Annotated in this window: 49 protein-coding genes, 3 tRNA genes and 2 pseudogenes; 28 read left to right on the plus strand and 26 right to left on the minus strand. The window is 71.9% G+C overall.

Annotated features, from left to right (window positions below; genetic code table 11):
* Positions 1–684: 684 nt before the first annotated feature.
* Positions 685–1,248, plus strand: a pseudogene (locus B9H04_RS07510) (multicopper oxidase domain-containing protein); the annotation flags it as partial.
* Positions 1,249–1,284: 36 nt separating this feature from the next.
* On the opposite strand, the gene B9H04_RS07515 reads toward B9H04_RS07510, so the two are convergent.
* Positions 1,285–2,127 (minus strand): polyprenyl synthetase family protein, encoded by an 843-nt coding sequence (locus B9H04_RS07515; RefSeq protein WP_049931403.1) that lies wholly within the window; start codon positions 2,125–2,127, stop codon positions 1,285–1,287.
* A 212-nt stretch (positions 2,128–2,339) separates the two neighbouring features.
* Positions 2,340–3,008, minus strand: coding sequence for an NADPH-dependent F420 reductase (gene npdG / locus B9H04_RS07520; RefSeq protein ID WP_085682580.1), 669 nt, complete (start codon positions 3,006–3,008; stop codon positions 2,340–2,342).
* A 126-nt stretch (positions 3,009–3,134) separates the two neighbouring features.
* On the opposite strand from npdG, the gene B9H04_RS07525 reads away from it, so the two are divergent.
* Together B9H04_RS07525 and B9H04_RS18625 are read left to right on the plus strand one after the other, a co-directional pair.
* Entirely contained in the window at positions 3,135–3,440 is a 306-nt protein-coding gene (locus tag B9H04_RS07525) for a MazG-like family protein (protein ID WP_049931405.1), read from the plus strand.
* 83 nt (positions 3,441–3,523) lie between these two features.
* Complete coding sequence (locus B9H04_RS18625) at positions 3,524–3,694, plus strand: hypothetical protein (protein ID WP_155120035.1); 171 nt, start codon at positions 3,524–3,526, stop codon at positions 3,692–3,694.
* A gap of 58 nt (positions 3,695–3,752) precedes the next feature.
* On the opposite strand, the gene B9H04_RS07530 is transcribed toward B9H04_RS18625, so the two are convergent.
* The 3 genes from B9H04_RS07530 to B9H04_RS07540 all read right to left on the minus strand — a co-directional run bounded on the left by B9H04_RS07530 (position 3,753) and on the right by B9H04_RS07540 (position 8,770).
* On the minus strand, positions 3,753–5,447 hold the full coding sequence (locus tag B9H04_RS07530; RefSeq protein ID WP_249025098.1) for a globin-coupled sensor protein: 1,695 nt from the start codon (positions 5,445–5,447) through the stop codon (positions 3,753–3,755).
* Between the two features lie 114 nt (positions 5,448–5,561).
* Positions 5,562–7,655, minus strand: coding sequence for a formate dehydrogenase subunit alpha (gene fdhF, locus B9H04_RS07535; protein WP_049931406.1), 2,094 nt, complete (start codon positions 7,653–7,655; stop codon positions 5,562–5,564).
* A 188-nt stretch (positions 7,656–7,843) separates the two neighbouring features.
* On the minus strand, positions 7,844–8,770 hold the full coding sequence (locus tag B9H04_RS07540) for a hypothetical protein (protein WP_049931514.1): 927 nt from the start codon (positions 8,768–8,770) through the stop codon (positions 7,844–7,846).
* 187 nt (positions 8,771–8,957) lie between these two features.
* Between B9H04_RS07540 and B9H04_RS07545 the strand changes: the two genes are divergently transcribed.
* Complete coding sequence (locus B9H04_RS07545) at positions 8,958–9,653, plus strand: helix-turn-helix domain-containing protein (protein ID WP_049931407.1); 696 nt, start codon at positions 8,958–8,960, stop codon at positions 9,651–9,653.
* Positions 9,654–9,674: 21 nt separating this feature from the next.
* On the opposite strand, the gene trxA is transcribed toward B9H04_RS07545, so the two are convergent.
* The 10 genes from trxA to B9H04_RS07595 are packed head-to-tail and all read right to left on the minus strand — an operon-like array spanning position 9,675 to position 19,552.
* Positions 9,675–10,160: a thioredoxin gene (trxA, locus tag B9H04_RS07550; protein WP_049931408.1), complete on the minus strand. Its 486-nt coding sequence runs from the start codon at positions 10,158–10,160 to the stop codon at positions 9,675–9,677.
* Between the two features lie 57 nt (positions 10,161–10,217).
* Positions 10,218–11,843 (minus strand): cobyric acid synthase, encoded by a 1,626-nt coding sequence (locus tag B9H04_RS07555; RefSeq protein ID WP_049931409.1) that lies wholly within the window; start codon positions 11,841–11,843, stop codon positions 10,218–10,220.
* A 19-nt stretch (positions 11,844–11,862) separates the two neighbouring features.
* Positions 11,863–12,615, minus strand: a complete 753-nt coding sequence (locus B9H04_RS07560; protein ID WP_085682581.1) for a cob(I)yrinic acid a,c-diamide adenosyltransferase — start codon at positions 12,613–12,615, stop codon at positions 11,863–11,865.
* A complete protein-coding gene (locus tag B9H04_RS07565) occupies positions 12,612–13,376 on the minus strand; it encodes an adenosylcobinamide amidohydrolase (RefSeq protein ID WP_049931515.1) in 765 nt (254 codons plus the stop codon). Before B9H04_RS07565 ends, B9H04_RS07560 begins: the two co-directional genes overlap by 4 nt.
* Complete coding sequence (locus B9H04_RS07570) at positions 13,369–14,448, minus strand: aminotransferase class I/II-fold pyridoxal phosphate-dependent enzyme (protein WP_049931411.1); 1,080 nt, start codon at positions 14,446–14,448, stop codon at positions 13,369–13,371. Before B9H04_RS07570 ends, B9H04_RS07565 begins: the two co-directional genes overlap by 8 nt.
* Complete coding sequence (locus tag B9H04_RS07575) at positions 14,445–15,194, minus strand: GTP--adenosylcobinamide-phosphate guanylyltransferase (RefSeq protein ID WP_049931516.1); 750 nt, start codon at positions 15,192–15,194, stop codon at positions 14,445–14,447. Before B9H04_RS07575 ends, B9H04_RS07570 begins: the two co-directional genes overlap by 4 nt.
* Positions 15,194–15,997 (minus strand): adenosylcobinamide-GDP ribazoletransferase, encoded by an 804-nt coding sequence (gene cobS, locus B9H04_RS07580; protein WP_049931412.1) that lies wholly within the window; start codon positions 15,995–15,997, stop codon positions 15,194–15,196. The genes B9H04_RS07575 and cobS overlap by 1 nt, the downstream gene beginning before the upstream one ends.
* Positions 15,988–17,109 (minus strand): CobD/CbiB family cobalamin biosynthesis protein, encoded by a 1,122-nt coding sequence (locus tag B9H04_RS07585; protein ID WP_085682582.1) that lies wholly within the window; start codon positions 17,107–17,109, stop codon positions 15,988–15,990. Before B9H04_RS07585 ends, cobS begins: the two co-directional genes overlap by 10 nt.
* Positions 17,106–18,449 (minus strand): cobyrinic acid a,c-diamide synthase, encoded by a 1,344-nt coding sequence (locus tag B9H04_RS07590; protein WP_049931413.1) that lies wholly within the window; start codon positions 18,447–18,449, stop codon positions 17,106–17,108. Before B9H04_RS07590 ends, B9H04_RS07585 begins: the two co-directional genes overlap by 4 nt.
* A complete protein-coding gene (locus B9H04_RS07595; RefSeq protein ID WP_049931414.1) occupies positions 18,446–19,552 on the minus strand; it encodes a nicotinate-nucleotide--dimethylbenzimidazole phosphoribosyltransferase in 1,107 nt (368 codons plus the stop codon). The genes B9H04_RS07590 and B9H04_RS07595 overlap by 4 nt, the downstream gene beginning before the upstream one ends.
* A gap of 385 nt (positions 19,553–19,937) precedes the next feature.
* On the opposite strand from B9H04_RS07595, the gene B9H04_RS07600 reads away from it, so the two are divergent.
* The 3 genes from B9H04_RS07600 to ubaA all read left to right on the plus strand — a co-directional run bounded on the left by B9H04_RS07600 (position 19,938) and on the right by ubaA (position 23,026).
* Positions 19,938–20,528, plus strand: a complete 591-nt coding sequence (locus tag B9H04_RS07600; RefSeq protein WP_049931415.1) for a 50S ribosomal protein L15e — start codon at positions 19,938–19,940, stop codon at positions 20,526–20,528.
* Positions 20,529–20,721: 193 nt separating this feature from the next.
* Positions 20,722–22,104, plus strand: coding sequence for a DUF4864 domain-containing protein (locus B9H04_RS07605; protein ID WP_049931416.1), 1,383 nt, complete (start codon positions 20,722–20,724; stop codon positions 22,102–22,104).
* A 109-nt stretch (positions 22,105–22,213) separates the two neighbouring features.
* Entirely contained in the window at positions 22,214–23,026 is an 813-nt protein-coding gene (gene ubaA / locus B9H04_RS07610) for an SAMP-activating enzyme E1 (protein ID WP_085682583.1), read from the plus strand.
* 75 nt (positions 23,027–23,101) lie between these two features.
* Here ubaA and B9H04_RS07615 read toward each other — a convergent pair whose 3' ends face one another.
* A complete protein-coding gene (locus B9H04_RS07615; protein ID WP_049931418.1) occupies positions 23,102–23,497 on the minus strand; it encodes a DUF7577 domain-containing protein in 396 nt (131 codons plus the stop codon).
* A gap of 123 nt (positions 23,498–23,620) precedes the next feature.
* Between B9H04_RS07615 and B9H04_RS07620 the strand changes: the two genes are divergently transcribed.
* From B9H04_RS07620 to B9H04_RS07640, 6 genes are all read left to right on the plus strand, one after another.
* A complete protein-coding gene (locus B9H04_RS07620; protein WP_049931419.1) occupies positions 23,621–24,001 on the plus strand; it encodes a Rid family detoxifying hydrolase in 381 nt (126 codons plus the stop codon).
* Entirely contained in the window at positions 24,002–24,307 is a 306-nt protein-coding gene (locus tag B9H04_RS07625) for a hypothetical protein (RefSeq protein ID WP_049931420.1), read from the plus strand.
* Positions 24,308–24,334: 27 nt separating this feature from the next.
* Positions 24,335–24,416: transfer RNA gene (locus tag B9H04_RS07630), tRNA-Ser, on the plus strand.
* Positions 24,417–24,977: 561 nt separating this feature from the next.
* A complete protein-coding gene (locus B9H04_RS18630; protein WP_167373069.1) occupies positions 24,978–25,145 on the plus strand; it encodes a hypothetical protein in 168 nt (55 codons plus the stop codon).
* A gap of 103 nt (positions 25,146–25,248) precedes the next feature.
* Positions 25,249–27,846 (plus strand): DNA topoisomerase I, encoded by a 2,598-nt coding sequence (locus B9H04_RS07635; protein WP_085682584.1) that lies wholly within the window; start codon positions 25,249–25,251, stop codon positions 27,844–27,846.
* An 86-nt stretch (positions 27,847–27,932) separates the two neighbouring features.
* Entirely contained in the window at positions 27,933–29,453 is a 1,521-nt protein-coding gene (locus B9H04_RS07640; protein WP_049931422.1) for a PAS domain S-box protein, read from the plus strand.
* Positions 29,454–29,532: 79 nt separating this feature from the next.
* Here the strand turns inward: B9H04_RS07640 and B9H04_RS07645 are convergent, their stop codons facing one another.
* The 5 genes and pseudogenes from B9H04_RS07645 to B9H04_RS07665 all read right to left on the minus strand — a co-directional run bounded on the left by B9H04_RS07645 (position 29,533) and on the right by B9H04_RS07665 (position 32,851).
* Positions 29,533–29,901, minus strand: coding sequence for a DUF192 domain-containing protein (locus B9H04_RS07645; protein WP_049931423.1), 369 nt, complete (start codon positions 29,899–29,901; stop codon positions 29,533–29,535).
* Between the two features lie 62 nt (positions 29,902–29,963).
* Entirely contained in the window at positions 29,964–30,218 is a 255-nt protein-coding gene (locus B9H04_RS07650; RefSeq protein ID WP_049931424.1) for a glutaredoxin family protein, read from the minus strand.
* A 207-nt stretch (positions 30,219–30,425) separates the two neighbouring features.
* On the minus strand, positions 30,426–32,072 hold the full coding sequence (gene thsB, locus B9H04_RS07655) for a thermosome subunit beta (RefSeq protein WP_049931518.1): 1,647 nt from the start codon (positions 32,070–32,072) through the stop codon (positions 30,426–30,428).
* A 242-nt stretch (positions 32,073–32,314) separates the two neighbouring features.
* Positions 32,315–32,452: pseudogene (locus B9H04_RS07660) on the minus strand (copper resistance protein CopD); the annotation flags it as partial.
* Between the two features lie 63 nt (positions 32,453–32,515).
* Positions 32,516–32,851 carry a hypothetical protein gene (locus tag B9H04_RS07665; RefSeq protein ID WP_049931425.1) on the minus strand — a complete coding sequence of 112 codons (336 nt, stop codon included), beginning with the start codon at positions 32,849–32,851 and terminating at the stop codon, positions 32,516–32,518.
* 184 nt (positions 32,852–33,035) lie between these two features.
* Here B9H04_RS07665 and B9H04_RS07670 point away from each other — a divergent pair, with 184 nt between their 5' ends.
* From B9H04_RS07670 to pheA, 5 genes are all read left to right on the plus strand, one after another.
* Entirely contained in the window at positions 33,036–34,652 is a 1,617-nt protein-coding gene (locus B9H04_RS07670) for a BCCT family transporter (protein ID WP_085682585.1), read from the plus strand.
* 96 nt (positions 34,653–34,748) lie between these two features.
* On the plus strand, positions 34,749–35,276 hold the full coding sequence (locus B9H04_RS07675) for a DUF7523 family protein (protein ID WP_049931427.1): 528 nt from the start codon (positions 34,749–34,751) through the stop codon (positions 35,274–35,276).
* Between the two features lie 166 nt (positions 35,277–35,442).
* On the plus strand, positions 35,443–36,312 hold the full coding sequence (locus B9H04_RS07680; protein ID WP_049931428.1) for a CbiX/SirB N-terminal domain-containing protein: 870 nt from the start codon (positions 35,443–35,445) through the stop codon (positions 36,310–36,312).
* Positions 36,313–36,314: 2 nt separating this feature from the next.
* Entirely contained in the window at positions 36,315–37,544 is a 1,230-nt protein-coding gene (locus B9H04_RS07685) for a DR2241 family protein (protein ID WP_139835055.1), read from the plus strand.
* Between the two features lie 89 nt (positions 37,545–37,633).
* Positions 37,634–38,440: a prephenate dehydratase gene (gene pheA / locus B9H04_RS07690; protein WP_049931430.1), complete on the plus strand. Its 807-nt coding sequence runs from the start codon at positions 37,634–37,636 to the stop codon at positions 38,438–38,440.
* Positions 38,441–38,994: 554 nt separating this feature from the next.
* Here pheA and cysS read toward each other — a convergent pair.
* From cysS to B9H04_RS07705, 3 genes are all read right to left on the minus strand, one after another.
* Entirely contained in the window at positions 38,995–40,512 is a 1,518-nt protein-coding gene (gene cysS / locus B9H04_RS07695) for a cysteine--tRNA ligase (RefSeq protein ID WP_049931431.1), read from the minus strand.
* 395 nt (positions 40,513–40,907) lie between these two features.
* Entirely contained in the window at positions 40,908–42,170 is a 1,263-nt protein-coding gene (gene ilvA, locus B9H04_RS07700; protein ID WP_049931432.1) for a threonine ammonia-lyase, read from the minus strand.
* Positions 42,171–42,265: 95 nt separating this feature from the next.
* Positions 42,266–43,651 (minus strand): cryptochrome/photolyase family protein, encoded by a 1,386-nt coding sequence (locus B9H04_RS07705; protein ID WP_049931433.1) that lies wholly within the window; start codon positions 43,649–43,651, stop codon positions 42,266–42,268.
* Between the two features lie 110 nt (positions 43,652–43,761).
* Here B9H04_RS07705 and B9H04_RS07710 point away from each other — a divergent pair, with 110 nt between their 5' ends.
* From B9H04_RS07710 to B9H04_RS07725, 4 genes are all read left to right on the plus strand, one after another.
* Positions 43,762–44,265, plus strand: coding sequence for an Hsp20 family protein (locus B9H04_RS07710; RefSeq protein WP_049931434.1), 504 nt, complete (start codon positions 43,762–43,764; stop codon positions 44,263–44,265).
* 123 nt (positions 44,266–44,388) lie between these two features.
* On the plus strand, positions 44,389–44,802 hold the full coding sequence (locus B9H04_RS07715) for an Hsp20/alpha crystallin family protein (protein ID WP_049931435.1): 414 nt from the start codon (positions 44,389–44,391) through the stop codon (positions 44,800–44,802).
* A gap of 66 nt (positions 44,803–44,868) precedes the next feature.
* On the plus strand, positions 44,869–45,501 hold the full coding sequence (locus tag B9H04_RS07720; RefSeq protein ID WP_049931436.1) for a protein-L-isoaspartate(D-aspartate) O-methyltransferase: 633 nt from the start codon (positions 44,869–44,871) through the stop codon (positions 45,499–45,501).
* A 49-nt stretch (positions 45,502–45,550) separates the two neighbouring features.
* A complete protein-coding gene (locus tag B9H04_RS07725) occupies positions 45,551–46,351 on the plus strand; it encodes a protein-L-isoaspartate O-methyltransferase family protein (protein WP_049931437.1) in 801 nt (266 codons plus the stop codon).
* A 26-nt stretch (positions 46,352–46,377) separates the two neighbouring features.
* On the opposite strand, the gene B9H04_RS07730 is transcribed toward B9H04_RS07725, so the two are convergent.
* Positions 46,378–46,854 (minus strand): DUF7382 domain-containing protein, encoded by a 477-nt coding sequence (locus tag B9H04_RS07730; protein ID WP_049931438.1) that lies wholly within the window; start codon positions 46,852–46,854, stop codon positions 46,378–46,380.
* Between the two features lie 143 nt (positions 46,855–46,997).
* Here B9H04_RS07730 and B9H04_RS07735 point away from each other — a divergent pair, with 143 nt between their 5' ends.
* The 4 genes from B9H04_RS07735 to B9H04_RS07750 all read left to right on the plus strand — a co-directional run bounded on the left by B9H04_RS07735 (position 46,998) and on the right by B9H04_RS07750 (position 49,361).
* Entirely contained in the window at positions 46,998–48,167 is a 1,170-nt protein-coding gene (locus tag B9H04_RS07735) for an ATP-binding protein (RefSeq protein WP_455583607.1), read from the plus strand.
* A 42-nt stretch (positions 48,168–48,209) separates the two neighbouring features.
* On the plus strand, positions 48,210–48,611 hold the full coding sequence (locus tag B9H04_RS07740; protein WP_049931440.1) for a fluoride efflux transporter FluC: 402 nt from the start codon (positions 48,210–48,212) through the stop codon (positions 48,609–48,611).
* Positions 48,608–48,970: a CrcB family protein gene (locus tag B9H04_RS07745; RefSeq protein WP_049931441.1), complete on the plus strand. Its 363-nt coding sequence runs from the start codon at positions 48,608–48,610 to the stop codon at positions 48,968–48,970. The genes B9H04_RS07740 and B9H04_RS07745 overlap by 4 nt, the downstream gene beginning before the upstream one ends.
* Before the next feature lie 76 nt (positions 48,971–49,046).
* Positions 49,047–49,361 carry a hypothetical protein gene (locus tag B9H04_RS07750; RefSeq protein ID WP_049931442.1) on the plus strand — a complete coding sequence of 105 codons (315 nt, stop codon included), beginning with the start codon at positions 49,047–49,049 and terminating at the stop codon, positions 49,359–49,361.
* Positions 49,362–49,422: 61 nt separating this feature from the next.
* Here the strand turns inward: B9H04_RS07750 and cca are convergent, their stop codons facing one another.
* Positions 49,423–50,871: a CCA tRNA nucleotidyltransferase gene (gene cca, locus B9H04_RS07755; protein ID WP_085682588.1), complete on the minus strand. Its 1,449-nt coding sequence runs from the start codon at positions 50,869–50,871 to the stop codon at positions 49,423–49,425.
* Between the two features lie 160 nt (positions 50,872–51,031).
* Here cca and B9H04_RS07760 point away from each other — a divergent pair.
* A tRNA-Asn gene (locus B9H04_RS07760) sits at positions 51,032–51,104 on the plus strand.
* 328 nt (positions 51,105–51,432) lie between these two features.
* Positions 51,433–51,507 (plus strand) — tRNA-Ile (locus tag B9H04_RS07765).
* Positions 51,508–51,709: the final 202 nt, after the last annotated feature.

Genomic DNA, 51,709 nt, shown 5'->3' on the forward strand with positions numbered 1-51,709 from the left:
TACGTGCCCATTCCGCAACGCTGTATATATTATATGTAGTAATGATCCCTCGATATGTATTGTCCGAGGTTTTCCCTCCGCACCGTAAGGAAAACACAGAATTACTATTGTGCGAGGGTTGGCAAGCTTCGACGCATTGAGTCGGCGGGTATTTCTCTCCCCTCAATGCGTTTAATGTCGATAGAGTTAGTTTAGACGCCTCTAAGGCCGTTTATCTATACGGCCCGTTCGGTTCTATCGCACACATCCACAAATCGGGAGATCATGCGACTATCGTATTCATACGCACGGCGAGTATGAGGAGCTTAGAACGATCTTAATTCTCGATGATGGTTGGGTCATGGACCACCCAAAGAATCCACACAGTCACCCACAGTCACCCACAGTCGAGTCTGAGTTGATTCTCTCCAAAGCCTCATGCTCTTAGAAGCGCACAGAAGCCTCACAAGCGATTTGATTTTGAGATACTCCGAGCTACAGACAACCCCCCTCAAATCTAACACGAGTTCTGTCAGTTCGTTTTAGCTCCTCTCTCAGATGAGTTTCTGTCTGTAATTCCTTTCGATCATTTCTCAGCTGAAATGAGAAATCTCTGTGGTGGGGTAACTTACACAGAGCGCGCAGAAAGGTATCAATGTTCCAACCCTTCTGGTCTTACTCATATTCTATGTAATCTATCTGCGGATGTACGGGATCCTCCGGATCGACCCCGAGGGGTACGAGGAAGCCGACGTCGAGCAGTTCATGACGCTGAAAGACTGGGACACGCGGCTCTCACGGTCGTACGGCGGCGCGGACGTCAGCTACGACGTTCAGGACCGTCGCCCCGACGCGTTCACGATCAACGGCCGCGTCGCGCCGTACACGCTCAACCCCGACCACGGCTCGCCGGTCGTCGTCAGCGAGGGCGACACGGTGCGGCTCCACCTGGTCAACGCGGGGTTCATGTCGCACCCGATGCACACGCACAACCACCGGTTCCGCACGGTGGAGAAGGACGGCGCGCCGTACCCCGAAGTACTGCAATTACCTGAGGACGTGGTGAACGTCGCGCCCGCGGAGCGGTACACCGTCGAGTTCGCGGCGGACGCGGACCCCGGCATCTACCCGATGCACTGCCACAAGGTGGACCACGTCCAGAACGGCGGCGTCTACCCCGGCGGGATGCTCACTGCCATCGTCTACGAGGAGGCGATGGGGACCGAGGTGTTCGCGGACCTCATGGAGAAAGCGGAGTACGAGATCTGAGCGCCGGGATCTGACCGCACGAACGCTCTCTTCCGATCACCGTTCGCGGACGACGACGAACTCTGCGAGGTCGCGCAGGTACTCGATCGCCTCGGTCTCGGGCGGATCGGCGTCGTCGAGGGCGGCGAGCGCGCGCTCCGACTCGGCGCGGGCACGCTCGTTGATCTCCTCGGGCGACAGCGACGTGACCTGGAGGACGCTCGGGCGGTCCATCTCAGCGTCCTGTCCGGTCGGTTTGCCGAGGTCGTCGGCGTCGGCGGTGGCGTCCAACACGTCGTCGCGCATCTGGAAGGCGACGCCGACGCGCTCCGCGTACTCGCCGAACGAGTCGATCGCGTGGGGGTCGGCGCCGCCCGCGACCGCGCCCAACTCGGCGGCGGCGCGGAACAGCGCGCCCGTCTTCCGGCGCGCCAGATCCATGTACTCGGCCTCGTTGGTCGGGCGCGCGGCGAGCTCGGTCGCCTCGCCCTCGCCGAGTTCGACCATCGCCTCGGCGACGGTGCGCATCGCGCGCGGCTCGGCGGAGAACAGCGCGAACGCCTCGCCGAGCAGGCCGTCACTCGCGATGATCGCCGGGCCGTAGCCGAACTCCGCCCACGCGGCGGGGGTGCCGCGGCGGACCTCGGAGCGGTCGATGATGTCGTCGATCACGAGCGAGGCGTTGTGGACGAACTCGATACCGGCCGCGAAGTCGACCGCCTCCTCGGGGTCGCCGTCGAACGCCTCGCAGGCGAGGACGGTCACCGCGGGGCGGACGCGCTTGCCGCCCGCGAGGACGACGTGCCCCACCTCACCGGACAGCTCCTCGGGCTCGACGTCGTCGATGACCGACTCGATCCGGTCTTCGACCAGCCCGACCCGACGCTGCAAGTACTCCATCTACCGCCCGGAGGGCCCCGGCGCGCAAAGGCCTAACGGAACGCCGTGCCGGCGGAGATCCGGACGACTGCGCCGACACTCGCCCGGGGATCTCTCCCGTGGTTCGCGGCCTCGGAACCTCACCGCCGAGCCGGGACTCCGGCGGCGTTCGCCGCCGATCCGCGGGCGGTCATCCGTTCGTCATAGCGCCCGGCGACGGTCCGCCTCCGGTCCTACTGGAACCGAACGCCTAGGTCGTTGAGCCCGTCGTTGTTCGAGGCGACGTTGATCAGAAGCGGCGTCAGCGCCTCAATCTCGGGTGCGTTGGCGATCCCGCCCGCGTCGAGCGCGCGGAGCCCCTCGATCCCCTCGGCGACGTCCGCGACCGTTCGCTTCGCGTCCTCGTCGTCGCCGAGGACGAGCGTGTCGACGCCGAGGTCGGCGTCGAGGTTCGCCAGCCGCGCGGCGGCGAGGTTGTGGAACGCGCCGACGACGGCGACGCCCTCCGGCGCCGCGTCGGCGACGATCGCGGTCACTGAGCCCGCGCCGGGCTTGTGGTAGTGGAACCCCTCGTCGTCGCGTTTCATCCCCGTGGCGGGCGAGACGAGCACGTCGCCGTCGTCCAGCGACCCCGCCACCGCCTCCACGGTGTCGCCGACGTGATACGGCGGCACCGCGAGGACGACGACGCGGGCGTCGGCGGCGACAGCGGCGTTCTCCCCGCCGGTCACCGCGGCGTCGAGCCCGCGGCTCTCCAGTTCGGTCGTGTACTCCTCGGCCTTGGTCTCGGCCTTCTCGGCCTCCCGCGACCCGACCGCGATCCGGTGCGGGGTGTCCGCCGCCAGCCGGAGCGCGAGCCCCTCGCCGATGTCGCCGGTGCCGCCGAGTATCGCGCTTCGCATACGCACACTGGGGTCGCTCGCGTCTTAGGGGTTGCGCGACCGGCCGTCCTCGCCACCACCGAAGCCCGCGGTCTCGGGGCGACCGAAGCGGGAGGATTCTTTACCGAGGCGAGGGAGGCCACGCGTATGGACGAGCAGGACCGCGTCGCCGCCTTCGTCGCCGAGCACGGGTTAGAGACCGACCTCGCGCACCGGGTCCTCGACCTCGAGAGCGAGGTCGGCGAGATCGCCAAGGAGGTGGCGACCTCGACCGACTACGGAAGCGAGCCGGACGCCGCCGCGATCGCGACCGACGAGATCGGCGACGCGCTGTTCGCGCTGCTCGCGCTCGCCGAGGCGGCGGACGCCGACGCCGCCGAGGCGCTCGACGAGTCGCTGGCGAAGTACGAGGCGCGGATCGCGTCCTCCGGCGACGCCGGGTCCGGGCAATAGTGACCCGACCGGCGATGCCGGGTCCGGGCGAGACCGACCCGCCCCGGGCGTCGGTTCAAGTGCGTCGGCCGCCTACCCCGCCCATGACCGACACCCCGTCGCTCGCGCTCCGCTACGTCGCCTGCGACGCCTGCGAGACGGTGTTCGCCCGGGCCGACGCCGCTGCGGAGCCGGACGCCTGCGACCGGTGCGGCGCCCCCGCGCTCCGCGAGCTCTCCGGCGTTCGAGGACCGGACGCGTACTTCGTCCCCTGAGTCCGACCGCTCGGGCCGCGACTCCTGCGCCTCCGACGCGCCGGTCACGCCGACCGGCTCACCGAAGGTCGTCCATCTCTAGGTCGCCGGCCGCGATCGCCTGTAACTCCTCGTCGGAGAGGCGGTCGATCACGAACTCCGGCATCCCTTCCGGCAGCCCCGCCGGGATCGACCGGCCGCCGTCCGTCACCGACGCCGCTTGGAATCCGTCGTCGCCGCCGTCGGCGGACAGCCGGCGCACGCTGCGTTCGACCTCCTCGACCGCCGCGGACTGGCACTCGCTCTCCTCCGCGAGCTCTCCCATCCGCTCCGAGATCTGATTCGACTGCTCGACCACCCCGTCGATCGTCGCGGCGATCTCCTCGGCGGCCGCGGCCTGCTCGTCGGTCACGTCGGAGACCTCGTCGATCCTGTCGGCCGTCTCGGTGACTGCCTCGGCGATGTCGGTGAGGCTCTCCGCCGCGTCGCCGACGCGCTCGCTCCCCTCGTCGACTCGCACCGTCGTCCCCGAGAGGCTCTCGACCCTCTCCTCGGTGTCGGCGCGGATGCCGTCGACCATCGCCTCGATGTCGCTCGCGTGCCCCTGCGACTCCTCCGCGAGCGACTTGATCTCGTCGGCGACGACGCCGAACCCGGCACCCGCCTCGCCGGCCCGGGCCGCCTCGATCGAGGCGTTGAGCGCGAGCAGGTTCGTTTGGTCGGCGATCCCGTCGATCGCGTCGACGAACTCGTCGATCTCCTCGACCCGCTCTTGAAGCGCCTCCACGTCGGCCGCCACCTCGTCGACCGCGTCGCCGATGTCGTCCATGGCCGACGCGGCGTCGTCGGCCGCGTCACGGCCGTCCTCCGCGAGGGCCTCTGCCCGGCTGCTCGTCCGATCGACCTCGTCGGCCGTCGACGCCACCTCCTCGACGGTCGCCGAGAGGTTCGCGACCTCAGAGGAGACCTCGGCGACCCGCCGCGACTGTTCCTCGGCCGCGTCGCCCACCTCGGCGGCGCTCTCGGCGACGTCGCCCGCCGACTCGCGGAGGTCGCTGATCGGGTCTTCGACCTCCGCCTCCACCTCCGCCATCAGCTCCTCGTTCCGCTCGACGGCCGCCGAGAGCTTCTCGCTGTACGAGTGGATGTACGTGTCCGTGACGACCTGCATGTCTAGGTTGACGATCCGGAGGACGGAGAGCAGGTCCTCGATCGCGTCGTCGACCTCCGCCTCGACCGCCGCCGCGGTCTCGTCGTCGACCGTCCCGCCGTCGTCGGGGGCCAGCCGGTCGGTGAGCGAGTCGACGAGCCGGTCGCCGATAAGCGGGAGGATCAGGTCGTAGTAGACGCCGTACTGCCCGATGTAGTGTTTCATCGGCATTTCCAGCATGTCGTGGATCTTGCCGATCCGCGCCCGGTCCTCGAAGTACTCCGTCCCGTACTCGCCCCCCGCGAGCGTCACGAGGTACGCCGACTGGGTCCGCTTGAGCTGTTCGAGCCCCTTGTCGGACCGGGCGATCACCGCGGTCGTCTGCTCGTGCTCGGTGAGGTTCTCGTAGAAGTCGTCCGCGATCTGCTCCGCGTTCTCCGCGAACGCGTCCTCGTACCGGCTCAGTCGCCGCTCGTCTTCTGCGTCGAAGCCGACGAACTCCTTTCGCCACGCGATCTCGTCCCCGTCGAGACCGATCTCGTCGACCAGCTCACCCACGTCGAGCCCGTCGTTCAAGCCGCCCTGACCGAAGTCGTGCCGGCCGTACTCTCCCGATGTAGCCATGCTGAGACCTCTCCGCTTGGGTTATATAAACGGCCACCCCCAGGTCTCACGGCTGATACCGGCGATTCGTGCCGCCTATCCGCGACGGACGGCCGACCCCGCGTCGGCGCCCGTTCAGTCGGCGCCGGCCGCGTCGCCTTCCGCGGGCGCGTCCCCCTCGGCGACCGGCTCGACCGCGACCGCCGAGTGCTTGAACTCGGGGATCTTCGCCGCCGGGTCGAGCGCGTCGCCCGTCAGCGCGTTCGCGAGCGGGTCCGGGTAGTGGAACGTACAGAACACGACGCCCTCGCGGACCGCCGGCGTGACCTCGGCGGCGACCTCGACGCTCCCGCGCTCGTTCGAGACGGTCACTCGGTCGCCGTCCTCGATCTCGCGATCGGCGGCGTCCGCCGGGTGGATCTGGAGCGCGTCCTCGCCCCGCATCGCCACGAGTCGGTCGGAGCGCCGGCTGAGCGCCCCGCTGTTGAACTGCTGCATCACGCGACCGGTCGTCAGCGTCAGCTCGCCGGCGTCGAGTTCGTCCGCGGGCGGGACCGGGTCGACGACCGCGAGCGGGGCGGTGCGCTCGCCCGTCGCGAACGTCTCCGCGTGTAACACGTCGGTGCCGGCCCCGTCGCTCGCCGAGAACGGCCACCGCTGGTAGCCGCCGCCGATCTCCGCGTAGCTCATCCCCTCGTAGATCGGGGCGACGCGGGTCAGCTCCTCGAAGGCCGCCTCCGGGCCGTCGTGGTCGAACGCGTCCGGCCGGTCGGTCAGCCGCTGGCCGAGGTCGGTGAGGATCTCGAAGTCCCGTCGCGCGTTCCCCGGCAGGTCCGCGTTCGGCCGCATCCGCATCACGCGCCGGTCGGTGTTCGTCACGGTCCCGGCCTTCTCGGCCCACGCGCTCCCGGGGAGGACCACGTCCGCGTGCTTGGCCGTCGCCGTCTCGAACAGGTCGATGACGACGCAGAAGTCGAGGTCGTCGAACGCCGACGCGACCGCCGTCGCGTTCGGCTCGGTGACGGCCGGGTTCTCGCCGAAGACGACCGCCGCGCGCACCTCGTCGCCGAACCGGTGGGTCGCCTCCACCTCGGTGAGGCCGGGCTCCGCCGGCGGCTCGACCCCCCACACCTCGGCGACGCGCTCGCGGGCGGCCGCGTCCGTCACGGGCTCGTACCCGGGGAGCACGCCTGGCAGTCCTCCAACGTCACTCGTGCCCTGAACGTTGTTTTGGCCCCGCAGCGGGTTCACGCCCGTCCCGGGGCGGCCGACGTTGCCGGTCAGCAGCGCGAGGTTGAGCAGGGCGTGGACGTTGTCGGTGCCGCAGCGGTGCTGGCTCGTCCCCATCCCCGTCACGATCGCGGCGCGGTCGGCCTCGCCGTACGCCCGGGCGGCCTCCCGGATCGCCCCCGGGTCGACGCCGGCCGCCTCGGCGTTCGCGGCGACGTCCACGCCGGCGAGGTGGCCGCGAAGGCGGTCGAACCCGGTCGTGCGCTCGTCGAGGAACGACTCGTCGACGAGGTCCTCCTCGACGAGGACCGCCGCGACCGCGTTCGCCACCTCGATGTCGGTGCCGGGGCGCAGCGGCAGGTGGACGTCCGCCGCCTCGGTGGTGTCGTTCGCGCGCGGGTCGACGTGGACCAGCGTCGCGCCGTCGCGGATCGCCGGGAGGAGGTACGACCGGAACGCCACGGGGTGTTGCTCGGCCGGGTTGGCCCCGTTGACGAACAGGCAGTCCGTCTCCCGGAGGTCGTCGAGCGTGTTCGTCATCGCGCCGGCCCCGAACCGCTCGCTCATCGCCGCGACGGTCGAGGAGTGACAGAGCCGCGCGCAGTTGTCGACATTGTTGGTCCCGAGGACGCGCGCGAGCTTCTGGAGGACGTAGTTCTCCTCGTTCGTACAGTTCGACGACGCGAAGAACTGGACGGCGTCGGGGCCGTGCTCGTCGACCACGCGCCCGATTCCGCTCGCGACGCGGTCGAGCGCCTCCCCCCACGGCGCGGTGACGAAGTGCCCGTCGTGTCGGACCAGCGGCTCCGTCAGGCGGTCCTCGTGGTCGACCACGTCGAACGCGGCCGCCCCCTTCGGGCAGATCTCTCCCTTGGCGTTCACCGCCCCCTCGACGCCGGTCGCGCCGCCGCGGTCGGCGTACTCGATCTGGCAGCCGACGCCGCAGAACGGACAGACGGTGGGGCTCGACTCGAAGCTCCGTTCGGTCGGATCGGGCATCGGTCCCACGTAGGAGCCCCAGCACCCTCCGAACACCCCCGGCGTAGCGTGGTGTTTTAATTACCCTCTCGTCTCGGTGCCGGCCCTCCCGTCTCGGTATCCGTCCCCTCGCCTCGATGTCCGCCCGCCTCTCGCGCCGGTCGACGGTGTTCGTCCGCCGTCTTCGCGCCCCCCGACGCGGCGGCGAGTCACCCGGTCACGGCGTCGCTCCCCGCCGGCGCGAGCAGGCGGCCGAGCGACAGGGCGCCCGCGGTCACGAGGCAGGCAGCGAACGCGATCGTGCCGAGCTTCCCGCCGAAGCCGACGAAGTACGGCGCCGCGCCGACGAACGCCACGCCGGCTGTCCCGCCGGCCAACAGCATCGCGCCGGGCCCGGGGATCCGCTCCGGGGTGGCCATCCCGGCGAACGACGCGCAGAAGGCGACCGCAGCGACCGCGTCGCCCGCGGCGAACAGCGGCGGACAGACGAGGCCGGCCGCGAGCCCGACGACGGCGGAGGCGACGACCGGGCCGTGGTCGAGCTGAACGCTCACGAGGTACGTGACGGGCGCGGCGACGGCCGCCGCGGCGACGAGCCCCGTCGCGACGGCCGGCTCCGGGACCGTCCCCGCGCCGGGAGTCAGCCCGCCGAGCGCCGCCACCGACAGGCAGCCGACGAACGCCGTCGTGCCGAGCTTCCCGCCGAACCCGTTGAACGCGCGCTTGGCGGCGACGAAGACGCCGGCGGCGACGAGGCCGGCGGCGGCCACCGACCCGAGTTCGGCGTCGGCCGCGGGGGTCGCCATCCCGACGAACGAACCGCAGTAGGCGGGGGCGCCGTACGTCTCGGTCAGGAGGTGCGCGCAGAGCCCAACGAGCGCGGACGCGACGACCGCGCCGACGCCCACCCGCACGGAGAGGGCGTACGTGACCGGCGCCGCGGCGGCGACGGCGGTCGCGTTGCCGAGGTCGGTCCGCGTGACGCCGAAGCCGTCCGTCCGCAGCGCGTCCCGGGTCTCCCTCGCGACGGTGGCGCCGAGGCTCACCGCGCCGACCGCGAGGACGACCGCGCCGGCCAGCAGGTTCGGTCCGCCTCCGGCGCCGCCGGCCAACCCCGCGGCCGCCGCGACGCTCATTCCGCCCCCGGCGCCGGCCAGGGCGATCGCTCCGAGTGCGTGGATCGCTCGTGTCACGGCTGCGACTCCGGGGCGCGGACCGATACCGACCGGCCCTCAGTATTGCGGGTGTTCTCTGCGAGACCCGGTCACGGGACCGGTGTATCGTGGATCAGGCATTTGTACCCGTCGTGCTAACCCCGATCTGATGGGAACCGAAGGGAAGCCGGCGGACGACGGTGTCGCGGCCGCGCACGGGGGCGTTCGCGCCGGCGTCGCGATCCACGGGACCGAGGGGTGTCCGGTCGTCGCCGCGTCGACCGTCCACGACGGACCGATAACCGGCGTCAACTGGACGCACGTGGGTGACACGCACACCGAGGAGTTCCGCGCCCGCGACCCGGACGCGGTCGACCGCGCGGAGGGGGTCCCGACGCCCACCTCGGTCGTCGACCTCGGCGACGAGCGGGTGTACCGGTACGACCGCCCGCGCGACGGGGCGTGCGCCTGCCGGATAATCGAGGAGCTCGACTGCCCGATCGCGGACGCCCGCGCCGAGGACGGCGTCCTCCTCCTGACGCTCCACCTCCCCGACCTCGAACGCCTGCGCGACATCGTCTCGGCGCTCGACGGGACGGCGGAGCGCGTCGAGGTCCGCTACCTCGTCGAGGGGTCGGCGCGCGGCGACGAGGTGTCGGACCGGACCCTCGTCGACCGCGGCCGCCTCACCGATCGCCAGTGCGAGGTGTTGCGGACCGCCTACCGCATGGGCTACTTCGAACGCCCCCGCGACGCCAACGCGAGCGCGGTCGCCGACGCGCTCGACATCTCTCCCTCGACGTTCGCCGAGCACCTCGCGACCGCACAGCGGAAGCTCTTGGAGGAGACGCTCGCGGAGAACTGAGGGCTCTGCTCCCCCGCCGCGTCAGGCGGCGTGTTCGTTGATCGCGGATTCGAGCGTCGCCCGGTCCTGCGCGCCGACGAACCGGTCGACCGCCTCGCCGCCGGCGAACAGGACGAGCGTCGGGATGCTGCGCGCGCCCAGCTGCTGGGCGACCGCCTGGTTCGCGTCGACGTCGACCTTGGCGATCGCGGCGTCGCTTTCGGCCGCGAGCGCCTCGATCGTGGGCTCCATCATCTGACAGGGGCCACACCAGTCGGCGTAACAGTCCACGAGGACGACGTCGTGCTCGTCGACCGTGCGCTGGAGTTCGTCCGGTCCGTTCACGTGGATCGGCTCGTCCGGGGTCGCCGCCCCGCCGTCGCCCGTCTCGGTTCCGGCGCCCTCGTCGAGCGCGTCGCCGTCGCCGAGGCGCGCTTCCAGCTCTCGGCGCTTCTGCTCGCGAATCCGCTCGCGCTCGGTCTTCGCGTCGTCTCCCGTCGATTCGTTCGCTTCGGCGGCGTCGCTCATGCGCCAGTATTGGGTGTTTAGGACAATATACTTTCCGCCTTCGGATCCCCCGTCGCCTCACTCCGCGGACCCGAGGAGCTCGTCGAGCCCGGCGGCGGCCAGGTCCACGTGGTCCGCGACGAGGTCGGCCGCGCGCTCGTACGGCGACCGGTCGGCGGTCGTCGCGTCCGGGCGCGTCCGGCCCGCGCTCGCGAAGACCGTCTCGACGAAGGCGTCGCGCACGGCCGCCGTCTCGAAGAGTCCGTGGAGGTACGTCCCGAGGACGCGGTCGGTGGCGACGCCCTCGGCACCGAGCGGCTCGGTCGCGAGCAGCGTCGCCGCGGCGTCCCGCTCCCCGTCGTCGAGGACCCGCGTCCGCCCGGCGCGGATCTCGTAGCCCGTCGCGCGCCCCTCGGCGCCGGCGATCGGGCCGACGCCGTCGACCGCCCGGGTGACGCGCTCGACGCGCTTCTCCGTCGAGAACCGCGTCTCGACTGGCAGGAGGCCGACCCCCGGAACCGCTTCGCGGTCGCCGACGCCCTCGACGGCCGCGTCGAGGAGCCGTTCGCCGAGCAGCTGGTACCCGCCGCAGACGCCGACCACGGGGGCGTCGAACGCGCGCAGCGCGCCGTCGAAGCCGGCCTCGCGGAGTGCGAGCAGGTCGTCGACGGTGTTCTTCGACCCCGGGAGGACCACCGCGTCGACCCCGTCGAGCGCGGCGTCGAGCGGGAGGTAGGCGACGCGGACTCCCGGCTCGCGCGCGAGCGGCTCCAGGTCGGTGAAGTTCGAGATGCGCGGCAGCCGCGGGACCCCGACCCGGACGGCCTCGTCGTCCGGAACGCCGTCGTCGGTGCCGAGGACGCCGCCGCTACCGGTCCCGCCGCCACCGCTTCCGTCCTCGGCGGTCGCCGCGTCGGGCAGCGAGAGGCTGTCCTCCGCCGGGAGCCCCGGGTCGTCGTGCGGGACGACGCCGACGACGGGCACGCCGGTTCGGGCCTCGATCTCGTCGATCCCGGGTTCGAGGAGGGCCGGGTCGCCGCGGAACTTCGTGATCACGGCGCCGCACACGCGCTCGCGGAGGTCGTCGGGGAGCAGTTCGAGGGTCCCGTAGAGGCTCGCGAACGCGCCGCCGCGCTCGATGTCGACCGCGATCAGGATCGCCGCGTCCGCGAACCGCGCGCACTCGACGTTCGCGAGGTCGCGGTCGTGGAGGTTGATCTCGGCGATGCTCCCCGCGCCTTCGGCGACGATCACGTCGTGGTCGGCCGCGAGGCGCTCGTGGGCGGCGACCGCGGCGTCGCGGGCGGTCGCCCAGTGGTCGTCGTAGTACGTCGACGCCGGAGCGTTCGCGACCGCCTCGCCGTCGACGATCACCTGGCTCTCGCCGCCGCCGCGCGGCTTGAGCAGGACGGGGTTCACGTCGGTCGTCGGCACGGTCTCGGCCGCCCGGGCCTGGACGTGTTGGGAGACGCCGACCTCGCCCCACTCGCCGTCCGGGGCGAGCGCGACCCGCGCGTTGTTGCTCATGTTCTGGGCCTTGTACGGTGCGACCGAGACGCCGCGCCGCGCGAGCAGTCGGCAGAGCCCGGCCGCCAGCGTGCTCTTGCCGACGTGGCTCGCGGTACCCGCGATCAGCACCGTGTCGGCGTCACTCTCCGGGTCCGCCTCGGCCCCGCCGCCCTCGTCCGCGCCGGCGTCGGTCACGGTCGCGCGGCCCTCATCGTCAGTACTCCGTCCCCCTGCGCGCCCGCTGACCGTCGTCGAACGGGTGGGCGACCTTGCGGACGTTCGAGATCAGATCGGCGACGCCGTCAAGATAGTCCGGTTCGGCGTGGCTTCCGGTGAGGACGAGTTCGAGGTCCTCGGGCTTCGACTCGGCGAGGCGGACGACCTCGTCGGGGGCGACGAGCCCGCGGTCGGCCGCGTACAGCAGCTCGTCGAGTATCAGCAGGTGGACGCCCGCCTCGGGCGCCCCGTCGAGTGCGAGCGGCTCGGTCAGGTCTGCCTCCGCAGCGCCCATGACGAGCGCCTCCGCGCGGTCGAAGGCGGCCGCCGCCTTCGCCTCGTGCTCGTCGTCGGCCGACCCGTCGAGCAGGCCGTGCCAGCCGTAGTGACCGGCGTTCTCGTAGGTGAAGCCCGGAACGGCCGCGATCGCGTTGTACTCGCCCCTGACGCCCTCGACGCTGTCCGCGCCGCCCTGCATGAACTGGAGCATGTGGACGCGGTAGCCGTGGCCCGCGGCCCGGAAGCCCATCCCCATCGCCGCGGTGGTCTTCCCCTTGCCGTCGCCCCAGAACGCCTGGACCAGTCCGAACTCCTCGGGGGCGGCCGGCTCGATCGGCTCCGGCTCCGGGGCCGCGCCGCCGCCCGGGGTGCGGGCGCGGTCGCCTGCGGCTCCCTCGCCGGCGTCGGTCGGTGTTTCCTCGTCCGCGTCGGTCGGTTCCTCGTCGTCGGTGTCGTCGTGGTTCGTGGTCATGGGTCGAAAACCTCCGCCCGGTCGCCGGTGACGACGCCGTGTTCGGCGTCGGCCGCCGGTCCGGGCACGTCGCCGTCCGGGTACCGCGACCGCAGGCTCGCGCGGACCGCGTCCCGGACGCAGGCGCGGGCCGCCCCGCCGACCGCCGTGGCGCTCCCGGAGAACTCCGCCGGCTCGCCCTCCGGATCGTCGGCGACGACGACGGCGTCGCTCGTCGTCCCCGGAATCCCCGCCCCCGCGAGCAGCGTCGCCGTCTTCGCCTCGGCCGCGACCGCGACGAGGTTCGCCGCGGCCCCGGGGGCGAGCCGCCGCGTCGCGCCGACGATCAGGTTCACCGTTCCGGGGGGGTCGACCGGCGAGCCGGCGGCGTCGGCGCCCGAATCGACCGGCTCGCCCTCGTCCGTCGGCTCCATCGGCAGCATCGCGGGGTTCGAGAGGCCGACCGTCGCGTACGCGACGACCGGCCCGAGCCGCGCGCCGCGGGCGTGCTCCATCGAGACACCCGTGAACAGCGTCGGCGGCGCGTCGCGGTCGCCGTCGCTCCCCTCGGCGCTCCGCCCGTCCGCTTCGGCGGCGAACCCCGCCCGCGCCAGCCGCTCGTCGCGGTAGGCCCCGAGGTCGGTCCGGGCGAACCCCTTCGGGACGGTGACGTTGTACGCGGTCGCCGCCCGCGACCGCCCGCCGTCCCACCCGGTCGAGAGCCAGCGCGTCCCCGGCCGCCGGAGCCGGAGGACGCCCTCGCTGACGGTCGCCTCAAACATCGGCGTCCCCACCTCCGCCGCCGTCTCCCGTCTCGGCGTCCGCTTCGTCGTCGTCTTCCTCGTCGTCGACGCCGAGCGCCGCGAGGAGCCGGTCGTTCTCCGCCGGGCGGCGGACCGCGACCCTGACGTGCGAGTCGAGGCCCCGGAACGTCCGCGCGTCGCGGACGGCGACGCCCCGCTCCCGGGCGCGCGCGACGACGCGGTCCACGTCGCGGTCGCCGACGTCGACGAGCAGGAACGGGGCCGCGGAGGGCGCCACGTCGTACCGCTCGCCGAGGCCGGTCCGCAGCCGCCCGCGCTCGCGGCGGACGCGGTCGCGGGTCTCGCGGACGAACTCCGTCTGCCGGAGGCAGTACTCCCCGGTCGCGAGCGCCGGGGCGCTCACGTTCCACGCCCGGCGCGCGCCCCGCATCGCCGCGCCGAGGTCGCCCGTCGCGACCGCGAATCCGACCCGGATCCCGGGGAGCCCGAACAGCTTGGTGAGCGCCCGCGCGACGACGACGCCGTCGGTGCCCGCGAGCGACTCGCGCTCGGTGAACCCGAGGAACGCCTCGTCGACGAGCAGCACGGTGTCGGCCGCGCGGCAACGCTCCGCGAACGCGAGCAGCGCCTCGCGGTCGTAGCCGGCCCCGGTCGGGTTGTTCGGCGTACAGACGACCGCCAGGGCGTGGCCGCGCGGGTCGGCGTCGAGGACGCGCTCGGCGTCGACGAACGAGGGATCGCCGCCCCGAAGTCGGACCTCGCGGGCGTACTCGCCGAAACTCGGCGCGGGGAGCAGGGCCGAGTCGCCCGGGTCGACCGCGAGCGCGATCGCCGTCCGGATCGCGGCCAGCCCGCCGGGCGTCGGGACCACATTTTCGGGCTCGCAGCCGACGTAGTCGGCCGCGGCCGCCCGGAACACTTCCGGGGGCTCCGGCGGGTACGTCCGCGCCGTCTCGAAGGCCGCGCGGTAGACGCGCTCGACGCCTGCCGGGACCGCCGGGTTCGTGTTCGCGCTGAAGTCCAGCAGGTCCGGGTCGTCGGTACTCCCGTGGGGTTCGCGTCCGAGCGCCGCCGCCCGCTCGCGGTTCACGGCCGGTCACCCCCCTCGGCGGGCTCCGGTTTGCCGAGCCAGTCGACTCCGCCGCTCGGGAGGGTCGGGGCGTCGCACTCGCCGGCGAGGATCCGCTCGGCGAGCCGACGGTCTCCGGGGCGGTTGACGTTGAGCGCGAGGCGGGCGTCGCGGGTCGCGCGGACGGCCTCGTCGCCCGCGCCGTCGATCGCTCCGACGACGTTGACGCCGGCCGGGACGCGCTCGTCGGGCGGGTCCACGGCTTCGCCAGCCGCTTCGTCGCCGTCGCCGTCGTCGTACCGGGTCGCGGCGTCGGCGCTCGCGCCCAGCCCGCGCTTGCGCGCGGCGGGGACGCGGACCGACAGGGAGTCGCTCCCGGCCGCGGCGTGCGCGTCGAGGACGGTGTCGACCGCCGGCCCGTCAAGCAGCGGGAGGTCGACCGCGACCGTGAGGACCGGCGGTTCCGGACCCTCGGCCAGCGCCGCCTGAAGATCCGCGACGTACCCGTCGCCCGGCGTGTCGACGACGGTCACTTCGACCGATCCCGCCCCCCGTTCGGCGCCGTCGGCGACCCGTCCGCCCCCGCTCGCCCGCTCGCCCAGTCGCTCGCGGGTCCGCGGCGTGTGTGGCGAGACGGCCGCGTACGCGGTCTCGACCCGGCTCGCGGCGAGGGTGTCGAGCGTCCGGTCGACCATCGACCGCCCGGCCACCGGCGCGAGCGGCTTCTCGCCCTCGCGGTCGAGTCGCGTGCCGCGGCCGCCGCACATCACGAGAGCGTCCACGCGATCACCCCCGCGTGTAGCCCGACGACGCGGGCGAGCTCGTTCGTCGCGCCGAGCACGTCGCCGCTGACCCCGCCCAGCCGCGAGCGCGCCCACGCGAACGCGAGCGCGGCGACGACGACCGCGGCGGTGATCGCGGCCGCGACGACGCCGGCGCCCCCGGAGCTGAGGCCCGCCCGCGCGCCCAGCGCCCCGGGCGTCGTCACGAGTGCGACGCCGGCGAGCGCCCGCGGGCCGGAGACCGCCGTCAGCGCCGACCCGAGCCCTTCGTGCGGGGCGTCGCCGACGCAGACGAGCGCCGCCGTCGCGGCCTTCGCGCCCACCTCCGCGAGGACGACGAGGGCGACCGCGTCGCCGAGCGAGCGGGCCGCGACGCCCGTGACCGCCGCCCCCGCGGCGACGAGCCCGGCGACGACGAGCGCGAGCGCGACCGTCCCGCCCACGCCGAGCGCGGAGTCTTTCAGGACCGCCCGCCGCCGCTCGGCGTCGCCGTGGACGACCGCCGCGTCGCCGAGGTCCGCGACGCCGTCGAGGTGGGTGATCCCGGTGACGATGGAGAGCCACGCGGCGAACGCGACGCCGACCGTGAGCGGCGGCACCCGAACCGGCACCAGCGCGGCCGCGACGACCGGGAGCGAGACGAGCGCCCCGATCGCGTACCCGACCGCCGGCATCGCCGCTGGCGTCCGCCGGAACGCCTCCCAGTCGCGGTCGGTGCGGCCGACGGGGATCCGGGAGAGGAACCCGAGCGCGCCGCGGAGCGCCGCGACCGGTCTGGTCAGGACCACGCGACCACCCCCGCGAGCGCGAGGACCCACGCCGCCGCGGCCGCGACGGTGACCCCGCCGGCGACGCCGACGAGCCGCACGGCGTCGCGGGCGGCCGCGGGCGACGGCGCCTCCGGACCGCCGTCGAGGACGTACGCCCCCGGCTTCTCTAGGCGGACGCCGAGCGCGGCGGCGGCCGGCGCCATCGGCCAGCCCGAGTTCGGCGACGCCGGCTCGCGGGCCAGCGACCGGGCGCGCCGCAGGCTCCCGGGCGACCGGGCCGCGACGGCGAGACAGCACGCCGCGACCCGCGCCGGCAGGAACATCGCGGCGTCGTCGAGCCGGGCGCTGGCCCAGCCGACCGGCTTCGACCGGTAGCCGAGCATCGAGTCGAGCGTGTTCACCGCCTTCACCCAGGCCGCGGCCGCGACCCCCGCCGCCAGCGCGCTCTCGACGGTCGCGGCGCTCCCGGCGACCGTGGCCGTCACGCCGGTCGTGCCGGCCCCGGGACTCCCACCGACCGCCGCGACCGCGACGGCGCCGGTCGCGCCGGCGGCGAACCAGACGAGCGGTGCGACGAACCCGTCCGCGAGGTTCTCCGCGGCGCTCTCGACCGCAGCGCTACGGAGCGCGGCCGGAGAGAGGTCGGCCGGGTCGCGCCCGACGGGCGCCCGGACCGACTCCCGGGCGGCGTCGGGATCGGTCTCGGTCTCGGCGACGACCTCGCCGGTCACGTCGAGCAGCATGCGGAGGCTCGCGACCGAGAAGCAGACGCCCGCCGCAGCGGCGACGGCGGCGACCGGGACGCCGCCGGGTCGCGGGCCGTGCGCGGCGGCCAGCCAGACGACCCCGCCGCAGAGTGCGGCCGCGGCGAGAGGGAGGCCGGCCGCGACCGCGACGCCGACGAGCCGAGGGCGGCCCCACTCCCGGTCGAACCGGCCGACGAGGGTCCCGAACAGCGCGACTGGGTGGACGCGGTGCGGCGGCTCCGCGGCCGCGAGATCCAGCGCGAGGGCGAGCGCGACCGGCGCGAGGAGCGTGGCAGCCGGAGCAATCAGCGCGGCGGCGGGTTCAGCGACCTGCGCGGCGACGGCCGGCTCGGTGGCCCCGACGGGCGCGGCGGCTCCCGTCATCCCGTCACCTCGTCGAGGAACGCGTCGAACGCCCCGCTCTCGGGGTGGACGTGACAGTACGTCCCGAGCGTGCGGTGTTCGGTCAGCCCCTCCCGGTCGCCGTCGATGCCGGTCCCGCGCTCCACGTCGAACGCGAACCGGGCGTCGGGGGCGACCTCGGCCGCGGAGTAGTGGAACTCGTGGCCGCGGAGCCGATCCCCGGCGGCCGCCGTGAGCGCGCCGCGGCGGGCGCGGAGTTCGACGTGGTCGAGCGCCTGATACCGCTCCCGGCGCTCGACGCTCGCGGGGAGGACGCCCGCCATCTCGTGGCTGTCGCCGTCGGCGGTCGTCAGCGTCTCCGCGAGGGCCATCAGCCCGCCGCACTCGCCGAGGACGGGCGTCCCCTCGGCCGCGGCGTCCGCGACCGACGCAAGCGCGGGCCCGTCGGCGAGCGCCGCGGCGTGGAGCTCCGGGTAGCCGCCGGGGAGGTAGACGCCGTCGCAGGGCGGGAGGTCGTCGCCGGCCGCGGGCGCGAAGGGGACTACGGTCGCGCGCTCGGCGAGCCGCTCGCGGGTGGCCGGGTAGACAAACCGGAAGGCGGCGTCGTCCGCGACCGCGACCCGCGGGCGGTCGTCGCCGTCTCCGGGGTTCGCTCGGCTGTCGCCGCCAGCCAGTCTCGCCTCCGGGCCGGTCGCGGGGAGCGTCGGTTCGCCCGCGACATCGAGCAGCCGGTCGGTCCGGAGCGTCTCGGCGGCGGCGTCGAGCGCCGCCGAGTCGAGCGGTGCCTCCTCGCCCATCTGTAGTCCGAGGTGGCGGTCGGGGATCTCCAGATCCTCGCGGGGTGGGATCCGGCCGCAGTAGACGAGCGAGTTTGGGAGCGCCTCGCGGATCCTCGACTCGTGACGGCCGCCGTGCGCGCGCTGTGCGACGACGCCCGCCACGTCGAGGTCGTGGTCGGTCCGGTCGGCGTACGTCGCGAAGCCGAGCGCGGTCGCCGCGACGCTCTCCATCCCGGCGCTCGCGTCGACGACGAGGACGACCGGGAGGTCGAGTGCGGCGGCCACCTCGGCCGTGCTCGCGGCGCTGCCGTCGTACAGCCCCATCATTCCCTCGACGACGCAGACGTCACCGTCGCCGCGGGCGTAGTTCCGTCGGAGGCCGTCGTTCCCCTGAAGCCACGGGTCGAGGGTGCGCGACGGCCGCCCGGCGACCCAGGCGTGGTGGCTCGGGTCGATGAAGTCCGGCCCCGCTTTCGCGGGCCGGACGGTCCGGCCGGCGTTCTCGAACGCGCGGATCGTCGCGAGTGTCGCCACCGTCTTGCCGACGCCCGACGCCGTGCCGGCGAGGACGAGTCCCCTCACCGTCGGTCGCCTCCGTTCGCGGGGGTAGTCCCGTCTCCCCCGTCGGACTTCGTCCGCTCCGCGAGCAGGCGGTCGGCCACGGCGGCGACCCGCTCGCGGACGGCGTCGTCGCCGACCCCGGCGCGCTCCGCGAGCGCGAGCGCCCCGCCCATGCCGACGCCCTCCTTCGCCTCGCCGCGGGCGTACGCCGCCACCGCCGGGTGGTCGCTCTCGCCGAACCCGGGATCGGCCGCCGCGAGCGTCAGGTCCAGGTCGCCGGCGAGCGCCGGGAGGTCCGCGGTGGGGTCGTCCGCGACGAGCGACGTGGTCGCCAACGGGAGTGGTCGCTCCACGCCCGCGTGCCGGGCGAGCGCCGCCGCGGCCGCGAGCTGTGTGCCGCCCGCGAGGGTCACGTCGATCCCGGCGTCGGCCGCGCCGACGATCAGCCCCGAAACGGCGGCGAGGACGGGGTCGCCGGCCAGCCGGACCGCCTCCATCGGGTCGTCCGCCGCGCCGCCCGGGTCGAGGCCGCTCGCGTCCAGCCCCTCGGCGACGACGCGCCGCTTGCGCTCGATCGGATTCGCCGGTAGCGACGAGGAGACGGCGGCGCGCTCGCCGAGCGCGGTCAGGACTCCGAGCGCGGTGGTCGTCCCGCCGGGAATCGTCTCGGCGACGAGCAGCTCGGCGGGTCCGTCGCCGTCGCGTTCGGGGCCGGCTCCCTCACCGGACACGGCGAGGTCGGGCGCCAGCGAGCGCGCGCGCTCGAAGACGGTCGCCGCCTCCGGGACCGGCTCGGGGTCGCGGACGTCGCCGCCCGGGGACGCGCCGATCTCGCGGACGCTCGCCGCGGTCGGCGCGCCGAGCCCGGCGTCGACGAACTCGACGGGAAGGGTCTCCGGGCCGAGCAGCTCGCGGACCGCGCGGGTGACGACCGCGGGCGTCGCGCAGCCCGTCGGACTCATCGGCACGGGCGAGTCGGGCGCGGGGCGCCCCGCCTCGACGATTTCGAGGTCGGCGCTCGGCGTGTGAACGCGTAGCTCCGGGTCGGCGCCCGCAGCGCTGATTCCGTCGACGGCGGCGGTCGCGGTCGTTCCCGCGACGACGAGGAGTCTCATACCTCCCACCGGTACCTCCCTCCGTCGCGCCCGCGTGCCGCCGGCGCGGCGTCGATGTGTACCACTAGCGGTTCATCGATACAATTGAACTTTAATCGATCGACGAGCGGCGGCCGGTTCGAGCGTTCCGACCGCGCCCGTCGACTGTGCGTCCCGACCGAATATCTCGCCCGTCAGTTCGGACCGAACGTCTCGCCGAACCCGTGCGACCGCAACCCACGCGACCCGCGGAGCGAAGCGGTTAAGAGTGAACCGCGGATATTTCCGTCAACTCGCTGGTGCGGACACAGCGGGCACTCGCCGCCGGGGCCGCGGTCGGACCGACCGCCGCGCGCCCCGGGACGAGACGACATGTGGCCCCTCGCGGCTGAATCGCAACCGTCCGCGGACAACAATGGCACGAAGCTTCTACTCGCACATCAAGGAGGCGTGGCGGTCCCCCAAGGAGGGGAAACTAGCTGAGCTGCAGTGGCAGCGCAAACAGGAGTGGCGCGACCAGGGCGCCATCGAGCGCATCGAGCGCCCCACCCGGCTGGACAAAGCCCGCGAGCTGGGCTACAAGGCCAAGCAGGGCGTCATCGTCGCCCGCGTGAGCGTCCGCAAGGGCGGTTCGCGCAAGCAGCGCTTCAAGGCCGGCCGCCGCTCGAAGCGCCAGGGCGTCAACCGCGTCTCGCGGCGCAAGTCGATCCAGCGCATCGCCGAGGAGCGCGCCTCGCGGAAGTACCGCAACCTCCGCGTGCTCAACTCCTACTGGGTCGGTGAGGACGGCTCGCAGAAGTGGCACGAGGTCATCCTCGTGGACCCCGCCCACCCCGCAATCGAGAACGACGACGACCTGAACTGGATCTGCTCGGACGACCACAAGGGTCGCGCGTACCGCGGGCTCACCTCCGCCGGCACCAAGGGCCGCGGCCAGCGCAAGCGCGGCAAGGGCACCGAGAAGACGCGCCCGAGCGTCACCTCGAACGACCGGCAGGGCAAGTAACGCCGCCGTCGACGTTCAGTTCTCGTTTTTCACCGACCGCGTCGCCGAGCGGACGCGCCGCTCGTCGCCCCCGTCCCCCGACGGGCTCGTCGTCTAACGCTCCCGACGCTCTCCGCCGTCGCGCCCCGGACGCCGGCGGCGCAAGAGCAAAGACACCGCGTCACATACCAACTGTAATCATGGCGAGCGCCACGTGACCGGGACCACCCCGATTCCGCCCGACGCGTTCGCGACCGCGCTCAGGTCGCTCGACACGGACGCGCTCGCGACGCTCGTCGCCGACGCGTACGCGGCGACCGCCGACGCGGCCGACGCCGATCCGCCCCGAGTGACCGTGCGAAACGGGGACCAGCGGACCGAACTGCTCGTCGCCTCGGCCGCCGACGGCCGCGTCCCCGACGGCCCGGCCGACGCCGTCGTCGTCGCGAGCGACTCACTGCTTGACGAGGGGACGCTCGACGACTCGACGGTCGTCTCTCCGGCGGACCTCCGACGGCGGCTCCTGTACGCCGTCCCGCCGGCGGCGGCGGACGAGATCGCGGACCGGATTCTCGGCGTCCCCGTTCGGTCCGCATCGTACGACGCGGTCGCTCCCGAGCCCGGCGCTGCGACCGATTCCGGCGACGGATCGCTAGCCACCGACGACGAGGCGACCGACGATGTCCGGACCGTCGACAGCGCGAGCGGCGACGACGCCTCGGGCGATGGCGACGCGAGCGATCTCGCCGGCGGGGCGACGGCCGCCGGCGCGTCGGGACCGGTAGGCCGCAGCGACGCCGATCGCACCGATCGGAACGTCGCCGACTCGCCCGGCGCGTCGCGAGCTGACGACCGGCCGAGCGACTCCGACCCCGATCCACCCCAGAGCGGTGAGCCGGGCGACGGTTCGACCGCCGACGCCGCGAGCGATCGACCGTCCCGCCGGACCGTCGTCGCCGCGATCGCGGTCGTCGCGCTCCTCGTCGCGGCAGCCGGGGCCGGGTTCGCCGCCGGCGCCGCCGGGATCGGCGGGCCGGGCGTGATCGCCGGCGACGACGGGGCGATCGACTCGCCGTCCGACGTGGGAGGGTCGACGGACGACGGTGGCGACGCGAGCGGCACGGACTCGGACGGCGGGAACACCGTGTCGGCCGCCGACGGCGACCCGACCGGTGAGGCCGCGCGGAACACGGCGTTGTCCCCGACCTGCGAGCGGTCCGCGCTTCAGGTCGTCCAGATCCAGATGAACGCGCTCCGGTACAACGACAACGCGACGAACGACGGCATCCGGACCCTCCGGGCGTTCGCGTCGCCGGAGAACAGGCAGGTCGTCGGACCCGTCGGCGAGTACGTCGAGCTGTTCGAGACCGCCCGGTACGGCCCGATGCTCACGTACGATACCGCGGAGTACTCGGTGCCGGAGACCGCCGACGGGACCGCCGCGGTCGAAGTCGTCACGCGCGAGGACGGCACCGTGACCGGGCGCTACGAGTTCCGCCTCGTCCGGGTCGGCGGCGGGAGCGCGACCACGAACAGTTCGCTGGGCAGCGTCGACGACTGTTGGATGACCGACGCCGTGACCGCGTCGGGGGAGTAAGCGTCGGCGTCGGGTCCAGAGCCGTCGCCGACGGAGTGAGTGTCGGCCGCGCCGCGTCTTTGTCGCCGCCAGGAACACGATTATATTCGCGCCAGCACTGGTCGAAGTCATGAGCCTCTCGCTCGACGCGACCCAACTCGACCGCTACTCCAGACACGTCATCTTGGACGGCGTCGGTCCGGAGGGGCAGAAGCGACTGCTCGACGCCCGCGTCCTCGTCGTCGGCGCGGGCGGGCTCGGCGCGCCCGTCGTCCAGTATCTCGCGGCGGCGGGCGTCGGCGCGATCGGGATCGTCGACGACGACGCCGTCGAGCGCTCGAACCTCCAGCGACAGGTCATCCACGGCGACGGCGACGTGGGACGCCAGAAGGTCGACTCGGCCGCCGACTTCGTCGCCGATCTTAACCCCGACGTGGATGTCGAGCGCCACCACCTGCGACTCGACGCGGGCAACGCCCGCGAACTGATCTCGGACTACGATGTCGTCGTCGACTGCTCGGACAACTTCGCAACCCGGTACGTGGTGAACGACGCCGCCCGAATCGAGGGCGTCCCCGTCTCGCACGGTGCCATCTACAAGTTCGAGGGGCAGGTGACGACGCTCTCGCCCGACGGCCCCTGCTACCGCTGTCTGTTCCCGGAGCCGCCGGAGCCGGGAACGGTACCGGACTGCGCCAGCACCGGCGTCCTCGGCGTCCTCCCCGGGACGGTCGGATGTCTCCAGGCGACGGAGGCGGTGAAACTGATCATAGACGTCGGCGACCCGCTCGTCGGTCGCATGCTGTTTTCCGACGCCATGGACCTCTCGTTCGAGACGGTCCCGTACGCGCGTAACCCGGACTGCCCGGTGTGCGGCGACGACGGAATCGACACGCTTGACGGGATCGACTACGCCGCTGGCTGTCGGATCGACGCGGCCTGAGCGGTCCACTCCGGATCGACGCCGTCTACGTAGCCCGTTCCTCGTCGTCGCCGTCGGGGCGCCCGTCGCGACAGCTTATAGCGACCGGTCGGTCATCGCCGTTCCCGCGGTGACGCCGGCGCCGTCGTCGACGAATCCCGACCGCACGCACCACCGGCAGTACCGGTAGCCGGCGCGGTTCTCAGCGCCGCAGTGCCGGCAGACGACCGTCTCCCCGTCGGCGTCGAGCGGCGGCGGGTCACCGGCGTCGGCTGACTCGCCCGTCGGACCCCCGGCCGCGCCGCGGTCGCGTGCGACCACCGAACCGGCCGCTTCCCCGTCGCCGTCGGGCTCCGACGAACGGGCCGCGACCGAGCCGAAGAGCTCCGCGGGGTCGCGGTTCCGGCGGACGAGCAGCCACGTCACCGCGAGGTTGAGCGCCGCCACGCCGACGAATATCGCGGCGAGGGGCACGAGCTGATCACCCGTCATACGTGTCATGTTACCATCCCGGAGTCTTGTGTCTGACGGTGGGTCCACCGGCCGCGCTCCGACGGGCCCGTCGGCGGGCCGCTCCAGAGTACTCTTGAGGCCGCCGGTCGAAGGCGCACCCGCATGAAGGAGACGATCCACACGGACGACGCCCCGGCGGCGGTGGGCGCGTACAGCCAGGCGACGACGGACGGCGACCTCGTGTTCACGGCCGGGCAGATCCCCCTGACGCCCGACGGCGAACTCCTCGCCGACGCGTCGATCGCGGACCAGACGGAGCAGGCGCTGGACAACCTCCTCGCGGTGCTCGACGAGGCGGGGGCCGGGCCCGAGGACGTGCTCAAGACGACGGTGTTCCTCGCCGACATCGACGACTTCGACGAGATGAACGAGACGTACGCCGACTACTTTGACGAGTCGCCTCCCGCCCGCTCGGCGGTCCAAGCGGGCGCGCTCCCCAAGGGGGCCGGCGTCGAGATCGAAGCCGTCGCCGTCGTCGAGTAGATGTCTGACGGCGAGGGCGGGCGCGGGGCCGAGACGGACCGGGACGACCCCTCCGGTTCCGGCGGCGGCGGCCGCGCGCCCGGCGCCCCGGCCACGCCGCGCGCTCGCCTGCGGTCCGCGGCGCTGTGGGGCGCCGTCGGCGGGTTCGCCTTCCTCGTGCTCGCGCAGGGGTACCGGTTCGTCGGCTCCGGGTCGCTGCCGGTCGGGATCGGCGGACTGGCGCTCGTCGCGCTCGGGGTCGCGGCCGCGTCGGCCGGTCTCTCCTACCTCGCCGAGGCCCGACTGCGAGCGAAAAGAAGGACTTAACAGTCGCACCGGAGTAGCACGGAGTGAGCCAGGATGGCCGAGTGGTAAGGCGCACGCCTGGAAAGCGTGTTCCCATCCGGGATCGGGGGTGCAAATCCCGCTCCTGGCGTTTTCGACGAACGACACGGCGAGCGAAGCGACCTGTTCGTCGAAAAGCCTGACGGAGGGATTTGAACCAGGGAGTGAAGCGAGCGCAGCGAGCGGAACGACTGAGGTTCAAATCCCTCTCCTGGCGCTCCACTGTCGCAATAACGAGCGAGGAGCGACAGCGACGGGCGGGTCTGGCCGCGACGATCACCTCCAAAGCCCCAGCCGCTCGGCTCTACGCAGACACCTATTGCTCGCCGACAATTACCTCCACAGGGGCGGCCGCGACCACACAGCACCGCACCTCACACCGCCCCAGCCTCGCGGTTCACTCCGGGCTCCCTTCGGTCGCCCGTCGCTCACCGCGTCCCTCGCGCGTGCGACATCGCACCCTCCGGGCGCTCGTCGGCACGCGCCACCGCAACTAACTCGTGAGAGCCTCTGGCAGATATAGTGGGTGTTTGATTATCACACCGCTGCTGTCGGCCGAATCTGCTTCGAAAGCGTCCGGTTCGGCCCGCCTCGACACGTCCGCACACCGACACAAGATTCATATGTGTGGGTATTGTTGACACGGGTGACGATGCCAGACACGAAATCGGGTCGCGAGCGGAAAGGGAGGAACAAGCGCCGCCAACTCGAGAACCACCTCGCACGGCGCGAACTCGACGCGGACGACGAACCGCCGGAACCGTACGGGGAGGCGACAGACGCGGAGTTCCTCGCCGAGTCCGACGACGCGGCCCGGTGACCGGTCGCGTCCCGATCCCTTCTCACCGGTCGTTCGACCCCTCGCCTGCCGCTGATTTCGCGTCGCGAAAGCTTTAGACCCGGGAGCGGCGTATCTCGCCGCAATGAGTCGCGGCCCCGAACTAATCATCACGGAGAAAGACAACGCGGCGCGGCGTATCGCCGACATCCTGAGCGGCGAGTCCGCGACCGCGGAGCGGATGAACGACGTCAACGTCTACGAGTGGGGCGGCAAGCGGTGTATCGGGCTCTCCGGCCACGTCGTCGGCGTCGACTTCCCCGCCGAGTACAACGACTGGCGCGACGTGGAGCCGGTCGAACTCATCGACGCGCCCGTCACAAAGACGCCGACGCAGGAGGGGATCGTCGCCGCGCTCCGCCGGCTCGCCCGCAACGCCTCGCGGGTCGTCATCGCGACCGACTACGACCGCGAGGGCGAACTGATCGGCAAGGAGGCGTACGAGCTCGTCCGCGAGGTGAACGAGGACGTGCCCGTCGACCGCGTCCGCTTCTCCTCGATCACGGAGAACGAGGTGCAGGAGGCGTTCGCGAACCCCGACGACCTCGACTTTGAGCTGGCGGCCGCGGGCGAGGCGCGACAGACAATCGACCTCACCTGGGGCGCGGCGCTCACCCGGTTCCTCTCGCTGTCCGCGCGCCAGCTTGGAGACGACTTCATCTCCGTCGGTCGGGTCCAGGGGCCGACCCTCAAGCTGATCGTCGACCGCGAGCGGGAGATCCAGGCGTTCGACCCCGAGTCGTACTGGGAGCTGACGGGCGAGCTGGCGAAGTCGAGCGGCGACCCGTTCGAGGCGCGCTACTTCCACCTGAACGACGAGGGCAACGAGCGCGAGCGCGTCTGGGACGAGGCGGTCGCGGAGACGCTCACCGAGGCGCTCGACGCGGCCGATGGGGCGACCGTCGACGACGTCACCCGGCGGACACAGACCGACGACCCACCGACGCCGTTCAACACCACCGCGTTCATCCGCGCCGCGGGGTCGCTCGGCTACTCCGCGCAGCGCGCCATGTCGCTCGCGGAGGACCTCTACACGGGCGGCTACGTCACCTACCCGCGGACCGACAACACGGTGTACCCGGAGGACTTGGAGCCCGAGGAGCTGATCGCGGACCTCGGCGACTCGCCGACATTCGGCGAGGACGCCGCGAGTCTGCTCGACGAGGACCGCGAGATCGAACCGACCGAGGGCGACGAGGAGACGACGGACCACCCGCCGATCCACCCCACGGGTGAGCTGCCCGCCGCCGCCGACCTCTCGGACGACGAGTGGGAGGTGTACGAGCTGATCGTCCGCCGGTTCCTGGCGACCTGCGCCGACCCCGCGACGTGGGAGCGGTTGCGCGTGGTCGCGCTCGCGAACGGCGAGGCGACGCCGATCGCCGCGGGCGCCGACGGGCTCGCCGCGCTCCGCGACACCGACGACGCGGCGAAGCCGGCCGACCTCGCCGCCGACGGCGGGCTGCGGCTGAAGGCCAACGGGAAGCGGCTGCTGGAGGCGGGCTACCACGAGGTGTATCCGTACCGCTCCAGCGACGAGCGGATCGTCCCGGACGTCGAGGTCGGCGAGACGCTGTCGCTGTCGGACCGTTCCACCGAGGGGAAGGAGACCCAACCCCCGCGCCGCTACGGGCAGTCCCGGCTCATCGAGGAGATGGAGAAGCGGCAGCTCGGCACGAAGGCGACCCGGCACCGCACGATCGAGAAGCTGTACGACCGCAACTACGTCGAGAGCGACCCGCCTCGCCCGACGCGGCTCGCCGAGGCGGTCGTCGAGGCCGCGGAGGAGTTCGCCGACCGGATCGTGAGCGAGGAGATGACCGCCCAGCTCGAACAGGACATGGCGGCCATCGCGGCCGGCGAGAAGGAGTACGACGAGGTGACCGCGGAGTCCCGCGAGCTGCTCTCGCGCGTGTTCGACGACCTCACCGACTCCCGCGAGGCGGTCGGCGACCACCTCCAGACCTCGCTGAAGGCGGACAAGACTCTCGGCCCGTGTCCGGAGTGCGGGTCCGATCTCCTCGTCCGCAAGTCGCGGCAGGGGTCGTACTTCGTCGGCTGCGACGGCTATCCCGACTGCGAGTACACCCTCCCGCTCCCGTCGACCGGAAAGCCGCTCCTCTTGGACGAGACCTGCGACGAACACGACCTCCGTCACGTGAAGATGCTCGCCGGCCGGAAGACGTTCGTCCACGGCTGCCCGCAGTGTAAGGCGGACGAGGCCGACGAGCAGGAGGACGAGGTGATCGGGACGTGTCCCGACTGCGGGGCGGAACACGGGGGCGAGCTCGCGGTCAAGCGGCTCCGCTCCGGCTCGCGACTCGTGGGCTGTACGCGCTACCCCGACTGCGACTACTCGCTGCCGCTCCCCCGGCGCGGCGAGATCGAGGTCACCGACGAGACCTGCGAGGAACACGACCTCCCGCACCTCCGCGTCCACTCCGGCGACGAGCCGTGGGAGTTGGGCTGTCCGATCTGTAACTACCGCGAGTTCACGGCCCGGCAGGAGGGGTCGGAGCTCCAAGCCGTCGAGGGGATCGGCGAGAAGACCGCCGCGAAGCTGAAAGACGCCGGCGTCGACGGCGTCGACGAGCTCAAGTCCGCCGATCCCGACAGTCTGGCGGCCGACGTCGACGGCGTTGGGCCCGACACCGTTCGCGACTGGCAGGCCAGAGCGGACTGACCGCCGGCGCGCCGCGCCCGGTTCGATTCCGCCGCAATTCATAAATCCACAAACACATATGCGCGGAGTGTCTCGATTACCGACAGATGGGTGACCGCGACCCGGACTCGTCGGCCGAGGACCGATCGCCGTCGAGCGGCGACGCCGCTCCGTCGGGGATCCTCCGAGCCTTCGTCGAGGCGGTTCCGACCCCGACGCTCGCCTGCGATCCGGACACGCTGGCCGTCCGCGCCGCGAACGCGCCGGCGGCCGACCTCGTCGGCCACGACCGCGGCACGCTGACGCTGATGGGCCTCCCGGACCTCGGCGAGACCGATGTCACCGTCTCCGGCGAGCCGATCGCTGACGTCGCCGCCGCGGCGGCCTCCCAGACGCCCGGCTCCGACGGCGCGACCGACGCGGCCGAGCGGTTCGAGTGGGACCTCCGTCTCGGCGATCCGAGGCTCCGGGTCGACGCGGCGCTCCACACGGCGACGATCGCCGGGTCCGAGTGGCTGGTCGTCGGACTCTCCGACGCCACCGCCCGCGTCGCCGCCGAGTCCGAGCGGGACACCGAGCGCCGACTGGTCGACGCGCTCGCCGACACCGTCCCGCTCGCGCTGTTCCGCTGTACCGAGGAGGGAACGCTCTCGCGGTGGAACGACGAGCTCGCGGCCGACACGGGGTACGCACCCGACGCGCTCTCTGGACGGGCGCTCACGTCGCTGTTCGACGAGGCGACGCGCGACGCGATCAGCGAGGCCCTCACTCGGGTGTATCGCGACGGCGAGGCGGTCTCCCGCGAGGCGCGCCTCCTCACCCGCTCCGGCGAACGCGTCCCCTATCGGCTCTCCGTCGGTCCGGTGACCGACGGCGACCGCGTCGTGGGGGCCGTCGGCGTTGGCGAGGACGTCACCGAGGCGTCCCTCAGGGAGGAGCGGCTCGCCGTGTTGACGCGCGTGCTGCGGCACAACTTCCGGAACGACCTCAACGTGGTCACGGGGTTCACCGGACAGGCCATCGAGGCCGTCGACGACCCCGAGCTCACCGAGCAGCTCGAACGGGTCGTCGCCACCGCCGAGCGGCTGTTGCGCCTCGGCGAGACCTCTCGCAAGGTCGAGCGGCTGCTCTCCCAGCGCCCGTCGGCGCGACCGATCGCGCTCGCGCCCGCGGTCGACGCCGCCCTCGAATCGGTCGACCCGGCGGTCCTCGACGGGGCCACCGTCGATGTCGACATCCCGGACGACATCGTCGTCTCGGCGGTCGCGTTCCTCCCGGAGGCGATCACCGAGCTCGTCGACAACGCGATCCGCCACAACGACGCCGACGAGCCGCGGGTTCGGGTCTCGGCCGCGGAGCTCCCGAGCGAGTCGTGGGCCTCCCTCGTCGTCGCGGACGACGGGCCGGGGATCCCCCCGGCCGAGCGCGCCGTCCTCACCGGCGAAGAGACGCCGCTCGAACACGCGAGCGGGCTCGGGCTCTGGTACGTGAACTGGATCGCCACCGCCGGCGGCGGGAGCCTCGACATCGCCGAGAGCAAGGCCGGCGGAAGCCGGATCGAGCTGTCCCTGCGCGTCGCCGATGCGCCGCCGATCGACGACACCGAACTGTTCAGCCCGGACGACTGAGCCGGACGGGGGTGACGCGGTCGCCCCGTCGACGCCGAGGTCGCTCCGGCGCTCACGACTCCGCGAGACGGCGCGCGCCTCACTCCGCGAGCCGGAGCTCGTCGCCCACCGTCACCGACTCCGCCGCGCCGGCCGGCAGCTCGACGACGGTGTCGGCGCGGCCGCGGCCCAGTCCCACGAACGGCGCGAGCCGCTTCTTCGCCGTCACCTCGCCGTCGACGAGCCACACCGCGTCGATCGCGAATGGCACGAACAGCATGTGGAGCCACTGCGTCTCGGGCTCGTCGAAGGGGAAGACGAGGGCGTAGTCGTCGGGGACCGACCGCCGGAACATCAGCCCGCGGGCCTGTTCGAGCGTCGAGCGGGCGACGTCGACGTCGCTCGCGAGGACGGTCTCGGTCCGGTCGCCCGACGCGTCGGGACGGTGTACGAGTCGCACGCGGGTCACCTCGCCGCGGGCGAATAAATAGGCTCTCGTTCGACGGTGGCTCGCGTCCCCGCGTCCGAGCGTTAGCTCGCGCCGCCGTACGTCTCTTCGAGGTACTCGACGATGTCGTCGCTCTCGGGCATCCCCTCGATCCCGTGCTCCTCGTCGACGAGGACGGGCACGCCGGTCTGTCCGGAGACCTCCTCGACCTCGGTGCGGTCGCTGTGCGAGCGCGGGACCATGATCGAGTCGTACTCCAAGCCGAGGTCGGACAGCTTCGTCTTCACCTTCGCGCAGTACGGACAGCCTTCGAGCTCGTAGAGCGTGAGATCTGCCATCGCCCCCCCGTAGGGCGCGGATCCGTAAAGAGGTGCGGCCGCCGATGTGCGCGGCGCGCACGGGCGGGCAAAAGGCGAGCGGGCGGGGATCGGCCCCTCGCCAGCCGACTTCGGCGGCCGTTCGGCTGGTCTCGGTTGAAACGGGGGAAAACGGAGCGTTCGTCGGACGAAACGGTGGGAACGGTGGAAGTCAGTTCTCGGCCGACTTCACATCGCGCCGCCCATGCCGCCCATGCCGCCCATGCCGCCGCCGGGGGCGCCGCCCTCGTCGTCGCCGCCCGCCGTCGAGAGGTCGCCCGCCGAAATGATGTCGTCGATTTTCAGGACCAGATTCGCCGCCTCGGCCGCGGAGGCGATCGCCTGCTCCTTCGCGTGGGCCGTCTCGACGACGCCCGCCTCGGCCGTGTCGACGACCTCGCCGGCGAACACGTCGAGCCCGGCGTGCTGGTCGCCCGCCTCGTGGGCCGCGCGGAGGTCGACCAGCAGGTCGATCGCGTCGAGGCCCGCGTTCTCGGCGAGCACGCGCGGGATCAGTTCGAGGGAGTCGGCGAACGCCTCGACCGCGAGCTGCTCGCGCCCCTCGACGGAGTCGGCGTAGTCGCGCAGGCGGCGCGCGATCTCGACCTCGACCGCGCCGCCGCCGGGCAGCGTGCGCCCGTCGGAGACGGTCGTCGAGACCACGTCGAGCGCGTCCTGGATGCCGCGTTCAAGCTCGTCGACAACGTGGTCGGTCGTGCCGTACAGGAGGAGCGTGACGCCGTGGGCGTCCTCGCCCTCGACGTAGAACAGCTCCTCGTCGCCGTCGCGCTCGACCGAGCCGACCGCGAGGTCGTCCGCGGTGAGGGAGTCGAGGTCGGTGACGATCGGCGCGCCGAGGACGTTCTTCAGGAACGTCAGGTCGGACTTCTTCGTGCGGCGGACCGCCAGCACGCCCTCCTTGGCGAGGTAGTGCTGCGCGAGGTCGTCGATGCCCTTCTGACAGAAGACGACGTCGGCGCCGGAGTCGACGATCTGGTCGACCTTCTCGCGGAGCTGCTCCTCCTCCTGATCGAGGAACTTCTGGAGCTGGTCCGGCGAGTCGACGTTGACGGAGGTGTCCACGTCGGCCTCCTCGACCTCGATCGGGTCGTTGAGGAGCAGGACGTTCGCCGACTCGAAGTCGGTCGGCATGTCATCGTGGACCGGGTCCTTGTCGATCGCCGCACCGGTGAGCAGGCGGGACTCGCCCGCCGCGCGACCGGTGCGCGTCTCGATGTTCAGGTTCGCCAGGTCGACCACGTGGGAGCCGTCGTCGGCCTCGACCGTGACGCCCTGTACGGCGCGGACGACGAGGTCGGCGAGCACGTCCTTGTCGAGCTCGGCGCCCTTGCCGGTCATGGACGTCTCGGCGACGTTCTGGAGCGTCTCAGTGTCGTCGGGGTCGACCGCGGTCGCGACCTCGTCGACCTGCTCGCGGGCGTACTCGCTCGCGAGGTTGAACCCCTTGATCACCGCTGTCGGGTGGATGTCCTGTTCAAGCAGGTCCTCGGCGTTCTTCAGCAGCTCGCCCGCGATGGCGACCGCGCTGGTCGTCCCGTCGCCGGCCTCGTCCTCCTGGGTCTCGGCGACCTCGACGACCATCTCGGCGGTCGGGTTGTCGATGTCCATCTCCTGGAGGATGGTGACGCCGTCGTTGGTGATGGTGACGTCGCCCATCGAGTTGACGAGCATCTTGTCCATCCCCTTCGGTCCGAGCGTCGACCGGACGGACTCGGCGACGCCGCGCGCCGCGGAGATGTTGTACTCCTGTGCGTCCTTGTCCTGGACGCGCTGGGCGTCATCGCCCATGATGATCATCGGCTGACCCTGCTGCATTCGCTGACTCATACAGCGTTTGATTGATTGTGATTCTATATAAATGTCTCGTTGACGGCCGGACGGACACGGACGGACGCCGTCGGGAGCCGCCGTCGAAAACCGCACGACACCGGACCGTTTCTTCCCGGATCGTGCGGAGAGTTAGCATTGATCTCTGGTGGGACGAATTCGGCTATCCGACGCCGTTTATATATCTCGTTCTCGCCGCCGCGTCACCCCGGAACCCCGCCGGCGAGCAACGCGGCGTCGACGAACGCCTCGCGGCCGAGCGTCCCGTCGGTCGCCCGCGGCAGGGTCGCGTAGACGACGTACAGCGTCGCGCCGGTCCACAGCGCGCCGGAGACCACGTGGAAGACGAAGGCGGTCGTGAGCAGCACACCGTTCCGTCCGGCTAACGACGGCATAATCAGGCCGCGCCGTCGCGTTCCGAGAGCTCCGCGTCACGGCAGCGTCAGCGTCCCCTCGTACCGGTGCGTGCCGTCGACAGTCTCGCGGTACTCGTACGCGGGCGGGGGCTCGATCCCCCACTCGCGGAGGCGCTCGTCGACGCCGTCCACATACGTGACGAGGAACGAATCCCGGTCGCGGAGCGTCGGCGGCGTCCGGGTGTACTCCGTCTCGAACCGACACCGCGCCGTTCGCCCGTCGTCGTTGACCTCGATCCGGACCCGGAGGTCCGAGCGCAGCCGCTCGCGGACCGGCGGCGGGTCGCCGCGGAGGTGCCCCTCGCCGAACGCGTCGATCGCGGCCAGCGCCTCGTTCGGGACGTGGTTCACGGCCGCGGATACGGGCTGGCAACACGAATCTCTGCCGCCCGCGCGCCGCCGGATCGGCGCGGCCGACGACGGTGACGGTCCGCCGTCGATTTCCGACCACGGTGCGCGGACGAAAACGGACGTACACGCACTCAGAAACAGGTTTAACCCGGTTGAGGCCCTGCTGATCGATACCCACTCGTTTATGAATGGACGCTCCGTCGTCGAGTCGATACGCTCGTTCAGATCCGAGGTCGATCCCGTGCCCTTCGCCGCCGGCGCGCTGGCAACGTTCGCGTTCCTCGCGTACACGGCGGCCGACACGGAAGGCGCCGCCGCCGCGATCGACGCGGCGTTCGTCACGTTCGGCCAGGGGCTCGCGTGGCTCTACCTCGGCACGGTGCTCGCGCTGGTCGGGGCCGCCGGCTACCTCCTCGTCAGTCGCTACGGACGCGTCCGCCTCGGCGAGGGCGACCCCGAGTACGGGACGGCGTCGTACGTGGCGATGTTCTTCTCGGCCGGGCTGTCGGCCGGCATCGTCTTCTTCGGTCCCGTGGAGGCGCTGTTACACTACCAGACCGTCCCGCCGCTGTTCGCGGGCGAGGTGGCCGCGGAGTCGAGCGCGGCGGCGGTGCCCGCGGTCGCGTACACGGTCTTCCACTACGGCGTCAGCGCCTGGGGCGGGTACCTCGCGATCGGTATTCCGGTCGCGTACTTCGCCTACCGGCACGACGCTCCGTTCCGCGTCTCCACCGCGCTGTATCCCGTCCTCGGCCCCGACCGGCTCGACGGCCTCGTCGCCCGGACGGTCGACACCCTCGCTGTCGTCGCCACCATCGGCGGGATCGCGACCGGGCTCGGCTTCATCGCCACCCAGCTGCTCACCGGCGTCACGTTCCGGACCGGAGTCGCGTTCGGCGACGCCGCGACGGTCGCCGTCATCGTCGGCATCACCGTCCTCTTCACGCTCTCGCTCGTCGCGGGCGTGAGCCGCGGCATCCGACGGCTGTCCGTGTTCAACATCGCGGTCATGGCCCTGCTCCTCGGCGTGGCGCTCCTCGCCGGGCCGACGGTCGACGTGTTGAACATCGGCGTGGCGGCGCTCGGCACGTACGCGACCTCCTTCTTCGAGATGAGCCTGTTCACGGGGAGCGGCGTGGAGGGCGGCGCGAGCTGGACGGCGGCGTGGACCGTCTTCTACTGGTCGTGGTGGATCGCGTGGGCGCCGTTCGTCGGGCTGTTCCTCGCGCGGATCTCCCGCGGCCGGACGATCCGGTCGGTGGTCGGCACCGCCTTCGGGACGATGACCGCGGTCTCGGCGCTGTGGTTCACCGTCGTCGGGGGGACGTCGATCCGAATCCAGCAGTCCGGCGCGGCCGACGTGCTCGGCGCAGTCGGCGAGTTCGGCGACGGCGTCTCCGGCTACGTCATCTTCGGGGCGTTCCCCGGCGGCGAGCTGTGGCAGCTGCTGTTCTTAGTGCTGGTGACGACGTTCTTCCTCACCTCCGCCGACTCCTCGACGCTCGCGGTCGGCATGCTCACGACCGGCGGCAGCCGGAAGCCGTCGGGCGCGAACCGGGTCTTCTGGGGGATCCTCCAGGGTGCGATCGCCTCCGTGCTCGTGGTCGTCGGCGGCGCGACCGCGCTCCGGTCGTCGGTGATCGTCACGGGCGCCCCGTTCGCGCTCGTCTGTCTCGTCGCCATGGGCGGGTTCCTGCGCTGGCTGTCGCGGTCCGACGAGCCGGTCGCCGCGGACGATCCCCGGCCGGAGTCCGACCCGGTGCCGCCCGCGTCGGCGAGCCCCGCCGAGGACGACGACTGACCGCGCGGGACCGCCGGCCCCCGCGGACGACGCCGGACCGACCCTGACGACGCGGCGATCGAAACCGGCTTGATCGACGCGCGCGCAAGTCGGTCCATGTCGCTGGCAGCCGACACCCGCGAGGCCGTCCGCTCGCGGCCGTTCGTCTTCGACGCGCTCCGCGCCGGCCTCCTGAACCACAGCGCCGCGGCCGCGTGGCTCGCCGAGGCCGCCGCCCTCGACGGCGAGCCGGACGCGGTCGCGGCCGCCCTCCGGCGCTTCCGCGAGGACCTGCCCGCGTACGCGACGGAATCGCGAGGGACGACCGTCTCGATGCGCAGCGGCGTCGGGCTCTCGGCGGCCGACGGCGCGGCCGAGGGCGACGCCGGCGAGCCGCTCCTCCGCGTCGGCGACGCGGCCGTCGCTCCGGAGGGCGACCGCACGGCGATCGTCGCGACCGGCGATGTCGACGCCGCGGCGCTCGGGGCGTCGCTCCGCCGGTTGGCCGTTCGGGACATCGAGGTCCCGGCCGCCGGCGTCGCGGAGAATACGCTCGTCTGCGTCGTCGGGCGGCGCGACGGTCCGGACGCGGTCCGGATCGTCGAGGCCGCGCTCGACGCGGTGCCGACGACCGACTCGACCTGACGCGCGGTCGATGGCCGGCTCCGCCTTGACGCGCGTTCAACGACAGCTCCGGCCTGTCGCGCGGTCAACGCCGCTTTGCGGGTCGACCCCGAACCCCGGCGTCGCACCGTTTTCGCACTCCCGCAGCCTCCGAAGTCCCTAAGAGCGGCGCGGCCCCAGTACGGGTATGCAGTCGCTCGTCATCGTCGCGCACGGCTCGCACCTCAACCCCGAGTCGAGCGCGCCGACGTACGACCACGCCGACACGATCCGCGCCACCGGTGCCTTCGACGAGGTCCGCACCGGCTTCTGGAAGGAGGAGCCGCACTTCCGAGAGGTGCTCCGCACCGTCGAGGGCGACGAGGTGTACGTCGTCCCGCTGTTCATTTCGGAGGGCTACTTCACCGAGCAGGTGATCCCCCGCGAACTCCGCCTCGCCGGCTGGGACGTCTCGGAGTGGGACTCCGACGGCCTCTCGGCGGACCAGGCGACGCTCGTCGCCGAGGACATCGACAAGGAGGTCCACTACTGCGGGCCGGTGGGGACCCACCGCGCGATGACCGACGTGATCGTCCGCCGCGCGGAGTCCGTGACGAACGACGCCGACGTGGGCGACGGGTTCGGCCTCGCGGTCGTCGGCCACGGCACCGAGCGCAACGAGAACTCGGCGAAGGCGATCGAGTACCACGCCGACCGGATCGCCGAGCGCGACCGATTCGACGAGGTGAAGCCGCTGTACATGGACGAGGACCCGGAGGTCGACGACCTCCCCGAGCACTTCGAGAGCGACGACGTCGTCTTAGTTCCCCTCTTCATCGCCGACGGCTACCACACGCAGGAGGACATCCCGGAGGACGTGGGCCTCTGTGAGGACCACACCGAGGGATACGACGTGCCCGAGACGGTCGACGGCACGCGGATCTGGTACGCGGGCGCGGTGGGAACGGAGCCACTCATGGCCGACGTGGTCTTAGAGCGCGCCGACGACGCCGGCGCCGACCTTGGGACGGCGCTCGACGACGTGCGAGAGACTACCCGCGTCGCCACGGGGGACTGAGCGTGAGCGACCCGACCTCCGCGGAGGCTGACGCGGCCGACGACGGATCCGAAGACGCCGGTAGCGAGCCCGACGCGCCAGAGATCGACCTCCCGAGCGAGGCGTTCGACGCGGTCCTCGACGCGCTCGCCGACCGCGAGCCGGGAGAGCCCGTCCGGTTCGAGGGGTTCAGCGTGGCGCGCGGCGCCGACGAAGACGACGAGGACGCTCCCGTCGAGGACGCCCCCGGCGAGTACGTCCTCGCCGACGGCGACCGCCCGGTCGGGCTGAGCGAGCGCGAGCTCCACGAGGCGCTCTCCGAGCGCGCCGCGGCCGTCACCGACTGGTACACCTTCGAGCGCGTCGTCGGCGAGTTCGGGCCGCGTCGCGCGTTCCTCCGCTGGATCGAGGACGCGGACGGCGATACCGTCGCGACCCGGTACGCCGCGCTCGCCGAGGGCATCGAACGCGCGTGGGGCGAACTGAAGATCACGGCGACGGTCACCGACCGCGGGGAGCGCCGCTACGACGTGCGCCACGCCGACGACGCCGGCGTCCCGGTCGACGATCTGGACGCGTACGACGACCCGCTCAACGCCCGCGATCTGGTGACGTTCGACGAACAGGGGCGGTACCGCCCGCTCAAGACGGCCCCGTCGCTCGCTGGCGGCTGGGTGTTCCCCGACCTCGGCCCGCGCGACCTCTACGAGGCGGTCGAGACGATCTACCCCGCGACCGTCGCCAACTGGCACCGCGAGCGCGAGGGGGAGCTCGACGTGACTCACTGGCGCGAGACGATGGAGCGCCAGGCGGGCATCTACGGCGTCGTGAAGACGTGGGACCGCGGCGAGGGGTACGAGCACGTCAACTGGGTGGCGGAGGCCTGTTGCGACGACTCGCAGTGTCTCAAGCGCCGCGAGTGGCAGTACGACGACGAGACGGACCTCGACGTCGACGGCGGCGACGGCGCGTTCCCCTGCCGCGAGCCGTGTTCAGTCGTGGTGTCGGCCGCGCGGAAGTGGACGCGACTGGAGAGCGAGCAGCCGCGGACGTACGAGTTCGACCTGACCCCGAGCGAGAAGGAGCAGGTCGAGGACATCATCGACGCGGTCGCGGACGGCCGGACCGACGAGATCCGCGAGGCGGACACGAAGGAGGGGGCGAACCGGTACCGGGCGCGCTTCCTCCGCGCCAAGCTGTTCGACGACGAGGGGAACCTCGGCGGCGTGCCGACCGAATCGGCCGAGGAGTGACCGGCTCCGTAGCCCGACCCCGATCGGACGCACCGGAAACATCGCCGCGCCCCGCAGGCTTTTCTCGGCTCCCCTGAAACGGTGGGGCAATGAACGCCGTCACGTTGGGTCCCGCCGGCACGTACTCGCACCGCGCCGCGCGCGCTGTCGCCGCCGAGGTGTCGTTCCGCGAATCGGTCACCGCCATCGTCGACGCCGTCGCGGACGGCGAGTTCGAGCGCGGCGTCGTCCCCATCGAGAACAGCATCGAGGGGTCGGTCACGGAGAGCCTCGACGCGCTCGCCGACTATGACGTGTCCGTCACCCGCGAGGTCGTCACGCCGATCCGCCACGCCCTCCTCTCGCAGGACGACTCGTTCGAGGTCGTCGCGAGCCACTCGCAGGCGCTCGCGCAGTGTCGCAACTGGCTGGAGTCGAACTACCCGGACGCCGGCCTCGAAGCGGTCGCTTCCACGGCCCGCGGCGTCGAGCGCGCCCGCGAGGACGCCCGCGTCGCCGGGATCGGGCACCCGGACAACGCCGGCAACGACCTCTCTATCCTCGCGGAAGACATCCAGGACCGGACGTCGAACGCGACGCGGTTCCTCGTCGTCGCGCCCGAGTCCGCGAGGGCCGACGCCGGCGGGAAGACCACGCTGATCGTCTACCCGAACGCGAACTACCCCGGCCTCCTGCTGGAGCTGCTGGAGGCGTTCGCCGACCGCAACCTCAACCTCTCGCGGATCGAGTCGCGCCCGAGCGGCGAGCGCCTCGGCGACTACCTGTTCCACTTCGACGTGGACGCCGGGCTCTACGAGGACCACATGGCGAAGGCGGTCGACGACGTCGAGGCCATCGCGGACAAGGGGTGGGTGAAGGTGCTCGGCTCGTACGACACCGAGCACGTGCTCGACTGAGACCTGAACTTCGGAAGACTGCGACCCGTTGCTCCGTTATTTAAACGACCAGACCTAACGGTGACGACTATTTATCGATGAACGCGGCGGTACGGTTGCGCGTGCCTCCGATCGGCCGCCGCAGGCGGCCGTGAGGAGCGCGTGCGAAGTCGCCGGCGCCACGCGCCGACTGCCAGAGGGACCGAAGGTCCCTCGTTGGAGTCGCTGGCTCCCGGAGCGAAGCGGAGGGCGCCAGCGACGAGGCTGGGGAGGCGCGAGGTGCGGTGCTGTGCGGTGCGGGACTCAAAGGGGCAGCCCTGAGTGCGAAGCACGGAGACGCAAGTAGCGGGGCGCTACGCGCCGCGGGAAGCCGGCGGCGAAGCCACCGGCGACACCGCAGCGAAGGGGCGGTAGCGACCGACCGAGGAACACAGCGAGCCGCGCGAGCCCTCACGACTGGGGCTTTGGAGATGTTATCCGCGGTTCCGTCGGCAGCTGTTTATATACGAGCGACCGAGCCACCCACCGCTATCGCCACACTGACGATCCCCCCCGGTGAAACGCGCGGTTCCGTATTACTCGAACCGGTACGTCGCGCCGTCCGGGCCGTCCTCGATCTCGACGCCGACTTCGCCGAGCGCGTCGCGGAGCTCGTCCGCGCGCTCGTAGTTGCCCGCCTCGCGCTCGGCCTCACGGACGTTCAACACGAGTTCGACCAGCTCGCCGGCGAGGTCGACGTCGCCGTCGCTCGGCGACTCGAACTGGAGGCCCAACACGTCGCCGCCGAGCTCTTCGAACGCTTCGACCGCCTCGCGGAGGCCCCGGTAGTCGTAGGCGGCGTCTGCGTCACGGGTCCCGTTCCCGTCATCGTTCCCCTCGTCGACCGCGTCCACGTGTCGGTTCACCGCGTCGGTGAGATCGAGGAGCGCCGCGGTCGCCTCTCGGAGATTGAGGTCGTCGTTCATCGCGGCCGCGAAGTCGTCGCGGGCGGTCGCAACTGCCTCGCGGAGGTCGGCGTCCTCGGCTTTCGCTCGGGCCTCGGTCGAGTCGAGCGCCTCGACGGCGCGGTCGTACGTGCGGGAGAGCCGCTCCCAGCGCTCCTCGGCCTCCCCGATCGTCTCCTCGGTGAGCGCCTGCTCGGAGCGGTAGGCGGCGCCGGCGTAGAACGTGCGGACGACGTTGACGCCGAGTTCGTCGAGGGCGTCCGGAACGGTCCAGAAGTTTCCGATCGACGAGGACATCTTCTCGCCGTCCATCTCCAGCAGGCCGACGTGGAGCCAGTGGCGCGCGAACGCCTCGCCGGTCGCCGCCTCGGACTGCGCGATCTCGTTCTCGTGGTGCGGGAAGACGAGGTCGCGCCCGCCCATGTGGATGTCGAGAGTGTCCCCGAGGTGCGTCGTCGACATCGCCGAGCACTCCACGTGCCACCCGGGCCGCCCCTCGCTCCACGGCGACGCCCACGTCTCGCCCTCGGGCGTCTCCGCGCCGTGGTCGTGTTTCGCGTGTTCGCGCGCCGCGGTCTCGCTCACGCCGTCGGCCTTCCACAGCGCGAAGTCGGCCGGATTCCGCTTCTCCGAGCGCTCGTCCGGCTCGCCCTGCGCTTCGAGCGCGTCTAACTCCTGATTCGAGAGCTTCCCGTACTCGTCGAAGCGGGTCACGTCGAAGTAGACGGAGCCGTTCGACTCGTAGGCGTACCCCTCCTCGATCAGGGTCTCGACGAGGTCGACGATCTCCGGCACGTGCTCGGTGACGCGGGGGTACACCTCCGCCCGCCTGAGGTTGAGTCCGCGCATCGCGTCGAACGTCGTGGCGGTGAACGCCTCGGCCACGTCGCGTTCCTCGGTCCAGTCGTCGCGCTCGCCGACGCGGGCCGTGATCTTCTCGTTGACGTCGGTGACGTTCTCGACGTGACGTACGTCGTAGCCGAGGTGTTCGAGCCACCGGTGGAGCACGTCCGCGTGGAACCACAGGCGGGCGTGCCCGAGGTGCGGGTCGTCCGACACCGTCAGGCCGCAGACGTACAGCGTGACGTCGCCGTCGGCCGTGAACTCGACGCGCTCGTCTTCCAGGGTGTCGGTAACGACGAGACTCATTACGAGACGGTTGCCGAGGTGAGCGTTTCAAATCGTCGGATCGCGCGAGACGACGACCACCCGCCCGACGCGGTCGGCGGGTCGATCGTGGACGCCTTCGGTGACTTGGCGGTGAACACCTCCAAAGCCCCAGTCGCGAGGCCGAAGTACGCTCGCTGTGCTCCTCACTCGGTCGCTCCGCTCCCTCGTTCCGGTGCTTGCGTCGCCTACGGCGGCCTCGCGACTGCCCCTTTGAATCCCGCCCCACACCGCAACCGCACCTCACGCCTCCCCAGCCTCGTCGGCCTCCCTGCGGTCGGCCGACTCCCTCGCACGCGCTCCTCACGGCCGCCGCAGGCGGCCGCTCGGAGGCGCGCGCCACCGTAGTTCAATTTATACATCGACGACATTCTCCCTCACGCCTCCCGCGTCGTCCACTCCACCTCGTACCCCGCCTCGCGTACCGCCTTGAGGACGCGGTCGACGTGGGCAGGGCCGTTCGTCTCCACCTCGAAGACGAGGTCGGCGTCGCCGACCGGCAGGTCAGGTCGGCTGCGCTCGTGGCGCACGGTCCGGATGTTCGCGCGCTCCGCGCCGATCAGGGTGCTGATCTCCCCCATCGTCCCGGGCGTGTCGTCGATCCGGACGGAGAGCTCGATCAGCTGGTGGCGGTCGACGAGGGCGTGCGTCACCACCTCCTTCAGCGTCGTCACGTCGATGTTGCCGCCGCAGAGAAGCGGGACGACGGTCTCGCCGCCGAGGTCGAGATCGTCGACCGCCTCGTCGTTCAACAGGGCGGCCGCGGCGGTCGCGCCCGCGCCCTCGACCATCTGCTTCGCGCGCTCCAAGAGCAGGAGGATCGCGTTCGCCACGTCGTCGTCGCTCACGACGACCGCCTCGTCGAGGTGTTCGTCGAGGAGTTCGAAGGTGAGGTCGCTCAGCCCGCCGGTCGCGATCCCGTCCGCGATCGTGTCGGGTTCGTCGCGCGTCACGAGTTCGCCGGCCGCGAGGCTCTCCGAGAGCGTCGACGCGCCCTCGGTCTGAACGCCGACGACCCGCGTCTCGGGCGACCGGGCCTTGACCGCGGTTGCGACCCCGCCCGCGAGCCCGCCGCCCCCTACGGGGACGAGGACGGTGTCGACGTCGGGCACCTGGTCGAGCACTTCCAGGCCGAGCGTCCCCTGTCCCGCGACCACGTCGGGGTCGTCGAACGCGTGGACGAACCGCGTCCCGGGGTCGTCGGTCAGCGTCCGAGCGTGCGCCATCGCCTCGGGGAACGCGCTGCCCCGGAGGACGACCTCGGCGCCGTAGGCGCGGGTCGCCTCGATCTTCGCCGCGGGCGCTGCCTCCGGCATCACGATCGTCGCTTCGATCCCGGCGTCGGCCGCCGCGAGCGCGACCCCCTGTGCGTGGTTGCCCGCGCTCGCGGCCACGACGCGCTCGATCGGGACCTCCGCGGCGCGCTCTCCGGACCCGTCTATCGCCAGCGAGATCGCGTTGTACGCGCCGCGCGTCTTGAACGAGCCGGTGCGCTGGAGGTGTTCCATCTTGAGACGCACGTCGGCGCCGCACCGATCGCTCAGCGAGCGACTCCGCTCGACGGGCGTCCGCTGGACGATGTCGGTGCCGGCGAGCCGCTCGGCGGCGGCCTCGACGTCGTCGATCGCGACTGGGGACATAGCGGAGCCGTTCTCGGGGCCCCACGAAAAGGACTCGGTTACGGAACGCCGGTACCACCCACGGGTCCGCACCGCTCCGCGCCGACCCGCGCCCGCTATCGCTTCCCGAGCGCCTCCTCGAAGACGCGCTGCGCGCGCTCGTACCCTTCGTTCCGGTCGACGATCGGGTGCGCGTAGTCGGGCGCGAGCTCCTCGCGCTCCGCCCGCGAGAGGGTCGGCCAGTCGACCACCTTCCCGGACGGCACGTCCGAGAGCTCCGGGACGTACGCCTTCACGAATCGGGCGCCGTCGTCGTACTTCGACATTTGGCTCACCGGGTCGAAGATGCGCACGTCGACGGAGTCGGTGCCGGTGGAGGCGGTCCACTGCCACGCGCCGTGGTTCGAGGCGTAGTCGTGGTCGATCAGCTGCTTCGTGAAGTAGCGCGCGCCGCGCCGCCAGTCGATCAGGAGGTGCTTCGTGAGAAAGCTCGCGACCACCTGCCGCGGCCGGTTGTGGATGTACCCCTCCTCGTTCAGCTGTCGCATTCCGGCGTCGACGAGCGGGTAGCCGGTCTCGCCGCGCGTCCACGCCTCGAAGGCGTCGTCGTCGTCGCGCCACGCGATCTCGTTCGGGAACGACTTGTAGTTCGACACGGCGAGGTCCGGGTTGTAATACAGCAGGTGGTACATCTGCTCGCGCCACGACAGCTCGTACCGGTACTTGTCGACGTTGCGGCGCTCCCCGCCGGTCACGGCGTCGTACACGTCGCTCGCGCCCGCCCACAGCTCGCGGACCCCGATCGCGCCGGTCGCGAGGTACGGAGACATCCGCGAGACCGCGTGCGTCGGGGCCTCGACGGCCCGCGCGAGGTCGTCGCGGGTGTCGTTGTACGAGGTGATCCCGTAGTCGAGGAACTCGTCGAACCGCTCGCGGGCGGCCTCGTACCCCGCGTCGGGGAGGTCGATGTCGGCGTCGGGCTCGGGGACGGTCTTCCCGTCGCGCACGTCGGCCAGCGCGGCCGCATCCGGCTCCGCGTACGGCCCGCGCTTCGGCACGGCCTCCCAGTCGCCGTGGAACTGGCTGTGGTTCGGATAGCGCGCCTCCAGCCGACCGGGGTCGACCAGCACGATGTCGGTCCGCGAGTCGGTGTCGACGCCTTCGCCGGCGAGCGCGTCCTCGACCGCCCGCTGTCGGTTCCGACGGGCCGCTCGGTACTGCTCGTTGTAGAACACCGCCTCCGCGTCGTATTCCGCGGCGAGGTCGACGAGGACCGCTTCCGGGTCGCCGGCGCGGACGATCAGGTCGCTCCCGAGTTCGCGGTACCGCTCCTCCAGTCGCTTCACGTGGCGGAGGAAGAACGCGCGCTGCCGCGCGCCGACCGTTCCGAGCAGGTCGGCGTCGTACACGAACACCGGCACGACTTCACCGTCCCGAGCCGCGGCGGCGAGCCCGGCGTTGTCCCGCGTTCGAGCGTCTCCTCGGTGCCAGAACAGGCGCATACGAACTCCAAGGGCGCCAGCGGATAGTGTCTGTCGCCGGCGTCTCGGCGCGCCGCCGTCCCCGCCTCCGCCAGTACGTTCAAGACGCTCCGTCACGAATCCTGACCTGTATGACCCGACGTGATCCCTTCGACGAGATAGAGGAACTGTTCGAGCGGATGGGCCGCGAGTTCGAGGAACTCGGCGGCACGTTGGAGGGCACCGGCCCCGAGGTCCCGCGGTTCCCGGGGGCCCGCGACGTCGACGTCGACGTGGTCGAAGACGACGAGGCGATCACCGTCGTCGCCGACCTCCCCGGATTCGACGCCGACGACGTGGATGTCGAACTGCGCGACGACGCGCTCGTTATCAGCGGGTCCCGCGAGGAGTCGAGCGAGTTCGATGTCGCCGAAGAAGACGGTGCCGACGATCCGGACGACGGCGAGAGCGGTCCGGCCCACGTCCGCTACCACCGGCGCGAGCGCCGGCGCAGCTCCGTCTCCCGTCGGGTTCCGATCCCCGAACCCGTCGAGGCCGACGCGGCGGCGGCCTCCTTCGACGCCGGCGTCCTCACCGTCACGCTCCCCAAGCGCTCGCCCGACGACGACCGCGGGCACACGATCGACGTCAGCTGAGCCGCGCTCGCGTCGTCGGGTGTGACACGGGGTGCGCCGCGGCCGGGATACCGGAATCCGCCGCCGCCGCGAGATAGCATGCGTCAGTCGCTATTTAACACCTCACGGGTCCTCTCTGTCGGTATGAACACGACGAATCCCTTCGACGAGATCGAGCAGTTCCTCGGCCGCACCCCCCTCGGGGGCGAGCGGTCTCGGGGCCGCGACCTCCGGACCGCCGACATCGACGTCGCCGAGTACGCCGACGAGTTCGTCGTGATGGCCGACCTCCCGGGGTTCGATCGCGACGAGATCGACGTCCGAGTCCGCGACGACCGGCTCGCCATCGCCGCCGAGCGCGACGCGGAACGCGAGGACGCAGACCGGCGATACATCCGACGCGAGCGGCGCCACGAGTCCGTCACTCGGACCGTCGGCCTGCCGACGAACGCCCGTCTTGACGACGCCACCGCGACGTACCGGCACGGTGTCCTCACTGTAACGGTCCCGCTCGATGTCCTCGACGCGGACGAGGGACGCCGGATCGACGTGAACTGATCCGCCCGGCTCGACCCCTGCCTCTCCGCCGATGCTTTCTCCACGTACACCGTGCTATCGACTCACATGAACGACGGCGACCGCACGGCCGAACGACGCGACCTCGTGAGCGCGCTCCGACGGCGTCTCGACGTGAGCGAGCAGACGCTCTCGGCGATCGGAGCCGTCCCCCGCCACGAGTTCGTTCCCGAGGCGCATCGCGAGTCGGCGTACGCCGACCGGCCGCTCCCGATCGGCCACGACCAGACGATCAGCGCGCCGCACATGGTCGCACTGATGACGGATCTCCTCGACGTCGAGCGCGGCGACCGCGTCTTCGAGGTGGGGACTGGCTGCGGCTACCACGCCGCGGTCGTCGCCGAGGTCGTCGGCCCGGGGAACGTCCTCTCCGCCGAGCGGGTCCCGGAACTGGCCGCCGCCGCCCGCGAGCGCCTTGCCCGTCTCGGCTACGACGTGGCCGTCGCGGCCGCCGACGGCCGAGAGGCGTTCCTCGACGAGGCTCCGTTCGACGCCGCTTACCTCACCTGCGCGGCGCCTGAGGCGGTTCCGGACGCGGTCGTCGACCGTGTCCGGGCGGGCGGCCGCGTGGTCGCCCCCGTTCGCGAGGGTGGTCGCCAGCGGCTCGTCCGACTGACGCTCCGCGAAGGCGGGATCGACCGCGAGGACCACGGCGGCGTGCGGTTCGTCCCGATGCGATAGTCGGCCCGCCGAACGCACGGTTTTAGAGGACCGAGTCCCGAGACTGCGCATGGACGACGCGTCGCTCAGGGCGGACATGATCGAGGGGCTCGAACACCAGATCGGCGAGCCGATCGAGCCGCCCGTGCTGACCGCGCTTCAGCGCGTCCCGCGCGATCCCTTCGTCGACGACTCGCCTCGCGGCGGCGTCGTCGACGGCGACGACCCGCACTCGCTCTCGCTCCCGACGCTGGTCCGTCTCGTCACCGCGCTCGACGCCGCCGAGGGCGACTCGGTCCTCGTCGTCGGTGCGGGGATCGGCTACTCGGTCGCGATGCTCGCCGAGATCGCCGGCGCGCGGCGCGTCCACGCGGTCGACATCGACCGCGCCGCCGTCGCCGCCGCGCGGTCGAACCTCGACGCGGCCGGTTATAGGGCGGTCCTCGTCGACCGCGCGGACGGCGCCGACGGACTCCCCGCGTACGCACCGTACGACCGGATCCTCCTCGAAGCCGCCGTCGTCGAGCCGCCGCGTTCCCTCAGGGACCAGCTCGCGCCCGACGGGCGAATCGCCTACCCGCGCGGCGCCGGCGTCCAGACGGTCGCCGCGATCGAGCCGTCCACCGGGGGTCCCGACGCGGGCGACGCCATCGCGTCCGGCGCCGGTACGGACGACGATCCGGCGCCTGACGGCTTCGAAACGGTCGAGACGCACGGGCCGGCGCGGCTCCAACCGATGCTCGTCGACGGCGAACAGCCCGGAACGGAACGGAACCGAACTCGGCGGGAGGACGCGGAGCGCGCCGAGCGCAGCCGGCAGCGACGGCACGGCTGGGAACAGGACTGGATCGACTGGGACAGCCGGCTTTAACCGACTCTCCTCCGCCGCTCGCGGCGTCACTCCTCGACGACGAGCACCTCGGTGTTCCCCCGCTCGTCGACGTAGTCGCCCTCCGCCGGCGGCTTGATGTCGATCGCGAGCGTCCCGTCGGCCTGATTCGGCCCGAGTTCCGGCTCGACGTCGACGGTCGCGACCCCGTCCTCGTTCGTCTTCGCGGTGACGACGCCGTCGATCTGCGCAGAGCCGCCCCGGACGATGACCGTCGCGTCCGCGACCCGAGAGCCGTCGGGGTCGACGACGGCGACGTCGACCGACTGCTCGCCGGGCGTGGTCACCTCCGGCTGGGGCTGCGCGTCGAGTTCCGTCGCGGCCAGCCCGTCGATGTCGCCGATCATCCCCATCATCACGCTGAGGCTGGCGACGCCGACGACGAGCGCGATGACGAGGCGGACCGGGAGCCCCTCGATCGCGCGGGTGTCGGTGCTGAACGTCCGGCGGTTCGCGGTGCGCGAGTCGTGTGTTCGATCGGACATACGCCGCGCTGGCCGCGGTATCTGATATAAACGATCGGACGATCCGGGCGGCGCCGCGGCGGACGCCCGAGGGACGCGCCCGACAACCGGGACCCGATCCGGCTCCCGGTGCTTTTTGTCTGATGCCGAGGCAACCCGGCCGCGTGTACGTACGCGGCCGCGACGACGGGACCGACCGTACTGAGGGGGCTGACCGCGGCGACTGCGCCGACCTCCGTGACAGTGCTCACCGCGACGGTGACCGTCTGCCTCACACCGCTCGGATCGGCTCTTTCCTCGCCCGCGACGGCAGCGCCGGCGCTCCGGTCGGCGTCGACCTCGACCGCCCACACGCGGGCGTCGTGTTCGGGAAGCGCGGCACCGGGAAGTCGTACACCCTCGGCGTCCTCGCCGAGGAGCTGGCGGACGCAGGCGGTGTCGCCCCGGTCGTCGTCGACCCGATGGGCGTCTTCGCCGGCCTCGAAGCGGCCGGCGGACGGACCGTCGACCCCGCGGTCCGTCCCGCCTCGATACCGCCGTCGGCTTGGCCGAACCTCCTCGGCCTCGCCCCGGCGAGCGGCCCCGGAACCCTCGTCTGGCAAGTCGTCGCGGACGCGGTCGACGACGGATCTGGAGAGGCGACGGACCGTAACGCCGCGAGCGGAACGACCCCCTCGCCGTCGCTCGCGGCGCTCCGCGAGGCGGTCGACGCGGCCGACGCCCCGGCGGAGACGCGCCGCGCCGCCGCGAACCACCTCCGGCTGGCGGCCTCGTGGGGAGTCTTCGACGCCGATGCGCCGCCGGTCGCGTCGCTGGCGGCCGACGGCAACCCCGCGGTCCTCGACCTCGCCGGCGTGCCCGACGCCGCCGCGGCGGCCGTGGTCCGCGCTGTCGCTCGCGGGCTCTACGACGCGCGGATCGCGGGCGATCTCTCCCGGCTCCCGTGGCTGCTCGTCGACGAGGCGCACGCCTTCTTCGACGGGGTGGCCGACCCCGCGCTCCGGACGCTCCTCACGCGGGGCCGCGCGCCGGGCGTCTCGCTGGTCTGTGCGACCCAGCGTCCGGCCGCGCTCCCGAGCGTCGCCGTCTCGCAGTCCGACCTGCTCGTCTCCCACCGGCTCACGGCGGCGCGCGACGTCGAGCGACTGGCGGCGGCGGAGGCGACGTACCTCGCCGGCGACCTCGCATCGCGGCTTCCCGAGGGCGTCGGCGAGGCGCTCGTCGTCGACGACGCCACAGAGACGGCCCACACGGTCCGGATACGGGAACGCCGGACGCCGCACGAAGGCGAGAGTCCGCGCGCGAGCCGGCTATCGGACCCCGAACCGCACTGACGGGTCCAGAACGCACAAGCCGCCCCGGAAATACGCTAGCGCATGGACCGAACGCCGTACGGATTTCTCCTCGTCGCGGCCGGGGGCTTCCTCGGTGCGGTCGCCAGACACGCCGTCGACGCGGGAGTCGCCGGCGTCCTCACCGTGGCCCCGTCCGGCGACCGCCTCATCGCTCTCGGCGGCGTCCCGCCCGGCGCGGGGACGCTGGTCGCGAACGTCGTCGGCTCGTTCGCCCTCGGTCTCCTCCTGACTCGCGCGTCGAGCGACCGGGTCCGGCTGCTCGTCGGGACGGGCGCGCTATCCTCGTTCACGACGTACAGCACGTTCGTCGCCGACGCCGTCGCGCTCGGAACGACCGCCGGCGCGGGATACGTCGCCGGTAGCTACGCGGCCGGATTCGCCGCGGCCGCACTGGGGCTCGCCGTCGGGAGGCGCCGGCGATGAGCGTCTCGCCGCTCCTCGCGACGGCGCTCGTCGGCGTCGGCGGTGCGCTCGGCGCGGCCGGCCGTCACGCCGTCGGGCTCCGTATCGAGGGGCGCCGGTCGGTCCTCCTCGTCAACGCCCTCGGGAGCCTCGCCCTCGGAGCCGTCTCCGCCGCGCCGATCGGATCGGCGGCGACGCTGCTGTTCGGCGTCGGCTTCTGTGGCGCGTTCACGACGTTCTCCTCGTTCGCGGTCGGGGCCGTCCGGACGGCGAGCGAGACCGGTGTTCGCGCCGCCGCGACGCTCGCGGCCTCGAACCTCGCGGCCGCGCTGGCCGCGTTTGTCCTCGGTTCGTCTCTCGCCGTCGCGGTCGCCGGCTGACGGAGGCTCACGGCGGCCGGGCCGTTCCTCCCCGACAAGCGACAAGTACAGGCTCCCCCGGTTCCTATGCGAGTGCGTGACCGACACCGACCGCTCCGTCGACGGCGAGTCGACCGCTCCGGCCGACTCGGGTGGTCCCGCTGACGACGTTACCCCCGAGGACGTCCCCGACTTCGGCGACCTCTCGATCCTCCAGCGCGGGTTCGTCGCCGCCGCGCAGAACCCCTCGCGCGGGCTGCTGGTCGTCGGCCTCTTCGTGTTCGCGCTCGCCTTTTACGCCGCGTTCTGGCTGTCGTTCCCCGGCGCCGCCGGACTCCTCACCGCGATCGCGCTGATCGTCGTCGTCGTCGCCGCGGCCGTCTACTGGCTCCTCGACCGCCTCTCCCGCTGAGCGGCCCCTTCGCCCGGATCGCTTTCGCCCGTTTCATTGGGAACGGCTCCCCTCGACGGTCTCACGGCCGCGGCTCGTAGAACCCGCGGAGCGGTCGACCGAACGCGGGGGCGAGCGTCGCCACCGCCTCGCCGACCAACACGTCGCGGTCGGCGAACGCCGGTTCCACCTGCGCGCCGAGCGCCACGTCGCCCGCGGCGTCGCTCTCTAGGTACCCACGGACGGTGACGAACTCCCGCTCGCGCTCGACGACGTACCGGTCGCCGTCGATGAACGGCCCGTAGGTGTCCGGGTCGACGTCGTCGACGTACGACTCGTAGAAGTTCGCGGCGTGCTTCCGCACCGCGACCGGCGGCCCGTCGTGGCGCGCGACCGCCGGTCGCTCGGTCACCTCCAGTTCCGCGTCCAGCGCGGCCCGCGTCGACTCGACGGCTGCGGCGCGCTCGGGCACCTCCCGGTCGCCGCTCCCCCCGTCGGCGTCGCTCCCCTCGCCGCCGTTCCTCGTTCCCGCTGCGTCGGTCATGGCGCGCGCTCGGAGCACGTCGAACCCGTGATCGTTGAGCCCGCCGACGATCCCGTCCAGCGATCGGCGGAGCTGCGGCCACAGCTGGTCGTCGACCACGTCCGGCGCGTCGAACACGACCGCGACCGGCGTCGTTCCCCGTCGGTCGAGATGCGCTCGCACTTCCTCGGGGTCGAGCGGTTCCGGTTCGTCAGGCTCGAAGAGCGCCTCGCTCGGGGCCGCGAGCAGCTCCCGCGCGTAGTGCTGGAAGCGTGCGAGGTTCGTCGCCGACAGGACCGCCGCGACGTTCCGCGTCGGGTCCGTCGGATCGACGACGACGAGGGGGTCCTCGAACGTGCGCTCGGCGTGCCCCTCTGGGTCGAACTCCACCGGGGGGTGCCAGCTCCGCGCCGACTCGACGAGCGGGACGAACCCGCCGAGCTCCAAGACGAGCAGCTCCGTGAGGTACCCCGAGAACCCCTCGGTGCGGAGGTCGCTGCCGTACGCGCCGATCCCCTTCAGGAACGCCTTCGCGAGGACTACGTCCGCGGCGAGGTCGTCGTCGAGCCGCGCAGAGAGGTACGCGTCGTGGAACGGGGTGCGGTCGACCGCGGAGACCAGATCCCCCGCCGTCTCCACGTCGTGACAGGGGACGAGGTCCACGTCGAACCCCTCGTAGTTCCCCTTCACGTACGGGTGTTCGGCGTACTCCTCGTGGCCGTCGGGGAGGACCGCGTGCCCGACCGCCAGCCCGTACTCCTCCAGCTCGGCGCGGTCGAGATCTGCGTCGAACCGGACGAACAGGTCGATGTCGCGGTCGCCCGCGACCCACGTGCCCCGCGCCGTCGACCCGACTTGGACCACGTCGGCGCCGACGGGGAGGTCGGCGATCGCCTCGTGGGTCCGGTCGGTCAGTGCCGTGGCCGCCGCTCGCAGTCGCTCCCGCTCTTCCGGCTCGGGAAGGACGCGCTCGCGAACCCGTGACAGCACCGCCTCCAGATCGTCCATACCGAACGGTCTCGCGGTCCGGCCGAAAACGTGTCGGTCGGATCGGCGGCGCGGCGGGCCGACGGAGCGCCGCCGCCGTCCCGCGGTCCGGCCCGTCGGCTTCCGCGTCGTCGGGCGGAAACGAAAGCCATATCAAAAGGACGCGAGTACCCGAGAACAGGCCGAAGTAGCTCAGTTGGTAGAGCGCCTCGCTGTTAACGAGGCGGTCCCAGGTTCGAGTCCTGGCTTCGGCGCCTCCCTTCGTACGTTTCTCGTCTATGCTCTCACCAGACCGTAGTCCTATTTTGCTCGTTTCCGCTCTGACTGAGTATGCCGAATCGAAGCGAGCAATTTGCTTCACTCGAGGAGCCACAGAAGCGCGGCCAAGCGGCCGAAGCGATCGTAACTGATACTTATCGAAGATGCTGGTGACACACAGATGACTATCCGGTACGAGCGGTCAAACATAACATATCAAAAACATCAATTGGCACGAGGATTACCATCTCAACGAAACATTAGCTTCGCTTGGTTCCAACCCGATAGGATAAAGAGGAACCGAGAGACAAATCGATCCGTGGCGGGCCTTTAGCTTAGTCCGGTTAAAGCGACTCGCTCATAACGAGTTGATCGCCGGTTCGAATCCGGCAAGGCCCATCGCAGTTAAACCCGTTACTGGGTGGTCTCCGAAACGACTCTCTCGGTGGCTCAAACGCCCGGTATCGGCTTTCTCGATGTTCCGGAAAATCAGCTTCTGAGTGGTATGTCGACCAGCGGTCGGTTCCGGGTTCCTGTTGTCGTGCGAATTCTGTAGTCGCCGCTACGTCGATCCACCCGCCCACCTACCTCGCCCTTATAC

Source organism: Halorubrum ezzemoulense DSM 17463, assembly GCF_002114285.1.
Taxonomy (GTDB): Archaea; Halobacteriota; Halobacteria; order Halobacteriales; family Haloferacaceae; genus Halorubrum; species Halorubrum ezzemoulense.

Excerpts from the sequence above, each read along its gene's own strand:
- B9H04_RS07515 (WP_049931403.1), bottom strand. The coding sequence starts at position 2,127 with ATGGAGTACTTGCAGCGTCGGGTCGGGCTGGTCGAAGACCGGATCGAG.
- npdG (WP_085682580.1), bottom strand. The coding sequence starts at position 3,008 with ATGCGAAGCGCGATACTCGGCGGCACCGGCGACATCGGCGAGGGGCTC.
- B9H04_RS07525 (WP_049931405.1), top strand. The coding sequence starts at position 3,135 with ATGGACGAGCAGGACCGCGTCGCCGCCTTCGTCGCCGAGCACGGGTTA.
- B9H04_RS18625 (WP_155120035.1), top strand. The coding sequence starts at position 3,524 with ATGACCGACACCCCGTCGCTCGCGCTCCGCTACGTCGCCTGCGACGCC.
- B9H04_RS07530 (WP_249025098.1), bottom strand. The coding sequence starts at position 5,447 with ATGGCTACATCGGGAGAGTACGGCCGGCACGACTTCGGTCAGGGCGGC.
- fdhF (WP_049931406.1), bottom strand. The coding sequence starts at position 7,655 with ATGCCCGATCCGACCGAACGGAGCTTCGAGTCGAGCCCCACCGTCTGT.
- B9H04_RS07540 (WP_049931514.1), bottom strand. The coding sequence starts at position 8,770 with ATGAGCGTCGCGGCGGCCGCGGGGTTGGCCGGCGGCGCCGGAGGCGGA.
- B9H04_RS07545 (WP_049931407.1), top strand. The coding sequence starts at position 8,958 with ATGGGAACCGAAGGGAAGCCGGCGGACGACGGTGTCGCGGCCGCGCAC.
- trxA (WP_049931408.1), bottom strand. The coding sequence starts at position 10,160 with ATGAGCGACGCCGCCGAAGCGAACGAATCGACGGGAGACGACGCGAAG.
- B9H04_RS07560 (WP_085682581.1), bottom strand. The coding sequence starts at position 12,615 with ATGACCACGAACCACGACGACACCGACGACGAGGAACCGACCGACGCG.
- B9H04_RS07565 (WP_049931515.1), bottom strand. The coding sequence starts at position 13,376 with ATGTTTGAGGCGACCGTCAGCGAGGGCGTCCTCCGGCTCCGGCGGCCG.
- B9H04_RS07575 (WP_049931516.1), bottom strand. The coding sequence starts at position 15,194 with ATGTGCGGCGGCCGCGGCACGCGACTCGACCGCGAGGGCGAGAAGCCG.
- B9H04_RS07585 (WP_085682582.1), bottom strand. The coding sequence starts at position 17,109 with ATGACGGGAGCCGCCGCGCCCGTCGGGGCCACCGAGCCGGCCGTCGCC.
- B9H04_RS07600 (WP_049931415.1), top strand. The coding sequence starts at position 19,938 with ATGGCACGAAGCTTCTACTCGCACATCAAGGAGGCGTGGCGGTCCCCC.
- ubaA (WP_085682583.1), top strand. The coding sequence starts at position 22,214 with ATGAGCCTCTCGCTCGACGCGACCCAACTCGACCGCTACTCCAGACAC.
- B9H04_RS07615 (WP_049931418.1), bottom strand. The coding sequence starts at position 23,497 with ATGACGGGTGATCAGCTCGTGCCCCTCGCCGCGATATTCGTCGGCGTG.
- B9H04_RS07620 (WP_049931419.1), top strand. The coding sequence starts at position 23,621 with ATGAAGGAGACGATCCACACGGACGACGCCCCGGCGGCGGTGGGCGCG.
- B9H04_RS07625 (WP_049931420.1), top strand. The coding sequence starts at position 24,002 with ATGTCTGACGGCGAGGGCGGGCGCGGGGCCGAGACGGACCGGGACGAC.
- B9H04_RS18630 (WP_167373069.1), top strand. The coding sequence starts at position 24,978 with ATGCCAGACACGAAATCGGGTCGCGAGCGGAAAGGGAGGAACAAGCGC.
- B9H04_RS07635 (WP_085682584.1), top strand. The coding sequence starts at position 25,249 with ATGAGTCGCGGCCCCGAACTAATCATCACGGAGAAAGACAACGCGGCG.
- B9H04_RS07640 (WP_049931422.1), top strand. The coding sequence starts at position 27,933 with ATGGGTGACCGCGACCCGGACTCGTCGGCCGAGGACCGATCGCCGTCG.
- B9H04_RS07650 (WP_049931424.1), bottom strand. The coding sequence starts at position 30,218 with ATGGCAGATCTCACGCTCTACGAGCTCGAAGGCTGTCCGTACTGCGCG.
- thsB (WP_049931518.1), bottom strand. The coding sequence starts at position 32,072 with ATGCAGCAGGGTCAGCCGATGATCATCATGGGCGATGACGCCCAGCGC.
- B9H04_RS07670 (WP_085682585.1), top strand. The coding sequence starts at position 33,036 with ATGAATGGACGCTCCGTCGTCGAGTCGATACGCTCGTTCAGATCCGAG.
- B9H04_RS07675 (WP_049931427.1), top strand. The coding sequence starts at position 34,749 with ATGTCGCTGGCAGCCGACACCCGCGAGGCCGTCCGCTCGCGGCCGTTC.
- B9H04_RS07680 (WP_049931428.1), top strand. The coding sequence starts at position 35,443 with ATGCAGTCGCTCGTCATCGTCGCGCACGGCTCGCACCTCAACCCCGAG.
- pheA (WP_049931430.1), top strand. The coding sequence starts at position 37,634 with ATGAACGCCGTCACGTTGGGTCCCGCCGGCACGTACTCGCACCGCGCC.
- cysS (WP_049931431.1), bottom strand. The coding sequence starts at position 40,512 with ATGAGTCTCGTCGTTACCGACACCCTGGAAGACGAGCGCGTCGAGTTC.
- ilvA (WP_049931432.1), bottom strand. The coding sequence starts at position 42,170 with ATGTCCCCAGTCGCGATCGACGACGTCGAGGCCGCCGCCGAGCGGCTC.
- B9H04_RS07705 (WP_049931433.1), bottom strand. The coding sequence starts at position 43,651 with ATGCGCCTGTTCTGGCACCGAGGAGACGCTCGAACGCGGGACAACGCC.
- B9H04_RS07710 (WP_049931434.1), top strand. The coding sequence starts at position 43,762 with ATGACCCGACGTGATCCCTTCGACGAGATAGAGGAACTGTTCGAGCGG.
- B9H04_RS07715 (WP_049931435.1), top strand. The coding sequence starts at position 44,389 with ATGAACACGACGAATCCCTTCGACGAGATCGAGCAGTTCCTCGGCCGC.
- B9H04_RS07720 (WP_049931436.1), top strand. The coding sequence starts at position 44,869 with ATGAACGACGGCGACCGCACGGCCGAACGACGCGACCTCGTGAGCGCG.
- B9H04_RS07725 (WP_049931437.1), top strand. The coding sequence starts at position 45,551 with ATGGACGACGCGTCGCTCAGGGCGGACATGATCGAGGGGCTCGAACAC.
- B9H04_RS07730 (WP_049931438.1), bottom strand. The coding sequence starts at position 46,854 with ATGTCCGATCGAACACACGACTCGCGCACCGCGAACCGCCGGACGTTC.
- B9H04_RS07740 (WP_049931440.1), top strand. The coding sequence starts at position 48,210 with ATGGACCGAACGCCGTACGGATTTCTCCTCGTCGCGGCCGGGGGCTTC.
- B9H04_RS07745 (WP_049931441.1), top strand. The coding sequence starts at position 48,608 with ATGAGCGTCTCGCCGCTCCTCGCGACGGCGCTCGTCGGCGTCGGCGGT.
- cca (WP_085682588.1), bottom strand. The coding sequence starts at position 50,871 with ATGGACGATCTGGAGGCGGTGCTGTCACGGGTTCGCGAGCGCGTCCTT.